The organism is Mesorhizobium sp. M0185 (assembly GCF_040322175.1).
Lineage (GTDB): Bacteria > Pseudomonadota > Alphaproteobacteria > Rhizobiales > Rhizobiaceae > Mesorhizobium.
This window is the reverse complement of the sequence record NZ_JAMYSY010000001.1, coordinates 229,230-285,063: the sequence shown is the minus strand read 5'-3', so window position 1 is coordinate 285,063 and position 55,834 is coordinate 229,230. Positions and strand designations below refer to the sequence as shown.

The following is a 55,834-nucleotide window of genomic DNA, read 5'->3' as shown; positions in this document are numbered from 1 at the left end:
CGTCGCTGCCTGTGGCGCCTATGTGCCGATGATTTCCGGCAGGGGTCTCGGCCATACCGGCGGCACGCTGGACAAGATGGATGCCATCCCCGGCTATATCAGCCAGCCGGATGTTGCGCGGTTCCGCAAGACCGTGCTCGAAACCGGCTGCGCCATCATCGGCCAGACCGCCGATCTCGCACCCGCCGACGCCAGGCTCTACGCCATCCGCGATGTGACAGGAACGGTGGAATCGGTGCCGCTGATCACCGCCTCGATCCTGTCGAAGAAGCTGGCGGCCGGCCTTGGTTCGCTGGTGCTCGATGTCAAGGTCGGCAACGGCGCCTTCATGGAGAAATCGCGCGACGCAACCGCACTGGCCAACAGCCTGGTCGACGTCGCCAATGGCGCCGGCCTTAAGGCCTCGGCGCTGGTCACCGGCATGAACGAGCCGCTGGCGTCCGCCGCCGGCAATGCGGTCGAGGTGCGCAACGCCGTCGATTTTCTCACCGGCCGCTTTCGCGACCGGCGGCTGGAGGACGTGACGCTGGCGCTGGCCGCCGAGATGCTACAATCGGCAGGCCTGGTATCGTCCAACCAGGACGGCCTGCGCCGCGCCGCCGAAACGCTGGCCGGCGGCCGCGCCGCTTCCATCTTCGCGCGCATGGTGGCGGCACTGGGTGGTCCCGTCGACTTTGTCGACAATCCGGAAAAATATCTGCCGAAAGCGGCAACGGAATTCGCGGTCAAGGCGAGCGCGAACGGCTTTGTCACCGGCATCGCGACCCGCGAGATCGGGCTTGCCGTGGTCGGGCTTGGCGGCGGGCGGACGCGGCCCGACGACAGGATCGATCACGCCGTCGGCATCACCAGGCTGTTGCCGGTCGGCGCTGAAGTGCGGGCCGGCGAAGCGCTGGCGCTGGTCCATGCCCGCAATAGCGAGGATGCCGAAGCGGCCGCGGCCGCCGTGCTTTCGGCCTATACCATCGGCACTTCCAAACCGGCCACGGAGAAAACCGTCATCCGGCGGATCCTGCCGCGCGGGTAGAGCCATTCCGATGGTATCGGATGGGCTCTATCTTTCTTTGGACCACGATCTTGTCCGAAAACCGGTCCCCACTTTTCGCTGGCGCGGACCTGCGGTTCGGGATCACGTTCTACTGAACCAGCAGCAGCTTGCCGTCTTCGACCTGGTATTTTTCGAGCCGCTGCAGAAAGCTCATGCCGATCAGGTTGGTGTGCAGCGCCCTGTCGTCGAGCACGACGGCCTCGACGCCCTCGACGGTGATCTTGCCGATCTGCAGGCGATCAATCGTCACTACGGCGGCCTTGATCGCACCATTGGCGGTGTTGACCTGATGGCTGAAGTCCGCCGAATTGAGCGAGATGCCGATCCTGCGCGCGGTCGAACTGTTGATGGCGACGAGCGTGGCACCGGTATCGATCATGCCGTCGATCTGGCGGCCGTTCGACTTGAAGACCGACATGAAATGCCCGCGCGAGTCCGCGGTGACCACGACCTTGCGGCCGAGCGGCTGCGGCGTTGTGGGCCTGTCCGGGACGGCGGCGAGATTCAGGTCGGTTTGGGTGTCGGCCGGCCTGGCTCCGATGGCGGATTTCAACAGCCGCTCGATTACCTGTGAATTGGACTGATAGACGATGGGCAGCGATGCCGACGTTCCGGCAAACACGCCAAGGATGAGGAGCTTGCGCAGCATGGACCGGCCTTTGTGGTTGCCGATCCTTAGTCCGACATGGTGATTGCGGCTTTAACGAGTGCGGAAACCAGTCGTTTGCGTAAACAATCGGTAAACAGATCTATTTGGTGCCGTACATGCGGTCGCCGGCATCGCCGAGACCCGGCATGATGTAGCCCTTTTCGTTGAGCTGGCGGTCGATGGAAGCGGTGAAGACGGGAACATCGGGATGTGCCTGGGTAAACCGCTCGAGGCCCTCTGGTGCCGCCAACAGGCAGAGGAAGCGGATGTTGGTGGCACCGCGGCCTTTCAGCTTGTCGATCGCCGCGATCGCCGAATTGGCGGTCGCCAGCATCGGATCGACGACGATCACCAGCCGGTCGGCGAGGTCGCCCGGCGCCTTGAAGAAATACTCGACCGCTTCCAGCGTCTCATGGTCGCGATAGAGGCCGATATGGGCGACACGCGCCGCCGGCACCAGATCGAGCAGGCCTTCGAGCAAGCCGTTGCCGGCGCGCAGCACCGAGGCGAAGACCAGTTTCTTGCCCTCCAGCGTCGGCGCCTCCATCGTCTCGATCGGCGTCTCGATGGTCGTCGTCGTCAGTTCCAGGTTGCGGGTGACCTCGTAGCCGAGCAGCAGCGAGATCTCGCGCAGCAGCCGCCGGAAGCCGGCCGTCGAGGTTTCCTTCTTGCGCATGATGGTCAGCTTGTGCTGGACAAGCGGATGGTCGACGACGGTAACGCCCTTCATGGTGTTCTCCAACTGCGCAGGTGAATAGTGAATGGTGAATAGTGAATAGTGAACTGGTTTGCGAGTCCTTGGTTGCGCGGAAAACTCGCGGTTGACGAACCGAAGCGCCGGGTTCACCATTCACCATTCACCATTCACCATTCACCTGCCCTTGGCGCCGAGCCTGCCCAGCAGCACCGCCCTGGTCTTCCTGTCGACGAAGGCTGCCTCGATGGCCGTCCTGGTGACGGCGGTGAGCGCCTTGTCGTCCATCGCAAAATGCCCGGCAGCGATGTCGTATTCGCGTTTCAGCGAGGTCCAGAAATAGGGCGGGTCATCGGAGTTGAGCGTCACCTTGCAGCCCGCTGCCCGCAAGGCGGGGAAGGGATGGTCGGCGAAGCTGTCGAAGATTTTCAGGGCGATGTTGGAGCCAGGGCAGCATTCGAGCACGACGCCTTCGTCGGCGATGCGCCGCACAAGCTCGGGGTTCTCGATGGCGCGCACGCCATGGCCGATGCGAGACGGGCGGATGTGATCGAGTGCCGCCTCGACGCTCTCCCAGCCCATCAATTCGCCGGCATGGACGGTGATGCCGAGGCCGGCCTCGCGGGCGATTTCGAAGGCCCTGACATAATCTTCCAGGTCGCCTATCCGCTCGTCGCCGGCGACGCCGAAACCGGTGACCAGCGGATGCCCGCAGCGGGCGGCGAAACGCGCCGCCCGCTCGATCGATTCGACACCGAAATTGCGCACGCCGGTGACGATCATGCGGCCTTCGATGCCGGTCTTCGCCTTGGCGCGGGCCATGCCTTCGCCGAGCGCGTCGGTATAGGCCTTCGGCGACAGCCCGGCCTTGCCGGCATGGTCGGGCGAGGTGAAAACCTCGGAATAGATGGCGCCGTCGCGGGCGAGGCTGGTCAGGTAATGGTCGGCCAGCCGCGCATAGTCTTCTTCGGTGCGGAACAGGTCCGACGAGAAGTCGTAGGCGGCGAGGAAAGAGGTGAAGTCGTGCCAGACGAAGGAGCCGTCCTGGATGTAGGGCGAGGCATCCTTGCCGTATTTCTCAGCCTGGCGGAGGACGAGTTCAGGCGCCGCTGCCCCTTCGATGTGGCAGTGCAGTTCTGCTTTCAAAGGCATTCAATTATCCCGTCAGGCTTTTTCTTATGACGCAGGTTCTTGTCGGAAAACCGTGTGACACTTTTCCGGAACCTGCTTCGAAGCGCGGCCGAACACCGCGCCTTAAACAATAGCGCCCGCACCATCGATCGGCTATGGTCCCGCCGATTTTATGGCGGATCAAAACGATGTCGGTTGAAAGAACCACGGCTGCGGGCGGCATGGAAACCTCCTATGGTTTCAGGCGGGTAGGGCCAGGCGACAAGCAGTCCCTGGTCAATGATGTTTTCCACAAGGTGGCGAACCGCTACGACCTGATGAACGACCTGATGTCGGCCGGGTTGCATCGGTTGTGGAAGGACGCCATGGTCGCCTGGCTCAATCCACCGAAGCGGCCGGGCTGGAGCGTTCTCGACGTTGCCGGCGGCACCGGCGATGTCGCCTTCCGCATCGTCGAGGCGAGCGGCAGGCACGCTCATGCAACGGTTCTCGATATCAACGGCTCGATGCTCGCCGTCGGCCGCGACCGGGCCGAGAAAAAGGGCCTGTCGGCAAATACCGATTTCGTCGAGGCCAATGCCGAGGAACTGCCTTTTGCCAACGCTACTTTCGATGCCTACACCATTGCTTTCGGCATCCGCAACGTGCCGCGCATCGATGTGGCGCTTGCCGAAGCCTATCGCGTGCTGAAGCCTGGCGGGCGCTTTCTCTGCCTTGAATTTTCCGAGGTCGAGATGCCGCTGCTCGACAAGGTCTATGAAGCATGGTCGTTCAACGCCATTCCGCGGATCGGCAAGGTGGTGACCGGCGATGACGAGCCCTATTCCTATCTGGTCGAATCGATCCGCAAGTTTCCCAATCAGCAGAATTTCGCGGCGATGATTTCGCGCGCGGGCTTCGAGCGCGCCTCGTTCCGCAACTACTCCGGCGGCATCGCCGCGCTCCACTCGGGCTGGAAGCTTTGAGGCTGGCCCGTATCTTTCGTACTCAATGTGCTCTTCGCCGGTCCAGGAAATCGGCGGGGCAAAGCCAGCCATGAGCAGCATCGGCGCTGGTTTCAGGCTCGTACGGGCCGGCTGGGTGCTGGTCCGCGAGGGTGTCATCGCGGCTTTGCCCGGTGACGAGCTCTTCGGCTTGCCGAAATTCGGCTGGCGCATGGCCCGGCTGTTCACCCGCCGTCGCGCGCTTGCCTATGAGCGCGGCGACAGGCTGGCCAAGGCGGTCGTGCGGCTCGGCCCGTCCTACGTCAAGCTCGGCCAGTTCCTGGCGACACGGCCGGATGTCGTCGGAAACGATATCGCGCTTGATCTCGCCATGCTGCAGGACAAGATGCAGACGTTTGCGAAGGCCGAGGCCGTTGCAGCGATAGAAGCCTCGCTCGGACGCAAGATCGAGGAGCTCTATGTCAGTTTCGGCGAGGCCGTCGCCGCCGCCTCGATCGCCCAGGTTCATACCGCCGAAGCCCTGCAGGACGGCGTCATTACCCGGGTAGCAGTAAAGGTCATCCGGCCGGGCGTGCGCCGCCGCTTCTTTCGCGATCTCGAGAGCTATTTCCTCGCCGCCCGGCTGCAGGAAAAATACATCCCGTCGTCGCGCCGGCTGCGGCCGGTCGAGGTGACAGAGACACTGGCCCAGACGACCAAAATCGAAATGGACCTGAGGCTGGAGGCGGCGGCTTTTTCGGAGCTCGGCGAGAATACCAAGGACGATCCCGGCTTCCGTGTGCCGTCGGTCGACTGGGAGCGCACCGGTCGTGACGTGCTGACCATGGAATGGGTCGACGGCATCAAGATGAACGATATTGCCGGTCTAGCCGCCGCCGGCCACGACCTGAAGGCGATTGCCGCCAACCTCGTTCAGTCGTTTCTGCGCCATACGCTGCGTGACGGTTTCTTCCACGCCGACATGCACCCGGGCAACCTGTTTATAGAAGCCGACGGCACCATCGTCGCCGTCGATCTCGGCATTGCCGGCCGGCTCGGCAGGAAGGAGCGCCGGTTCCTCGCCGAAATCCTCTACGGCTTCATCACGCGCGATTACCAGCGCGTCGCCGAAGTTCATTTCGAGGCCGGCTACGTGCCGCGCCAGCACAATGTCGCGGCTTTCGCCCAGGCGATCCGGGCAATCGGCGAACCGATCCACGGCCAGCCGGCCGAGACCATCTCGATGGCCAAGCTGTTGACGCTGCTGTTCGAGGTGACCGACCTCTTCGACATGGCGACGCGGTCCGAGCTGGTGCTGCTGCAGAAGACCATGGTCGTTGTCGAAGGCGTCGCCCGCACCCTCGACCCGGCCTTCAACATGTGGAAGACGTCGGAGCCGGTGGTCAGCGGCTGGATTGCCCGCAATCTCGGCCCGCGCGCCCTGCTGGCCGATGCGCGCGACGGTGCCAACGCGCTGCTGGCGCTGGCCCGCCAGGCACCGGACCTCGCCGCCCGCACCGAGCGGCTGTCGCGTGAGATCGACCTGATGGCCGAACACGGCCTGCGCTTCGACGAAAGGACCGCACGCGCGATCGGCAAGGCCGAGGCGCGCTACACCCGCTCCGGCCGGCTGGCGCTGTGGGTGATCGCATTGACGCTGGTGTATATCGCCTGGCGTATTTTCTAGCGCTTGTTGCAAAGTGATTGCATTGCTATCATTGCACTCAGCAATTCCGGGCAAGGTGCAATCAGATGGCCAGCATCACGATCCGCAACCTTGATGACGAGGTCAAGGACCTGCTGCGCCGACTGGCGGCGGAGAATGGCCGGTCGATGGAAGACCAGGCGCGGGTGATGATCCGCGCAGCGGTCGAAGGTCAGTTCGGTTCGGCCGGTCGCATCGACCAGATCGAGAAAACACTGCGCGAACTGACGAGTTCGCAGAGTCCAGCAGCGCCGGTGGTCGCCGTCTCCAGCCCGCGAGGCATCCTCTCCGGCAAGCGCATCCTGCTGATCATCGGCGGCGGCATCGCCGCCTACAAGGCGCTCGACCTGATCCGCCGGCTGCGCGAGCGCGGTGCTTCGGTGCGCGTGGTGATGACCGCGGCGGCGCAGGAGTTCATCACTACGCTGTCGGCCGGGGCGCTGTCGGCCGACCACGTCTTCACCGAATTGTTCGACCGGCAGGACGAGCACGACATCGGCCATATCAGGCTGTCGCGCGAGGCCGACCTTTTGGTCGTGGCGCCGGCCACCGCCGACCTGATGGCAAAGCTCGCCAATGGCCATGCCAACGACCTTGCCTCGACCGTGCTCATCGCCACCGACAAGCGCGTCTTGGTGGCGCCGGCGATGAACCCGAAAATGTGGGCGCATCCGGCGGTCCGCCGCAACCGTGCGACGCTGAGCAAGGACGGCGTCGCATTCGTCGGCCCGGCGAAGGGCGAGATGGCCGAGAGCAACGAGGTGGGCGAGGGCCGCATGGCCGAGCCGCTGGAGATCGTCGCCGCGATCGAGGCGCTGCTCGACAGCCGGCCAAAGCCGCTGGCGGGCAGGAAGATCATCGTCACCTCCGGGCCGACGCATGAACCGATCGACCCGGTCCGCTACATCGCCAACCGGTCGTCGGGCAAACAGGGCCACGCCATCGCGGCGGCGCTGGCCAGGCTCGGCGCCGACGTGCGTCTCGTCTCCGGCCCGGTCGGCATTGCCGATCCGGCCGGCGTCGCCACGCTGCACGTCGAAACGGCCGTCGAGATGAAGGACGCCGTCGAGCAGCTGCTGCCGGCCGACGCGGCAGTGTTCGTCGCGGCTGTCGCCGACTGGCGCACTCAAAGTTCGGCCGGGGAAAAGATCAAGAAGGTGGCGGGCGAGGGGCCACCGGCGCTGCAGATGGTGGAAAATCCCGATATTCTCGCCGGTGTCGGGCATCACAAAAAGCGGCCGATGCTGGTGGTCGGTTTCGCCGCGGAGACGCAGGACCTGGTCAGGAATGCCCAGGCCAAGCTTGCAAAAAAGGGTGCCGATCTTATCGTTGCCAACGATGTCTCCCATGAAGATGGTTCCCCGGGCGTGATGGGCGGCGACCGCAACAAGGTGCGGATCGTCTCGAAGGCCGGCGTCGAGGAATGGCCGGAGATGAGCAAGGACGAGGTGGCGACGCGGCTCGCGGCGCTGATCGCCGACCGGATGAAGACGGTCGTTGTCTAGTCAATCTCCCCCACGGAGATTGACAGCTTCGCCGGCTTCGTGTCGGTCGCCCCCGAAATCCGCAAGGCGGCAAGGCATCCCAGGATTCCGAGCGGGATAAACGCCAGGAACAGCCAGGCGGCGACAGTTGCCGCGGCCTCACGGTTCAGGCCTTCGGAAAAGCCGCTGGCGTTGGCGACGATGCCGGTCAGTGCAGCACCCACGGCATAACCGATGCGCTGCATGGTCGGCACAGCGGCCGAGGCGATCGTCTGCTCGCCTTCCTTGGCCGATGCCACGATGACACGCGTGACGAACGGCCAGGCGATGCCGAAACTGCCGCCTTGCAGCAAGGCACAAAGCAGGATCAACGGGATAGAGCCGGCCGGCACCGTATAGGCGAAACCGGCGACGCCCGTGGCGATCATCAGCGCCCCGCCGACGATGATCAGCCGCTCGCGTTCCGGCGGCGCATTGGCTACGAGGATCGACAGGATCGACCAGGCGATCGATTCGGCGGCGATGATGTAGCCGGTGGTCAGGATCGGAATGCCGTGCAGGCTGGTCAGAAGCAGTGGTCCGTAGACCGCGAACGAGCAGGTCGCCACCGAAAACGCCGCGACCATGGTCATGCCCGCGCCGACCGGCGAGCGCCATGAGAACAGCCGCGACGGGAACAACCGCGAGCGCGGCTTCAGTGCATCGATATGGATGAACAGCGCCAGGCTGATCAGGCCGAGGGTGAGCAGCAGCGACGAGCGCAGCAGGGCGATGTCGACGCCAGCGGTGGCGATCAGCACGACGCTGACGGCGAGGCAGCCAAGTGCCGCAAAGGGGAAGGGCGGCGCCGAGCCGCCCGTCGCCTGCGGCCTCGTTGCTTCAGGCGTATCGAGCACAAGGAAGCTTGCCAGCGCCATGGCCGTGCCTCCGAGGGTAAAGACGCCGAAGGCCCAGCGCCAGGACAGCAATTCGGTCATGACCGCGCCGAGCACCGGCCCGCTGAAGGCGGCGACACCCCAGATCGCCGACATGACGCCGAAAAGCTGCGGCCAGATCGCGCGGGCAAACAGCCGCTCGACCGAGACGAAGGCGAGCGACACCAGCGCGCCGCCACCGAGCCCTTCGATCAGGCGGCCGCAGAGGAACAGCGGCATCGAAGGCGCGGTGGCGCAGACCAGCGCGCCGGCGGCATAGAGCATTGCGGCGACCATCATGTTGGTACGCAGCGCGACATAGCTCACCAGCCGTCCGGCGGCCGCACCGGCAACGATGGCGCCGAGCTCGTAGATCGCCAGCGACCAGCCGACCAGTTGCACGCCGGCAAGTTCGCCGACCATGGCCGGCATGACCGTTGCTACCATGGTTTCGTTGGTGGCGTGCAGCAGAATGCCGAGGCTGATGAAGCAGAAGCGCGCCAGGTCGCCGCTCGCCCACAGCGCGCGCCAGTCGACCCTGTTTGTGCTTGTCTTGGTCATCCGGTCCCCCAGGCTTTCTCAGACGCTGGTCTGAAGTATTGGAGCGTTCTTCACGTCCAAATGAGTACATGCCGCAGTATGGGAGGACTTCTAGAACCTCAACCGTAGTTGAGATCAAGCGGTCTTGATCGCCGTTGACGTGGCGGATTTCAAAATTGTGCGATGGGGGACGATCACGAGGCGTTGAGATTCTGGTCAGACCGAAGACAAGCAATATTGGATCGCCGCAATCTTCGGTCACGGTAACGGCATGAACACAGTTGCCATGCCGTGATCTTCGAGCGCCGCAACCTTGAACATCAGGGCGGCCCGTCCTCTGCGGAGTGGGCCTGCCGGAATCTATGAGCCTTCGGCAGCTATTCGCAGGCCGACACCTACGCTCCCCGCCGCTCGGGAGCCATGCTGCGCCGCTATTTGAACGAATGGATCAGGTCCAGCGAAGTGACGGCGACCGCCAGGTTGACGCCGGTCTGTGCCTGGACACTGAGCGGCTGCAGCGAAAAGGCGCTGTCGAGGCCGCCGACCAGGAGATTGGCGCCGCCACCGGTGACCACGCTGGCCTCGGCGTTCACGCCATAATAGCTGCCGGCAAGGTCGCCTTCATCGTGGTTGCGGGTCGCCGCCAGAACCGCCCATACCAGCTGGCCCTGATGCGTCCGGCCGACATCGACGCCGAGCTTGGAAATCACCCCGGTATAGACTTCGGAGGGGCCGCCACGATGCGGACGAAAGACACAGGAAACACCCTTGTTGGAGGTGACGAGATAGGCCGTGCCGCCGTCGATGGTGCAGTCGAGCACGCCGAGCTGGAGCTTGCTGGCGCTGGCGGGAGCGGCAACGACGGTCGTGGCGAGAGCAGCGGCACAAGCGAGTTTCTTGATCATGGCGGGGTCCTTTCGAAATTGCCTTGTACAAACGGCTGAGCACGCCGAGCGTTCCGCCGAAAACTTGGCGCCAGCAAGGCGAAGCTAAACGCAGGGTTGTCGGAGTGCGGAAACGGAGGCCCGATTAACCGGCCGCTCAGCCGGCACTGGTGCGGGCCAGGCCGTCCTTGGCCGGCTGGTAGGTCGGATTGAGGTGCACGGCCTCGCGGTAGGATTTCGCGGCCCTGACCTTGTCGCCGCGCCGCTCGTAGATCAACGCCTGGTTGGACCAGGCCTCGGCATTCTTGCCGTCGAGCTTGATGGCCATGTTGAAGTCGGCGAAGGCATTGTCCTCGTCGTTCATGGCAAGGTAGGAGAGGCCGCGTCCGTTGTAGGGCTCGGAGGCGTCCGGCGCCAACGAAATGGCGGTCGAGAAATCCTCGATGGCAAAGGCGTGCTGGCCCTGACTCTGGTAGATCAGGCCGCGATTGTGATAGGCGCGCGCGTCGGTCGTGTCGAGCTGGATGGCCTTCTGGAAATCGTTGAAGGCTTCCTGGACCCGGCCCGCCCTGCGGTAGAGATTGCCGCGGCCGATATAGGCGGCGTCATAGTTGGAATTGATCTGGATCGAGCGGTTGTAGTCGGCGAGCGCGCTCGCCTGATCGCCGAGGAAGCGCTGGATGAGCGCGCGGTTCGAATAGGCCTGGTAAAAATTCGGATTGAGCTGGATGGCGGTGTTGAAGTCCTTCAGCGCCGCCTGGTACTGGCCGCCGCGGCCATAGGCCGAGCCGCGCACATTGTAGGCTTCCGGATCCTGGGGGTTGCGCTGGATCACCGCCGACAGCGAGGAGATGTTCTCGCTCGAGCCTTGCGCCTTGTCGATGTTGTTGAACTCGCCGGTCGGAACGCTCTGGCAGCTGGCAAGCGCCATCCCGGAAAGCAGGGCTGCCGTCAGGGCGAGGCCGCGCCACGCGGTTCTGCGCTCTACGGTGATTGCGTCCATGTCTGCCCTGTCCTTACTGCGCCGTCTGGTCCGTTCCCCCTCCGAACCGGCATCTCTCCCAACCGGTCCTCTCGGACCGGGTCGAACTCACAACAAAAAGGTGGCGGCGATTCCGCATCGCGCCACCTTGGATATCCTTGGAAAAGGACGAAAAATTGACGTCAGAACCGCGGCGGACGCGGAGCACCGGCACCGGCAGCACCGGCCGCGACCGGACGCGGCGTCATCGGCAGCAGGCCTTCGCGCTGGGCGCGCTTGCGGGCCAGCTTGCGGGCACGGCGCACGGCTTCCGCCTTTTCACGGGCGCGCTTCTCGGAGGGCTTCTCGTAATGTCCGCGCATCTTCATTTCGCGGAAGATGCCTTCACGCTGCATCTTTTTCTTGAGCGCGCGAAGCGCCTGATCAACATTGTTGTCGCGGACGAGTACCTGCACGTGCAATCCTGTCTTTCGGGTTTGAAATCAACAGGCAAGCGGCCATAGCCGCAAGCCTCCGCGGCGCGTTACACCACGAATTGGGGCGGCTGATAGCAGAATCAAGGGGCTCTGTCCACAGCCGATTGAGAGGCGGTGCCGATCCCGAAACGAAAAACCCGCCTCAGCGGCGGGTCGTTGGTGTGAATCAGCACCATATCGAGCTTAGTAGCATAGCTGCCGGCACAAAGCAAGAACAAAATTCGCCTCGGACCAGATAGGCGCCGCTACGCCGTGGCCAGGTGGAGCTGCTCGAAACCCTCGAAGAACTCGCCGTAGTCGCAGGTTATCTCCTCGCCGGCGGCGATGTCGCGGGTCGCGGTGGCCCCGCCATATTGCGAAAAGTCGGTGTTCGGCTTGTCGGCGTGGTTCATGAAGCGGCCATTGTCGACCTCATAGACCATGAAGCCGGGCCGGTCCGGACTGGGATAGGCATATCTGTCGAGCAATTCCTTGAGGTGCGGCGGCGCCGTCTCGTATCTTTCCATCGGGATCAGCCGGTCGAAGTCCGGATCGAGCCGCCAGATCTGAGCCCCTTTCCGGATCGGCTCGGCGGCGAACACGCCGACGCCTTCGATTGCGCTTGCAGCGATATAGGTCCTGATCAGCAGCATGTTTCCAACCCGTTTTCGAGGCGAAGACGGAATCGTCAAATCGCCGGAAAAAGCAAGGCCGGTTTTTCCGGCATTGCGGCTGGCGGGCCCACGCCAACCACGAAACGCTTCACGTCCGGGTGATCGAGACACCGCCGTCGGCGAATAGTGCCGCGCCGGTGGTGAAACTCGATGCATCGGAAGCCAGGTAAAGCGCCGAGCGAGCGATCTCCTCAGGCTTGGCGACGCGCTTCAAAGCATGCAGATTTTCGACGAAGGCTCGCGATTCAGGTGTCTTGAATGTCGCCGAAGGCGTGTCGGTGCCGCCCGGCAGCAGCGCGTTGACTCGAATCCCCTTGGCGCCAAATTCGGCGGCCAGCACCTGCGTCAATCCGATCAGCCCGGCCTTGCTCGCGGCATAGCTGGTCATGCCGGGCATGCCGACCGTGTAGCCGACGAAGGTGGAGGTGAAGATCAACGACCCGCCGCCGCGTTCGACCATCGCCGGCACCTGGTATTTCGCGCCGAGAAAGGCGCTGGTCAGATTGGTATCGAGCGTCTCGCGCCAGCCCTCCAGCGACAGCTCAGAAACCGGCCCCATCCTACCGACCGAGCCGGCATTGTTGAAGGCGATGTCGAGCCCGCCGAATTTCTCGACCGCCAGGTCGACCAGGACTTTCGCGTAGGCTTCGTCACGGACATCGCCGGCAAGAGCGACGGCGGTGCCGTCGGCGTCTTCGATTTCGGCAACCAGCGCGTCGAGTTCCGCCTGGCGGCGGGCGGCGACGACGAGCCTGGCGCCTTGCTCGGCAAAGAGCTTTGCCGTGGCGCGGCCGATGCCGGAACTGGCGCCAGTGATGATGGCGACCTTGTTGGCGAGTGCGAACATTTCTGCATCCTTTTTTGGCGCCGGCTCTTGCCGGCAATCGGATGCTTGGTCGCAAATCGGGGCGGTGCGAACCACCCGATACATGCGCTGCCCTCGACAGCGCTCGTTGACGTCCGCTGGCCACCAGGCTACGGCTCGTTATCCAAACTTGCGGGTGGACGCGCCACCCATTTGCAATGACCCCCCAAGACATGATGAGCAAGTTGCTGGAGCCCGGCTACGAGGGCGAGGGCAATTTGGCGAACGACCTTCTTTCGGAGTTCAAAAAAGGCTTTCCGATTGAAAATCTCCGGCCGCTGCTGGTTTCAAGCAATATCCATACGCAGTCCGTGGCTGCGTTCATAACGGTCGAAATAGGCTTCAGACGACGCTTCAAGTTGAACTGCGTTGTCGCAGAGATAGCCGATCTGCTCGACAGCAAAGCTTCGCGTACCCGCTTCGATGTAATCGAGGCGCTCGGGGACTGCACCACGCCAGCTGATGGGGCTATTCTAGGTCGCGTAATGCTGCGGCTGGACGACGAACATGCCGGCGTTCGATGGAAGGTTGTCCAGTTCATCTGCTTTGCGGAGCGGTGGCAGCTGCAGCTCGCGGTGGAAAATGCCGCCGCGCTTCGCCCGGACTCGGCTTTCACGACACTGGTCAATGCTTATGGTCACTATATCATGCCGAGTGCCAAGGACCTGCCACGGTTGCTCGCGAATCCGGATGCGGTGTTGCGGCGCTTTGCTGCGGCAGTGGCTATCAGGCCGCGCGAGGTGATCGTCGAGCGCTTCGTGGCCATGGCGGAGCAGTCGGACGATGCGGAAATTCGTCAAATCGCTGCCGATTGCCGCAAAGGTTATTTGCGGGCGACCTATGCGATTGGGCCGTCCATCCTGAAGCGTGCTCCGGCTGACCCCTCAAAAGGCGAAGCTCAGAAGAGCGACCAGTGAAAGCACGGCGCAAAACGGCAGGCGCCGTCGCAAACAGGGGCAAGGCGACTATTGCCTAAGTAGCCAGCCGAGCCGATCGAGCGAAAATGCGTAGCTGACGGCGATCAGCAGGGCGACGGCTATGCCGGCTGTCGTGTAACCGGCCAGGTGGAATCCGGCAGCGCCGCCGAACAGGATGACGAGTTCGAGCACCAGCCGCAAACCGCCCGGCACCGGAACCGGCGCCCGCCCCGAGCGGCTCGGATCGTTCGGCACTGCGAAGATTCCCCAAAGCGCGGCGGCAACGAACGGCAATGCCACGGCAAGGATCCAGCGCCACATGCCGGCTGAGAGGCTCCAGCCCGCCATGCCGAGGCCGAGCAAAGCGGCGAGCTCCAGCAAGAAACGCAATGTCAGATTCCACCTGACGTTACCCACCGCCATAATCCTCCGATCGTCAGGCGACGGATAGCGGTGGAAGGCAATTGCATCAACCAGCCCGGATGCGGCTTTTTCACCACGGCGCAAAACGGCAAGCGCCGTCGCAAACAGTGCAAGGCTGGCAGCGCCGTTTCGCTAGTGATACAGCTCGCGCGCCGGGGTTCGAGTGGATGCCCGGCCGTCATTTGCGAGGCCTGCGACGTTGAAGAAATACTCGGTATTCGCCATCGCCCGCGAGGCCATGCGCGGTCACAAGGGCTGGGAGGAACAATGGTCCTCGCCGGAGCCGAAGAAGGAGTACGACGTCATCATCGTCGGCGCCGGCGGCCACGGCCTGGCCACCGCCTATTATCTCGCCACCGTGCACGGCATCACCAACGTCGCGGTATTGGAAAAAGGCTGGCTGGGCGGTGGCAATACCGGGCGCAACACCACCATCATCCGCTCGAACTATCTCTACGACGAGAGCGCCGGCATCTACGACCATGCGCTGAAGCTGTGGGACGGGCTCAGCCAGGAGCTCAACTACAACGTCATGTATTCGCCGCGCGGCGTCATGATGCTCGCCCATAACATCCATGACATCCAGGTCCTGAAGCGGCACGTCCATGCCAACCGGCTGAACGGCATCGACAATGAATGGCTGACGCCGGAGCAGGCCAAGGAATTCTGCCCGCCGCTCAACATTTCGCGCAATGCGCGCTATCCGGTGATGGGCGCCTCCCTGCAGCGCCGCGGCGGCACGGCGCGTCACGATGCGGTTGCCTGGGGCTATGCGCGCGGCGCCTCGGCGCGCGGCGTCCACATCATCCAGAATTGCGAGGTCACCGGCGTCAAACGGGCGCCGAACGGCGCGGTCACCGGCGTCGAGACGACGCGCGGCTTCATCGGTGCCAGGAAGGTCGGCGTGGTTGCCGCCGGGCACTCATCGGTGATCATGAACATGGCCGGCGTGCGCATGCCGCTGGAAAGCTATCCGCTGCAGGCGCTGGTGTCGGAGCCGGTCAAGCCGGTGGTGCCTTGCGTGGTGATGTCGAACACCGTGCATGCCTATATCTCGCAGTCCGACAAGGGCGAACTGGTCATCGGCGCCGGCACCGACCAATATGTCTCCTATTCGCAGACCGGCGGGCTGCACATTTTGCAGCATACGCTGGACGCCATCTGCGAGATGTTCCCGATCTTCACGCGCATGAAGATGCTGCGCTCATGGGGCGGCATCGTCGATGTGACACCGGACCGTTCGCCGATCCTGGCCAAGACGCCGGTGCCCGGCCTCTATGTCAATTGCGGCTGGGGCACAGGCGGCTTCAAGGCGACGCCGGGCTCGGGCCATGTCTTTGCCCACACGATCGCCAGGGACGATCCGCACCCGATCAACGCGCCCTTCACCATAGAGCGCTTCCGCACCGGCCGCCTCATCGACGAGGCGGCGGCGGCAGCGGTGGCGCACTGATGATGACCGAGATGGCCGTCGCCATGCCGCTGATGCTCGCCGGCGAGCAAGGCCTGTTCCATATCCCCACGCCAGAGGAGGTGCGCCTGCAGCCCATCAGCCGCGTCGGCAATGAAGCGGATTGGCCGTTTTCCGTCGACGAGGGTGTACTCGCCTGCGCGTGGAGCGCCGGTCAGAGAGTGGTCACCTTTATGGAGAACCGGCCAGCCGATCTCGAGGAAGGCGAAAAATTCGAGCGGCGCTACGTCATCGTGACGACCGAACCGATGACGCTTTCGGTCGGCAATATGGCGTATCGCGACCTTTTCCGCCCGGTAGCCAGCATTGAGGAGCGCATCCGGCTGGTCGCGCCCTTCGTGACGATGGGCCAGAGGCTTTGCGACCAACCTGCCGGCGCTCGCGTCGGCCACGGCGAACTGTAGGACCAACCATGCTTCTCATCCGCTGCCCCTATTGCGAGGAAGAGCGTCCGGAGCTCGAATTCCGCAACGCCGGCGAGGCGCATATCGCGCGTTCCCCAAACATCGCCGGCGAGAGCGACGACGATTTTGAAAAGTTCTTTTTCATCCGCTCCAATCCCAAGGGGATCATCTATGAGCGCTGGCGGCACATGCATGGCTGTGCGCGGTTCTTCAATGCCGTGCGCGACACCGTCAGCGACAGGTTCCTGATGACTTACAAGGCCGGCGAACCGAAGCCCACCAAGCTGCCGGGAGCCGCCAAATGAGCGCCACGTTCCGCATTGCCGGCGCCGGGCGGCTCAAACAGGCAAAGATAGCTGGCTTCAGCTTCGACCGCCGCCCCTATACCGGCATCGAGGGCGATACGTTGGCCTCGGCGCTGCTTGCAAACGGCGTCCATCTCGTCGGCCGCTCGTTCAAGTACCACCGGCCGCGCGGTTTTCTGTCGGCCGGCGCCGAAGAGCCGAACGCGCTAGTCGAGATCAAGCGCGACGCGGCACGCAAGACGCCGAACGTCCGAGCTACGGTGCAGGAGCTCTATGACGGATTGACCGCACAGTCGCAGAACCGCTGGCCGTCGCTTGCTTTCGACGTCGGTGCCGTCAGCAGTATTGCCTCGCCGATGCTTTCGGCCGGCTTCTACTACAAGACCTTCATGTGGCCGAAGGCCGCGTGGAAAAACCTCTACGAACCCAAGATCCGCGCCGCCGCCGGTCTCGGCGTCGCTCCTGACCAGCCGGATCCCGACCACTATTCGGCGCGCTTCGCTCATTGCGAGGTGCTGGTGCTTGGCGGCGGTGCCGCGGGCATCGCCGCGGCATTGGCCGCGGCCGAGACCGGCGCGCGCGTCATCCTTGCCGACGAGCAGGCGGAATTCGGCGGCAGCCTGCGCTTCGAGAGCGGCGCGAAGATCGAAGGCCAGGACGGCTTTTCCTGGGCGCAATCGGCTCTCGCCAAGTTGAGCGCGATGGACAATGTCCGCGTGCTGCCGCGTACCACGGCCTTCGGCTATTACGCGCAGAATTTCGTCGGGCTGGTCGAGCGCGTCAGCGACCATCTGCAGAACCCCGGCCGCGACCTGCCGCGCGAGCGGCTGTGGCAGGTTCGCGCCAAACGCGTGGTGCTGGCGACCGGCGCCATCGAGCGCCACATGGTGTTTGCCGACAACGACCGGCCGGGCATCATGCTGGCGTCGGCGGCGCGCACCTATCTCAACCATTACGGCGTCGCGGTCGGCAGGAATCTCGGCGTCTATACGGCGAACGATTCCGCCTATGCGGCGGCGATCGACCTGAAAAAGGCCGGCATCAACGTGGCGGCGATCGTCGACCTGCGCGACAACCCGACCGGGCCGGCGATCGACGAGGCGAGGGCGCTCGGCATCGAGGTCAATTTCGGCCGCGCGGTGATCCGCGCCGGCGGCAAATTGCGGGTGTCGTCGATGACTGTGCAGCCGAAGAATGGCGGCGGCGAGCGCACCGTCCCGGTTGACGCGATTCTGATGTCGGCCGGCTGGACGCCATCGGTGCATCTGTTCTCGCAATCGCGCGGCAAGGTCGCCTTCAATGACGAGACCAAGCGCTTCGTGCCCGGAATTTATGCGCAGGACTGCGTCTCGGTCGGCGCCTGCAACGGTACCGACGGGCTGTCGACGACGATCGACGAGGCCTATGCAGCGGGCGCCAAGGCGGCCAAGGACGCCGGCAGCAGGCCGGCCAAGGGCACCAAGCCGAAGGTCGACGCCGGCGAGAGCTGGTCGCGCGGCATGCTGGGTGCAGCACCCGGTGCCGGATCGGATACGACGGTCAAGGCCTTTGTCGACTTCCAGAACGACGTCACCGCCAAGGACATCCGCCAGGCAGTGCATGAGGGCATGCGCTCGATCGAGCACGTCAAGCGCTTCACCACCAATGGCATGGCGACCGACCAGGGCAAGACCTCCAACATGCACGGCCTGGCGATTGCCGCCGAGACGTTGGGCAAGCCGATCCCGCAGGTCGGGCTGACGACGTTCCGCGCGCCCTATACGCCGGTGACATTCGGCTCGATCGTCGGCCACGCGCGGGGTCCGCTGTTCGACCCGACCCGCAAGACGGCGATCCATCCCTGGGCAGAGCGTCAAGGCGCAATGTTCGAGGATGTCGGCCAATGGAAGCGCGCCTGGTATTTCCCGAAGCCGGGCGAGGACATACATGCGGCCGTCGACCGCGAATGCGTCACGGTGCGCAATATGGCCGGCCTGTTCGATGCCTCGACTCTGGGCAAGATCGAGGTGGTCGGGCCGGATGCGGCCAAATTCATGGAACTGCTCTACACCAATCCATGGGAGAAGCTCGAGCCCGGCCGCTGCCGGTACGGCATCATGCTGCGCGAGGACGGCTTCATCTATGACGACGGTGTCGTCGGCAGGCTTGCACCCGACCGTTTCCATGTGACGACGACGACCGGCGGCGCGCCGCGGGTCATGAACCATATGGAAGACTATCTCCAGACCGAGTTCCCGCATCTCAACGTCTGGCTGACCTCGATCACCGAGCAGTGGGCGGTGATTGCCGTGCAGGGACCCAAGTCTCGCGACATCATTGCGCCGCTGGTCGAGGGCATCGACATGTCGGATGAGGCGCTGCCGCATATGTCGGTGCGCGAAGGCAGGATCTGCGGCGTGCCGACAAGGCTGTTTCGCATGTCGTTCAGCGGTGAGCGCGGCTTCGAGGTCAACGTGCCGGCCGATTATGGCGAGGCGGTCTGGGAAGCGCTATGGGCCGAGGGCCAGAAGCACGGAGCCTGTGCCTACGGCACCGAGTCGATGCATGTGCTGCGCGCCGAAAAGGGCTACATCATCGTCGGCCAGGATACCGACGGGACGGTGACGCCGAACGATGCCGGGCTCGACTGGGCGGTCGGCAAGAAGAAGACCGACTTCGTCGGCATTCGCGGCATGGCGCGGCCGGATCTGGTCGCCAAGGGCCGCAAGCAGCTTGTCGGCCTGAAGACCAGGGATCCCAAGGTGGTGCTGGAGGAGGGCGCGCAGATCGTCGCGGACCCGAAGCAGGCAATCCCGATGAAGATGATTGGCCATGTCACCTCGAGCTATTGGTCGCAAAATTGCGGCCGCTCGATCGCGCTGGGGCTGGTCGCCGGCGGCCGCGATCGCACGGGCGAGACGCTCTATGTGCCGATGCCGAACGGGGTGATCGAGGTGGAGGTCACCGGCATGGTGTTCTTCGACGAGAAGGGGGAGCGCCTCAATGGCTAAGGCCGCTTTGAAAACCGACGCCGCCGGACCCTCAGTCGAACGCCGTCCGGCTCTCGCCGGCCAGTCGCTTTCCGCCGCCGGCGTTACACTTGCCGTGCTGCCGCCGGCCGAGCGCATATCGCTGCGCGCGCCGGAAGCCTCGATTGCGGCACTTTCGAAAGCGCTCGGCGTCGTCCTGCCGCAAAGGCCGAAAACCTCGGCGGCAAAGGCCGGACGCACGGCCTTGTGGCTCGGGCCGGACGAATGGCTGGTCATCGACGAGAGCGGAAAAGATCCGCTCGCCGACTGCGCCAGCATTTCCGTACTGCATTCGGCGGTCGCCATCTCGCACCGCAACGTCGCCATATCGGTTACCGGTCCGGCTGCCGCGGCGACGATCAATGCCGGCTGCCCGCAGGATCTGTCGCTCGACGCCTTTCCGGTCGGGGCGGCGTCGCGTACCATTCTCGGCAAGGTCGAAATCGTGCTGTTGCGCACGGCGGCCGACGCGTTCCGCGTCGAATGCTGGCGTTCCTTTTCCGATTATGTCTTTACTTTTCTGTCGGAGGCAGCGCGCGACGCGGCAGCATAGACATGTTCACCGCGCCCGACCGTTCTGCGACAGCGAGCCGAGGGAGAATGCAAATGCCGCCGAACTCCGCGCCGAAGTCGCCGGTCAAGACGCCGGCCGTGCGCTCTTTCGAAGACGAGCAGCGCACTGGGACGGATATCGAAGAGGAACTCGAGGAAGGCCTCGAGGATACATTCCCGGCCAGCGATCCGGTGTCGATCACCGGAACGGCCATTCCCGGCGCACCGGCAAGACCCGGCAAGCCCAAAATCGTGGTAGGACAGAAGCGCAAGAAGTGATCTGCGCGGGGTGACAAAAAGCAGGGCTGAGGCCGGCACGATGGGCGGCCGGAAATTGCTGCCGCCCTTTCGTTTCCTCACCGCGTATTGTCACCCGATCGGCTCAGAAGCTGCTTGGCACGATCCATGGGTCGATGCCGATGCCGAGCCTCGGGCCTTTGCTCCCAGCCTTGTGGGCCGCGGCATCGGCGTTTTCAAGCGATCCGGTCGGCGCGCAATCGAGCTTAGCACCGGTCTTGGTGTCGACGCAGGCCGCTTCTTGCTTGGCTGGCTGACTGCTGCCGGCAAATGCGGCGCCAGAGAGCGCCAGCAGGGCGGCGAGCGTGAGGATTGCCTTCTTCATCGTCGGTCTCCGGTTCAGCTATTGAATTTCTCGTACATGTACGGCATTGCGTACAGATACGCCCTGGAGTCCCGATGTTCAAGCAAAATCGTACGCGTACGGAGAATTGCCGAACGCCCGGCGCCGCAGCGCAGATAGTTCGGAGAAGATCCTGCAGATCGGGAGGAGCGCCGCTCTTCAGCAGTTGACTGGCGGCGTGAGCGGCGCAATCTCGTGCGCGGCGATGGCTTCGAGCATGATGTCGCCGATCCGTGTGATGAACGTCGTCTGGTCGCCGAACGGGTAGAACGGGAAGGTGATCAGCAGCGAGATGGCGCCGTGGCCGACCGCCCACAGCATGGTGGCGATGGCGCGTGGATCGCCTTTGAGCCTGCCGGCGGCAACGCAGGCTTCGACCCTCGCGATCAGCACTTTCATCGCCGGGTTGCCGCTCTCCATTTCGGCGAAGGTCTTTCCGGCTGGCGGCCTGACTTTTTCGGTCATGAAGACGGTGCGGTATTCGTTGGGATTTTCCAGCCCAAAGGCGGCGTATTCGACAAGCACCGCCTTGAGCGCCTCGATCGGGTCGTCGGCCGTATGATTTGCGATGCGCCTGGCCAAGGTCTCGAAGGCATCCTCGGCCAGCGCGAACAGGATGTCCTGCTTGTCGGCGAAATAGGAATAGACCGACATCGGCGCATAGCCAACGCGCTTGGCGAGCTTGCGGATGGTGAGGCCGTCATAGCCTTCTTCCTGGACAAGCTTGTGCGCGGCGTCGACAAGTTCGGAACGCAGTTCGGCCTTTTGTTTTTCGCGGCGCTCCTGGACGCTTAGCTGCAACTTTCTACTGCCTTATGACTGATGGCTTGATGCAGCATATATACGCTGTACGACGTCGGGCAAGGGTGGCACGAAGCAGAAGCTTGACTGTCGTATGGCTGGCGATCGCGCTCGGCTTCGCCATGGAAGCTCTCATTCTGACCGTCAGATTTGCGGCAGGTGCCTACCCCGCGACGACGCAGGTTCTGATCGAACTGGCGCAAGGCGTGACCTGGCCGTTCTTCGTCTGCGCCGGCGTCAGCCTCGGCACGGCGCTCACCAAGGTGCGAGCCTCGCTCGGTGGCCTGATCGGTGCGATTTCGGCGCCACTGGCGATGGGCATCGCCAAAGGGACGCAAAAGGTTATGGTCAGCGCGCTGGACGCGGCGGCAAAGCCGGCCATCCTGTCGCTCACGACGCTCGGTGTGCTGCGGGCGATCGAATACGGGCTGCTCGGCTGGGCACTGGCGTCGCTGGCATCGAAGGAAGAACCGCGTCCGCTCCATTTCGCGCTGGCAGGCGCCCTGATAGGCGCGGTATTCGGCGGCGGCATCACGGTGCTGACCATCGAGACGGCCGCGGCAAATGACGCTGCTCTCGCAATGCCACAAGCGATCGCAACCGGCCTCAACGAGATCGTGTTCCCAATCGGTTGTTCACTGGTCGTCTACATTGCGCTGCAGGTCAGCCGCCACATGAAGTACGTCGCGGCCGAAGCCAAATAGATTTGGCACAGATAGATTTGGGCTTCTCAGCCCGACGAGAGTCAGACCGCTTCCGGCTGGCGTTCGATCAGCGTCAGCGTCAGCCAGCGCGCGGTCAGCGCCGGTTTTTTCGAGCCCTCGATCTCGATCGTCACGTCGTGCGCCGTCTGCACCCACCCCGACGGCCTGACCTTGACGTCGGCCAGCACGAAACGGGTGCGGATGCGCGAGCCGGTCTTCACCGGCGCCAGAAAGCGCAGCGAATCGAAGCCGTGATTGACGCCCATCTTGCTGTTTTCCAGCGGCGGCATGGTTTCGAAGGTCATCGCCGACAACAGCGAAAGCGACAGGAAGCCATGCGCGATGGTGCCGCCGAACGGCGTTTCGCGGCTGGCGCGTTCCGGATCGCAATGGATGAACTGATGGTCGTCGGTGGCATCGGCGAACTGGTCGATCATGCGCTGGGTGACGACCCGCCATGGCGACACGCCGACTTCCTTGCCGACGTTGGCCAGAAGCACATCGAGACTGATCGGTTCCACGCTGATGTCCTCCATCTTCACCCCCGGCATTTCACTCGCCGGATGGCGTGCGTCTCATTCCTTGAACAATGTCAGCCCGTGTTGCACCGACTGCCCGCCATCGATCGGCAGGATGGCGCCGGTGACATAGCTGCCGGCCCGGCTGCACAAATAGAGCGTTGCGCCGGCAATGTCATCCGGTGCGCCGATGCGGCCGATCGGAACGTGGTTGCCGATATGTCTTGCCTGGTCCTCGGTGCCGGTGGCGAAGGCCGTCATCCGGCTCTGGAAAGGGCCAGGCGCAAAGGCGTTGACGGTGATGCGGCGGGCGGCGAACTCGATTGCCAGGATGCGCGTCAGGTGGTGAACCGCGGCCTTCGAGGCCGAGTAGGAGTAGGCATCTTCGGCCAAAGGCTGCGTGCCCATCACCGATCCGAGGTTGATCACCCGGGCCGGGTCGGCATCGCTGGCGGCGGCCTCGAGCAGAGGCAGCAATTCGCGCGTCAGGTGGAAGACCGCGGTGACGTTGACGCCGAACACCTTGGCCCAGGCATGGTAGGGAAAGCTTTCCAGCGGCGCGCCCCAGGAGATGCCGGCATTGTTGACCAGGATATGCAGCCGCTCGGTCCGCGCCTGGACCTCGGCGATAAGTGCTGCAATGCCGGCCTCGCTGGAGACGTCGGCGGCGAAACCCTCGGCCCGGCCGGAGGCGCCAAGCCCGTTCAGTTCGCCGGCAACTCCGACGCAATCCTCGCCCTTGCGCGAGGCGATCATCACGGTGGCGCCGGCCTTGACCAGAGCGGTCGCCGCCATGCGGCCGATGCCGGTCGCGGCGCCGGTGACCAGCGCCTTCTTGCCGGCGACTGAGAACAGCTCGTCCAGATAGCTCATCGAATTCCTCCGCGCAGTTCACTGCGCTTTTGCCTGGTTATTCAAGCGAGCGGCGTCACGTCGACAAGGCTAGCCGAACTTCGATCATGCTTGCCATGGGTAAAGTAGCTGGGGTGGGGCACGCTTAGCGGCTGAATGGTTAAGCCCGAAATGCAAGGTGGTCATTCGGCCGTGACATGGGTCGGATGAATGATGCGGCCATTTCCGTTAACGAGCACCTTGTAAGCGGTTAATTTCGCACGTGAAGCAAGTCGTCATTACTCCTCCGCCCAAGCCGCAGGCGGGTCTTGAGGAGTTGGGAGGTGGCCGAGCAGTGGGGCGGGACTGACATTCGTATTCGTGGACGGGGACTATGCTTTCGGGGGGAAAGCCATGGGTAAGAAACAACGCACCGTCCTGCTGGCAGCGATTTTTGCGACTGCCTTTGGCGTCTTTTTGCTGATCCTGATCCTGCAGATGATCAGTTTTTTAGTGGACTAGACCGAAGCGAAACGCGTCCCTTTCCGGAGGGGCTCTACCGCAGGCTTTCCAGTTCGCGGATGCGTTTGGCGCCGTCGGCTTCGAGCTGCCTTGTGACCGCGCCGATCAGCGCTTCGGCAACGACGAAAAGTGCGGCGGATGAGTCCCACGCCGAAGGCACTGCGGTGCGCCCGGCGATGACGTGGCGGGCGAAGCGGGCGATCGGCGACAGCCACTGGTCGGTAAACAGCACGATCTGCACGCCGCGCTGGTTGGCGGTCTCGGCGAAACGGACGAGGCTGTCCTGATAGCGCCTGATGTCGAAGATCACCAGCACGTCGCGCTTACCCATGTCGATCAGTCGGTCGCGCCAGACGCTTTCCTGCCCGCCGAGGTGAAAAACGTTGGGCTGGATGATGGCGAGGTGGGCGGCCATGTAGCGCGCCAGCGGGTCGGTGAAGCGGCCGCCGATCAAGAATGTCTTGCCGCGCCGGTCGGCCAGCTTGGCGACGATGTCGGCAAGCTGCTTGTCCGAGAGATGCCGGAATGTCTCGCGCATATTGTCGAGCGTCGCCTCCAGCATCGGCGAGACGGCGCTGGCGCCCTGCGATGGCGGATTGAGCGTGCGCGAGGCCGGCGACTGCAATTGCGCCGCCAGTTCGTCTTGCAGCGTCGACTGGAATTCCGGATAGTTCTGGAAGCCGAGCCGGGCGACGAAACGCAGGATCGTCGGCGACGACACGCCGGCGGCAGCCGAGAATTCGGCGACCGTCTTCAGCCCGATCAGCGGATAGCTGGCGATCAGCGTTTGTGCTGCGCGCCGCTCGCCTGCCGGCATGGTGCCCATGCGGTCGGAGATCAGTTCGGCAATGCTGGAAACCATGTTTTTCCCCACCCTGGCCGTGCCGTTACCGCATTATCGAAATCGCGTTTGACAAAGCCGGCCAAACTGTATGAAATCATCCGCAGGGACGCAATGAGGCAAAATACGTAACATACGATACAGCGCTCCCCGGGGACAGCAGACAATGGAGACAGCACGGCCCGCCAGCCTTGCATCGCCTGAAACCGTAAGGGTGACGAACCCCGGCGGATCGAGCCCCTTCGTGCTGACCTGCGACCACGCCTCCAATTTCCTGCCACCGGAATTCGGAACGCTCGGCCTTGCCGCCGAGGATCTTTCCCGCCACATCGCCTGGGATCCCGGCGCCTTGCCGGTGGCGCGCCGCATGGCCGAGGCGCTCGATGCGACGCTGGTCGAGACCTGCATCTCGCGGCTCATCATCGACTGCAACCGCCCGCTCGACGCGCCGGACCTGATAGTGACGGTCAGCGCCAGCGAAAAAACCGTGGTCCCGGCCAACCAGGGACTTTCGGCCGACCAGCGGGAGGCGCGCATCGCGCTGGCGTGGCGACCGTTTCACGAGCGGATCGCAACGGTCATCGACGAGCGCCTGGCGGCCGGGCGGGAGACCAGGCTGGTCTCGATCCATTCCTTCACGCCGCTCTACAAAGGCAAAAGCCGGCCCTGGCACATCGGCATCATCCACGACGAGGATCGCCGGCTGGCGGCGCCGCTGATCGCGACACTGAAGCGGCTTGCCGGCGTCAGCGTCGGCGTCAACGAACCCTATTCGCCGGCCGACCGGGTCTATTTCACGCTGGAACGCCATGCGCGCTCGCGCGGGCTGCCCTGCGCAATGATTGAAATCCGCAACGACGAGATCGCCGGCGCGGCCGGGCAGCGGAAATGGGCGGATCTGCTCACCGGTATTTTTCTCAATCTGGAGCCCGAAGCGGCCAAGGCCTCCAGACCAAGCGCAGTCGGAAAGTCAGTTCAATCGGCCAGCTAAGAAACCAAAAGGGGACTTTAAAATGGTAGCACCGGGTTACAGCGAAGTTGACAAGAAGGAGGACCTGAAAGTTCTCCACGGAATGGGCTATGCTCAGGAACTGTCGCGAAGCATGAGCCGCTTCTCGAATTTCGCGATCTCGTTCTCAATCATCTGCATCCTCTCAGGCGGCATCAATTCCTTCGCGCAAGCGACGTCGTCCATCGGTGGCGCCGGCGCTGGCATCGGCTGGATCGTCGGGTGCATGGTTTCGGGATTTTTCGCGCTCGCCATGGCCCAGATCGCCTCTGCATTTCCGACCGCCGGCGGCCTCTATCACTGGGCATCCATCCTAGGGAACCGTTTCACTGGCTGGCTCACCGCATGGCTCAATCTGCTCGGCCTGATCACCGTGCTCGGCGCCATCAACATCGGTACTGCTTTCTTCTTCGTCGGCACTTTCGGCGGAGCCTTCGGCATGACTGGCACGCCTGGTGAGATCGTCGGGTTTGTCGCCTTCATCACCGTGTTGCAGGCGCTGCTCAATCATTTCGGCATCAAATTGACGGCTATGTTGACGGACGCCTCCGGCTTCCTGATCCTGGCAACGACAGCCGTGCTGATCGTCGCCTGCCTGATGTTTGCTCCAGCGATCGACATCACGCGGCTGTGGACGTTCACGAACTATTCGGGCGACGCGGGCGGCGGTGTTTTCCCGCAGTCCGATTCCATGACGTATCTCTTCCTGCTCTGCCTGCTGCTGCCGGTTTACACCATCACTGGCTATGACGCGTCGGCGCATACTTCGGAAGAAACGTTGAGGGCGGCGCACTCGGTTCCGCGGGCAATCGTTTCGTCCGTAGTCTGGTCGTCGCTGATCGGCTGGGTGATGCTGTGCGCGATCGTACTGGCGATTCCGGATCTGGCGGCCGGCGCCAAGCAGGGCTGGAGCGTGTTCTTCGCCACGATGGACGCGATCTTGCCGGCGTGGCTGAAGACACTGCTCTATCTGGGCATCCTGATCGCGCAGTTCCTCTGCGGTCTGGCAACGGTCACCTCTGCCTCGCGCATGCTTTTCGCCTTCTCGCGTGACGGCGGCATGCCGGTCGGCTCGGCCTCGCTAGCCAAGGTCAGCCCGACCTGGCGCACGCCGGTCAATGCGATTTGGACGGCTGCTGTGCTCGAGGTAATCTATGTCTTTCTTGCCCAGTTCATCTCGGTCGGCGGCACGAACATCTATACCATCGTCGTCAATTCGACATTGGTGTTCCTGTTTCTGTCCTTCATCATTCCGATCGTGCTCGGCATGATGGCTTTCGGAACGGAAAAATGGCCGAACCCCGGCCCATGGAACCTCGGCGCCGGCCTGTTCAAGCTGTTTTGCATCCTGTCGGTCATCGGCATGGCGATCATCTTCTACATCGCCATCCAGCCGCCGAACGACAAAGTGCTCTATATCACCCTGGGCTTCATTGTGCTGACCGCGGTGCTTTGGTTCGGTTTCGAGAACCGCCGCTTCCAGGGTCCGCCCATCGGCGACCAGATCGCAAAGCGTCAGGCGGCGATCAAGGCAGCCGAGCTAGCCATAGGCGAAGCCGGCGCCTGACCCCCTCTCATGACCATGGCCGGCATTCGCGCCGGCCGTGGTTTTCGTTTCCTTTTCAAAGTGACAAGCCCGAAACGACAAGCGCTGGAGTGCCAAAGGAATGGCCGGAAATTTCTCGTTCGATCAGTTGAAGCAAGCGGTCTCCAGCGGCGAGGTCGACACGGTGCTGGCCTGCATCGTCGATATGCAGGGGCGGCTCGCGGGAAAGCGTTTCCTGGCCCGTTATTTCGTCGATTCCGCGCATGACGAGACGCATGGCTGTAACTATCTCTTGGCGGCAGACATCGATATGGAACCGGTGCCCGGCTACAAGGCGGCAAGCTGGTCGAAGGGTTATGGCGATTTCGTCATGAAGCCGGACCTTGCGACGCTGCGGCTCGTTCCGTGGCTGGAGAAGACAGCGCTGGTGATCTGCGACGTGCTCGACCACCATACCCATGACGACCTAGCGCATTCGCCGCGCGCCATGCTGAAGAAGCAGGTCAAGCGGCTGCAGGATCGCGGCTATATCGGCTATTTCGCTTCCGAGCTCGAATTCTATCTGTTCAGCGAAACCTACGATTCCGCCCGCAAGAAGCACTGGCAGGGCCTCGAGACGGCATCGCCCTACATCGGCGACTACCAGATCGGCATCACCACCAAGGAAGAAGGCGTCATGCGCCGGCTGCGCAACGAGATGGAGGCGGCCGGCATCCCGATCGAGAATTCGAAGGGCGAGTGGGGGCCAGGCCAGGAAGAGATCAATGTCCGCTACGCCGAGGCGCTCGACATGGCCGACCGCCACGTCATCCTGAAGAACGGCGCCAAGGAAATCGCCGAGTCCGAAGGCAAGGCGATCTCGTTCATGGCCAAGTACAATTACGGGCTCGCCGGCAATTCCAGCCACATCCATAATTCGCTGTGGAGCGCCGACGGCAAGACGCCGTTGTTCTACGACAAAAATGCCGAGTGGACGCTGTCGACACTCGGCCAGCAATGGGCGGCCGGCCAGCTCAAATATGCCAAGGAATTCACCTGGTTCCTGGCGCCCTACATCAATTCCTACAAGCGCTTCCAGGCCGGCACGTTTGCGCCGACCAAGATCATGTGGAGCGAGGACAACCGCACCGCCGGCTTCCGTCTTTGCGGCGAGGGCACCAAAGGCATCCGCATGGAATGCCGCATCGGCGGCGCCGATTTGAACCCCTATCTGGCTTTCGCCGCGCTGATCGCGGCCGGGCTTGCCGGCATCGATGAAAAGCTTGACCTGCAGAAGCCCTTCGTCGGCGATGCCTACCAGGCCTCGCAGCTGCCCGAAATTCCAAAGACATTGCGCGACGCCACCGCGACACTGGCGGAATCGAAAATGCTGAGGCAGGCGCTCGGCGACGATGTGCTGGAACATTACGTCCACACGGCACACTGGGAACAGTTCGAGTACGACCGCCGGATTACGGACTGGGAACTGCACAGGGGGTTCGAGCGGTATTGAATAATCTGGCAACGTTGGCGCCGCTCCTCACCCTCAGCCTCTCCCGTGAAGAACGGGGGAGAGGGGGCCCGGCGCTGAGCTTGTCCCTTCTCCCCGTCAGTATACGGGAGAAGGTGCCGGCAGGCGGATGAGGGCGGCGCTAACCAACGACATTATTGTAGAATGCGAGGACCCAAGGCATGACCGAAACGGTCAAGATAAAATCCCCCGTCGACGGTTCGATCTATGCCGAACGGCCTCTTGCCACCGACCAGGCGATCGGTGCCGCGGTCGAACGTGCCAAGGCGGCGCAGGAGAAGTGGGCTGAGACGCCGGTCGTCGAGCGCGGCAAGTACATGCTTGCCATGCTGGAAGCGCTGGTCGCCATGACCGACGAGATCGTGCCGGAGATCGCCTGGCAGATGGGCCGGCCGGTGCGCTATGGCGGCGAGTTCGGCGGCGTCAGGGAACGCGTCAGCTACATGGTCGAGATCGCCGAGGCGGCCTTGAAGCCGGTCATGGCCTCCAACCCGAAGGACGGCTTTCGGCGCTATGTGAAGAAGATGCCGCTCGGCGTCGTCATGGTGATCGCGCCGTGGAACTATCCCTATCTCACCGCCGTCAACACCATCGTCCCGGCGCTGATGGCGGGCAGCGCCGTCATCCTCAAGCATGCGGCACAGACATTGTTGGTCGGCGAACGGTTTCAGCAGGCGTTTGATAAGGCCGGCCTGCCCAAGGGCCTGTTCCAGAACCTCGTCCTGAACCACGCGCAGACTGAAAGGCTGCTCGGCTCCGGCAAGATCGACCATGTCAACTTCACCGGCTCGGTCGCCGGCGGCCGCGCCATCGAAAAGGCGGCGGCGGGCACCTTCATGACGCTCGGCCTCGAACTCGGCGGCAAGGATCCGGCCTATGTACTGCCGGACGCAAAGATGGACCATGCCGTTGCCAATCTGGTCGACGGCGCCTTCTACAATTCCGGCCAGTGCTGCTGCGGCATCGAGCGCGTGTATGTCCACGAGAAGGTCTACGACGAATTCGTCGAGGGCTTCATTGCCGAGACCAGGAACTACGTCGTCGGCAATCCGCTCGACCAGGCGACCACCATGGGGCCGATGGCGCAGGCGCGCTTCGCCGACCTGATCCGCGAGCAGAAGGCCGAGGCGTTGCGCAAGGGCGCCAGGGCACACATCAACATGAAGGTGGCCAACGACAGGCAAGGTTCGCCCTATCTGGCGCCGGAAGTGCTGACCCAGGTCGACCACCAGATGAGCGTCATGCGCGAGGAAAGCTTTGGCCCGATCGTCGGCATCATGAAGGTGCGCAACGACGAGGAGGCGATCGCGCTGATGAACGATAGCCCCTATGGGCTGACGGCCTCTATCTGGACGCGCGACACCGACCACGCGGCGGCGATCGGCGACCGCGTCGAGACCGGCACCGTGTTCATGAACCGCTGCGACTATCTCGACCCGGCGCTGGTCTGGACCGGCGTCAAGGACACCGGCAAGGGCGCGGCACTGTCGGCCATCGGCTACGACAATCTGACCAGGCCGAAATCATACCATCTGCGCGAGGTGATCTAAGGTGACGATCGACAAGCATGCGATCGCTGCTGAGGGGGAGTAATGGCGGATATACAACAATCGGCGCTGCCAGATCGTGAGGGTCCAGAGGGTATCGGCGGATGGCTTGTCCTGCCGATGCTCGGGTTGATGCTCACGCCGATACTGGGGTTGGTACAACTGCACAATACCGACTATCTCGGCTTCGACTGGCAGACCTTCAGTTTTTCTCAAGGTGCCCTGATTCTTGCCGAATTGGTGATATTCGGCATACTAAACCTTTCGGCCCCGGCCCTATTATTGTTCTTCATGTTCAAGCGCTGGCAGATATTCCCCGGCTGGTACATGATTTGGGCATTCGCGATGCCGGTATATGCCGTTCTCGATCCATGGGCTGTGCATCTGGCTTTTCCTACCGCCGTTCCAGAATTGGCCGACGCGTACGACGCAGACACCCTGGGCGGAATTTCGCGCTCGATATGGGCCGCAGTCATCTGGGTTCCGTACATGATGCGGTCGGAACGTGTGGCCAACACCTTTGTGAACTAATGACATCCAAGAGCACGAAAGCAGTCAAGAAGGTCGAAATGACAAAACTCGTTTCCAAATGGAATTACCCGACGACCGTCCGCTTCGGCGCCGGACGCATCAAGGAGCTGCCGGAGGTGCTGGTGGCGACCGGCATCAAGCGGCCGCTGTTCGTCACCGATCCGGGACTGGCCAGGCTGCCGGTGGTGGCCTCGACGCTGAAGATCCTCGACGACGCCAAGGTGCCGTATGGCGTGTTTTCCGAGGTCAAGCCGAACCCGGTGGATTCCAACCTGACCGCCGGCATTGCCGTGTTCAAGAAGGGCAAGCATGACGGCGTCATTGCCTTTGGCGGCGGCTCGGCGCTCGATCTCGGCAAGCTCATCGCCTTCCAGGCCGGGCAGACACGGCCGGTCTGGGATTTCGAGGACGTCGGCGACTGGTGGACACGCGCCGATGCCGATGCGATCGCGCCGATCATCGCCGTGCCGACCACGGCCGGCACCGGCTCGGAAGTCGGCCGCGCCGGCGTCATCACCAATGAAGCGACCCATACCAAGAAGGTCATCTTCCATCCAAAGCTTTTGCCGGCGATCGTCATTGCCGATCCGGAGCTGTCGGTCGGCATGCCGGGCTTCATCACAGCCGGCACCGGCATGGATGCGCTTGCCCATTGCCTCGAAGCCTATTGCGCGCCGGGCTATCACCCGATGGCCGACGGCATCGCCGTGGAAGGCATAAGGCTGGTCTTCGAAAACCTGCCGAAAGCCTATGCCAACGGCAAGGATCTGGTCGCCCGCGCCAACATGATGAGCGCCGCTGCCATGGGAGCGGCCGCCTTCCAGAAAGGGCTTGGAGCGATTCATTCGCTGTCGCATCCGATCGGCGCGCTCTACGACACCCACCATGGCATGACCAACGCCGTGTTCATGCCCTACGTGCTGGCCTTCAACCGAGAGGCGATCGAGCCGCGCATCGCCCGGCTTGCCGCCTATTGCGGCATCAAGGGCGGCTTCGACGGTTTTGCGAAGGCGATCATCAAGCTGCGCAAGGAGCTCAAGGTGCCGCATGCGCTGCCCAGCCTGATCAAGGGGCTCGACATGGACAAGAAACGCAAGGGCCTGATCGCCGACATGGCGGTGGTCGATCCGACCGCCGGCGGCAACCCGGTCAAGCTGACCAAAAAGGCGGCGCTGACGCTGCTCGAAAACGCCATCGCCGGCGCCGTCTGAGACAATTTTCGCATCGGAAATCGAGTTAGGAAAAGAAGCAAAGGAAAGGGGGAAAGATGAAAGGCAAGATCGAAACTAGTTAGCCGGAAAAAGAATCGCGAAGCGATTGCTACAGCCGGTTAAAAAGAGTTTACTTTTTCATACTGCGGGGCATCGCTTTCACAAAGCTTTCATCTGGCTGTCACACGAAAACGATACCGCATCGCAGGCGTCCAACGGCGTCAGTTCAACGGAGAGAACACATGTTCAAATTCACGGGAAAATTGCTTTCCCTTTCGGCCGTCGCCCTGATGGCGACCTCTGCCATCTCGTCGGCCCAGTCCATGGATGAACTGGTCGCCGCAGCCAAGGCTGAAGGCCAGCTCACCACCATCGCGCTGCCCCATGACTGGTGCGGCTACGGCGCGGTCATCGACGGCTTCAAGGCGAAATATCCGGAAATCACAATCAACGAACTCAACCCCGATGCCGGCTCCGGCGACGAGGTCGAGGCGATCAAGGCCAACAAGGACAACAAGGGCCCGCAAGCGCCCGACGTCATCGACGTCGGCCTGAGCTTCGGCCCGACCGCAAAGAAGGATGGCCTGATCCAGGCTTATAAAGTATCAACCTGGGACTCGATCCCGGACAGCGCCAAGGATGCCGAAGGCTTTTGGACCGGCGACTATTACGGCGTGCTTTCGTTTCTGGTGAACAAGGACCTGGTCAAGGAAGCGCCGGCCGACTGGGCCGACTTGCTGAAGCCGGAATTCGCCAATACCGTGGCGCTCGCCGGTGACCCGCGTGCTTCGAACCAGGCCATCCAGGCAGTCTATGCCGCCGGCCTTTCCGGCGGTGCGGCTGCCGGCGAAGCCGCCGGCACGGCTGGTCTCGACTTCTTCAAGAAGCTCAACGCCGCCGGCAATTTCGTGCCGGTCATCGGCAAGCCCGCGACGCTTGCCCAAGGCCAGACGCCAATCCTGGTGACCTGGGATTATAACGCGCTTGCCGGCCGTGATACGCTGAAGGGCAATCCGCCGGTCGACGTCGTCGTGCCGAAGACCGGTGTCGTCGCCGGCGTCTATGTTCAGGCGATTAGTGCTTACGCGCCGCACCCGAATGCTGCCAAGCTGTGGCTGGAATATCTCTATTCCGACGAAGGCCAGATCGCCTGGCTGAAGGGCTATTGTCACCCGATCCGCTTCAACGACCTCGCCAAGAATGGCAAGCTCCCGGCTGACGTGATGGCCAAGCTGCCGCCGGCCGAGTCCTATGCAGCCGCGGTGTTCCCGACGCTCGACGAGCAGGGCAAGGCCAAGGAAGCCATCACCAAGAACTGGGATGCCGTCGTCGGCGCCAACGTCAAGTAAGACTTGAGATCAGCCGGGCGGCTTAGATGGCCACCCGGCATACCTCCAGGACGGTAGCCGGCGCATGACCGATATCTCGTTGTCCGATCACGCTGTTGCCGGGAAGACCGCGCCTCCTGCCGACGCCCGCAGCATGAGGCTGCCGACGCAATGGCTTGGCGTTGCGCCTTTCTTCATCTTCGCCATCATGTTCCTGATCCTGCCCACGCTCTATCTAATGCTTGGCGCATTCCGGAACGATGCGGGCGAATTCACTTTCGAAAACATAGCGGCCTTGGCGCAGCCGTCGATCGTTGCCGCCTACTGGATCTCAATCAAGGTCAGCCTCGCCTCGTCGCTGATCGGTGCTTTCGCGGGGCTTGCCATTGCCATCGCCATCGTGCGCGGCGGGCTGCCGGAGTGGATACGCTCGGCGACACTGACCTTTTCCGGCGTGGCCTCCAATTTTGCCGGCGTGCCGCTGGCCTTCGCCTTTCTCGCGACGCTCGGCCGGCTCGGGCTCGCCACGGTGCTGCTCAACGTCTTGGTCGGCTTCAACATTTATGCCCATGGTTTCAACATCCTGTCGTTCTGGGGCCTGACGCTGACCTATGTCTATTTCCAGATCCCGCTGATGGTGGTGATCATCGTGCCGGCGATCGATGGGCTGAAGAAGGAATGGGGCGAAGCGGCGGCAACGCTTGGCGCGACCCAGGCGCAGTTCTGGCGCATGGTCGTCATTCCGGTGATCTGGCCAAGTTTCCTCGGCACCGTCATTCTCTTGTTCGCCAACGCCTTCGGTGCCATCGCCACCGCTTACGCTCTGACCGGCTCCTCGCTTAACATCGTCCCTATCCTGCTCTACGCGCAGATCCGCGGTGACGTGCTGCACAATGCCCATCTCGGCTACGCCATTGCCTTCGGCATGATCGTCATCACCGGGCTGGCCAACGTCTTCTACATCTGGTTCCGGACGCGCTCTGAGAGGTGGCTCAAATGAAGTCCGGCAGATTCTGGGCCTGGATCGTCTTCGCGCTGGGCGCGGCCTATTTCTTCATTCCGCTGATCGCGACCGTGGAATTCTCCATGCGCATGCGGCGCGGCGCGTATTCCTTCGATGCCTATCAGGTCGTGCTCGGCGATCCCCGCTTCCAGGCGACGTTCATCTATTCGGTGGTCGCCGCCATCTTCACCATCGTCCTTGGCGTGCTGGTGGTGGTGCCGGCGGCGTACTGGATTCGTCTGCGGCTCCCGCAGCTAAGGCCCGTCGTCGAGTTCATCACGCTGCTGCCGCTGGTCATCCCGGCCATCGTTATCGTCTTCGGCTACATCAGAATGTACGGGTCGAACTCACCGCTGCCGTTCCTGGCCAGCGACACAGGAGCCAATGCCTTGCTGGTCATCGGTTATGCGACACTGGCGCTGCCCTATATGTATCGTGCCGTCGACACCGGGCTTCGCACCATCGACGTGCGGACACTGACCGAAGCGGCGCAGATCCTCGGCGCCGGCTGGGGCACGATCATCACCCGGGTCATCCTGCCCAATGTGCTGATCGCGGTGCTGTCAGGCGCCTTCCTGACCTTCGCCATCGTCATCGGTGAATTTACCATGGCCAGCCTGCTCAACCGGCCTGCTTTCGGACCCTATCTGCAGAACGTCGGCGCCAACCGCGCCTACGAGCCGGCGGCGCTTGCCATCATCGCCTTCGTCATCACCTGGGGCTGCATGTCGCTGATCCAGATCCTGTCGCGCTTCGCGCCGCGATCGGCGAACCGTCCGAACTGACCCGAAGGAAAAAGCCATGACCGAGCCATTCCTCTCAATCCAGCATGTGCGAAAATCCTTCGGCCCCATCACCGTGGTGCAGGATTTCAACCTCGACGTCGAGCCGGGCGAATTCGTCTCCTTCCTTGGCCCGTCGGGCTGCGGCAAGACGACGGTGCTGCGCATGGTCGCCGGTTTCGAAGAGCCATCCGCCGGCAAGATCGTCGTGGCCGGCAAGGACATCACCCGGCTCAAGCCCAACCAGCGCAATGTCGGCATGGTGTTCCAGGCCTATGCGCTGTTTCCGAACCTCACCGTGGCGCAGAATATCGGCTTCGGGCTGAAGGTCGCCGGTATGCCGAAGGTCGATGCCGACAGGCGCGTTGCCGAGATGCTCGACATCATCAAGCTGCCACAGATGGGCGACCGCTATCCCTATCAGCTCTCCGGCGGTCAGCAGCAGCGCATCGCGCTGGCGCGGGCGATTGCGCCGAAGCCGAAGCTGTTGCTGCTCGACGAGCCGCTGTCGGCGCTCGACGCCAAGGTGCGCGTGTCGCTGCGCGAGGAAATCCGCTCGATCCAGAAGAAGCTCGGCATCACCACCATCTTCGTCACCCACGACCAGGAAGAGGCGCTGTCGATCTCCGACCGCATCGCCGTCATGTATGGCGGCAAGGCCGAGCAGGTCGGCACGCCGTTCGAGATCTACAACCGGCCGGCAACCAAATTCGTCGCCAATTTCGTCGGCACGCTGAACGTGCTCGAAGGCACGGTCACCGACGCCGCTTCGGGCAAGGTGCGCGTCAACTCGCAAGAGGTCTCGCTCAAGGGCAAGCTCAACAGCTCGAAGTCCGGCGACACGCTGTCGCTGGCGTTGCGGCCCGAGGCGATCTCGCTCGGCCGACACCCCGGCCGCGATTCCAGCCTTTCGGGCGAAATCGCCGAGGTGCATTTCCTCGGCTCGGTCATCCGGGTTCGCGTCGGCATCGGCGGCAGCACGGTCTCGCTTGACACGTTCAACAGTCCGGCCACACCGCCGCCGGCCGTCGGCGAAAAGGCCGAGATTTCGTTCTCGTCGGGCGACATGCTGGTGCTGCATTAGGAGAAGAGTGAATAGTGAATAGTGAATAGTAAGAATGCGCTTTACGCGCCGAAATTCCTCTGCACGCAGCCATTCACCATTCACGAGCAGCCAAAGCCGTCGCCGTTTTTGCAGTGCCAATCGCCCGGCTTCACCGCTACGATAAGGCATGGCGCTTTTTGAACTCACCCTTGTCCTGCTTCTCATCGCGGTCGCCCTGACCGCGCTGTCGCGGCGTCTGCAGATTCCCTATCCGTCATTGCTGGCGCTGGCCGGCGCCGGCATCGCCTTCCTGCCGTTTGCCCCGACCATCGAGATCGACCCGGAGCTGGCGCTCGCTCTGTTCATCGCGCCGGTTCTGCTCGACGCGGCCTATGACACGTCGCTGCGCGATCTCAACCGCTACAAGGTTTCGCTCATCCTGCTGGCGCTTGGCGCCGTCATCTTCACCACCGTGACGGTCGCGCTGGTCGGCTGGACGATGGCAGGCCTGCCCGTCGCCGCCGCCATAGCGCTCGGCGCGATCGTAGCGCCGCCCGATGCGGTGGCAGCGGCGGCCGTGCTCGGACAGTTCAAGGTGCCGCACCGCATCACCGCCATCCTGGAAGGCGAGAGCCTTCTCAACGACGCCACGGCGCTGCTGATCTACAGGATGTCGGTTTCCGCAGCCGCCGGCTCCATCCTGTTGAGCAGTGCCGTTCCAATGATCCTGCTGTCGACGGTCGGCAGCCTTGCCGCAGGCTATGTGCTCGGCCGCTTGTCTCTCGCCATACTCGGCCGCATCGACGACCCGGCGAGCGGCACCGTAGTGCAATTCGCCTCAACCTTCGGCGTCTGGATCCTGGCCGACAGGATAGGGCTTTCCGCCATCATCACGATCGTCGTCTATGCCATGACGATCGCACGTACATCGCCGCGCCGCATGCCGGCAAGGAATCGTGTCAGCTCCTACTCGGTCTGGGAGACGGCGGTGTTCGTGCTCAACGTGCTGGCCTTCGTTCTGATGGGCCTGCAAGCGCGGTCCATCGTCGGGCGACTTGCTGAGCAAGGACAAAGCGAGGCGTTCGTCTTTGCCCTGGCTGTGCTGGCCGTCGTCATCGTATCGCGGCTCGTCTGGGTTCTGGGCTGCGGCGCGGTCCTCAGAGCGCTGGCACGTCTGGGCGACGAGGACAGGCAAAAAGACGCGCCGACATTTCGCGGCGGCGTGCTTATCGGCTGGTGCGGCATGCGCGGCCTGGTGACGCTTGCGGCCGCCTTCGCCTTGCCGGCCGACTTTCCGGGCCGTGATCCTATCGTGCTCGCCGCTTTCACGGTCGTGCTCGGCACATTGGTGCTGCAAGGCGTCAGCCTGAAACCGTTGCTGCTTCTGCTCAATCTCGACCTCGACCGGACGGTCGACCGGGAGGTGGCGCAGGCGCGCGTCGCCATCATGCAGGCGGCGCTGGACGTGCTCAGCGGCAAGACATCGAGCGCGGCCGGGGCGGTGCGAGAGCAATATGCCGCCCAGCGCGCCATCGCCGAAAACCCGGAGGATGCCCAGGCGGCGACCGAGTATGACAGATTGCGTCTTTACGCCATCAAGAGCCAGCGCGATGCGCTGGAGCGTTTGCGCATCGACGGAACGATCGGCGACGAAGCCTACCACCGCCTTGAGGAAGAAATCGACTGGTCGGAACTGGCAGCATCCCCGCCCGGTCGGTTCCAGCCGCTGACCACTTAGCATCTGGCCCAAGCTCCCTCCGCCCGGCTGCACATTGCAAGGCTGTCAGCGAACGGCTACTGCCAGCAGGAAACTGAGCCGGATAAGCAATGAAGCTGGTCAGCTATAACATCCAGTACGGCTTCGGCAGCGATGGCCGCTACGACCTGGCGCGTTGTGCCAAGGTCGTGGCCGGCGCCGACATCGTCGCCTTGCAGGAGGTGGAACGGCACTGGTTGCGCAGCAACGAGGACGACCAGCCGGAACTTCTTTCGCAATTTCTGCCCGACTATCATTGGGTCTACGGGCCGGCCTTCGACATGGATGCCAGCCACCGGCGTGAAGGCCGCATCGTCAACCGGCGGCGGCAATTCGGCACCATGGTTCTGTCGAAGCTTCCGATCGTCTGGTCGCGGCTGCATACGCTGCCGCTCAGGCGCACGCTGCGGCCGCTCAACACCCGCAATGCCGCACTCGAATGCATGATCCGCACCCCTGCCGGTCCGGTGCGGGTGCTGTCGTTGCATCTGGCGCATATCGCGGTCGAGGAGCGGCTGGAGCAGATCGACTATTTGCTCGCCGAGCATCGCCGTGCGCCGTCCGAGGGCGGCCCATGGAGCGGCGCCGACGACGAGCCGGCGCGCAACTGGAGCAATGGCGAACAGGAGCCAGAAAACCCCGTAGCGGCGATCTGGTTGGGCGACTTCAACATGGAGCCGGATAGCGCCGAGTACCGGCGCATTGTCGGCAGCGCGCCCTATCATCGCGGTGCCGCCTATCTCGACGGTTTTGTCGATGCCGCCGCCGTCGCAATGGAACCGACAGCGGATTTCCACACCCATGTGAAGACTATCGATGGCAGGCTGGCAAAGCGCCGGCTCGACCATTGCTTCGTCGGCGGCATGTTTGCCGGGCGCGTGCGCTCGGTCAGCGCCGATATCGGCCAAATCGCTTCCGACCATTTTCCGCTCTGGGTCGATATCGACCTGGAGACGCCGATCGTCATCGGGACGGGCGGCGGATGAACCGCCGATGAGCCTGTTTGTCTTTTTCGCGGTGCTCGCTGCCGCTTCCATGCATGCGATCTGGAACGCGCTGGTCAAGGTCCATCTCGACCGTTTCCTGTCGATCACACTGATGACGCTCGGCATGGGTGCCGCTGCGCTGGTGACGTTGCCTTTCGTCGAGGTGCCGAAGCCGGAAGTGTGGCCATACATCCTCGCCTCGGTTGTCTTCCACATGGGCTACAGGACGTTCCTGATCGGCGCCTACAAGGCCGGCGATTTCGCCCAGACCTATCCGCTGGCGCGCGGTACCGCGCCATTGCTGGCCGCTTTGGGGGGCGTTGTGGTGGTTGCCGAGATGCCGGCGCCGCTCGCCATTCTCGGCATCCTCTTGTTGTCGGCGGGCACGCTGGTGCTGTCGTTTCGCGGCGGCGCGCATCTGGAGAAATTGAACCTGCGCGCCGTCGGCTTCGCGCTGGGCACATCGATCTTCATCGCCAGCTACACGCTGTCGGACGGCAGCGGCGCGCGGCTGGCCGCCACCGCGTCGAGTTATGCCGCCTGGCTGTTCGTCTGCGATGCGCTGTGGGCGCTGGTGCTATGCGTCGTCTTTCGCGGCCCACAGGCGCTGCCGGTGCTGGCGCGCGACTGGAAGGCCGGAATCTATACCGGCGTGCTCAGCGGCGGCGCCTACTGGATCGTGATGTGGGCGATGACCAAGGCGCCGATCGCCTCGGTGGCGTCGCTGCGCGAAACATCGATCCTGTTCGCCATGATGATCTCGGTGTTCGCGCTCGGCGAGAAGATGACGGCATGGCGAGGTGCCGCGGTGCTCAGCATCGTTGCCGGCGTTGTTGCGCTGAGAATGGGATAGTCACGCGATCTGCAGATCAAACACCATCAGCCCGTCGGTGCCGCCTTCGAGCGCCGCGACCAGTTTTGCGCCGGCTCGCTGATGCGCTTCATGCTCCAGATAGGCATCGCGTGCCGCAGCGTCGCGAAAGTCGATGGTGAAGCCGTGCGTGAAGCCGCGGGCGAAGGGTTCCGGGCTGGTATTGGCGCTGAATTCGACCTTGCCCATGCCGTCGATCACCGCCCGCAACGCTTCGAGATCGGCATGGATTGCCGCGCGCTCGGCGTCGGCGACATCGTTGCGAAATCTGACGAAGACACAGTGCCTGATCATTCTTTGTCCCTCATGCCGCTTGGTTGGTGGAAAACACCGCCGGCGGCAGCGGCTCGCGGCCAAGGATCAGATCGGCGCCTTTTTCGCCAACCATGATCGTCGGGGCATTGGTGTTGGAGGAGGGGATGCGCGGCATCACCGAGGCGTCGCAGACGCGCAGGCCCTCGATACCGCGCAGCCTGAGATCTCGCGTTACCACGCTCATCGCATCGTGGCCCATGCGGCAGGTGCCGACCGGGTGGTGGTCGGTCTTGGAACTGCGGCAAGCGTAGTCGAACAGCTCGTCGCCGCTCTGCAGGTCGGGTCCCGGCAGTACCTCGCGCAGCACAAAGGGGGCCAGCGCCTTCTGCCGCATGATCTCGCGCGCCAGCCTCAACCCCTTGATCGACATGTCGCGGTCATAGGAATCGGACCAATAATTCGGATCGATCAGCGGGCGGTCGGCCGGATCGGCACTGTTCAGCCGCACGGTGCCGCGCGAGCGCGGGCGCAGGAACGCCGAGTTCAGTGTCACGCCCGGATTGTTCAGCTTCTCGACGCCGGCCTCGATGCCGGAGCCGAGGCCGAGATGCAGCTGGATATCGGGAGAGGCGGCGGTCGGATCGGCGTACCAGAAGCCGCCGGTCTCGAACAGGCTGGAGGCTACCGGGCCTTTCTTCAGGAGCAGATACTGCAGCCCGGCCCACGCCGTCCAGTGCAGCTTGGCGTAGTTGTCGTAGGTGTGATCGCCGGTGCATTCGGCGATGACGAACAGGTCGAGATGATCCTGCAGGTTGGAGCCGACGCCGGGCAGATCGTGCACCGGTGTCACGCCGACCGTCTTCAGATGGTCGGCCGGGCCGATGCCCGACTGCAGCAAAAGCTTCGGCGAGCCGATGGCGCCGGACGAGACGATCACCTCGCGCTCGGCGCGCAGGATCGTTGGCTGGCCGCCCGGCCTGTCGACGATCTCGACGCCGACGGCGCGGCCCTTGTCGACGACGATGCGCGTCACCAGAACGCCGGTCCTGACGGTGAGATTCTTTCGCTCGCGGATCGGCCGGAGATAGGCGACAGAGGCGGAGGAGCGCTTCGCGTCCTTCTGCGTCAGCTGATAATAACCGACGCCCTCCTGGGCTACCCCGTTGAAGTCGGGATTGAAGGGGATGCCCATCTCCTGTCCGGCACGGAAATAGGCCTCGCAGATCGGCAGCGGCGCGATCGGGTTCGATACGCCGAGCGGGCCTTGGTCGCCGTGGAAATCGTTGGCATAACGCTGGTTGTTCTCCGCGCGCTTGAAATAGGGCAGCACGTCGCGATAGCCCCAGCCGGCAAGGCCTTCTTCCTTCTCCCAGGCGTCGTAGTCGCGGGCGTTGCCGCGCGTGTAGATCTGGGCGTTGATCGAAGAGCCGCCACCGATCACCTTGGCCTGCGTGTATCGGAAGACACGGTCCTGCATGTGCTTTTGCGGCACCGTCGACCAGCCCCAGGCGGCGATGCCCTTGGTCATCTTGGCGAAACCGGCCGGCATGTGGATCAGCGGATGCCAGTCCTTGCCGCCGGCTTCGAGCAGCAGCACCTGATGCGACGGATCTTCGCTCAGCCGGTTGGCGAGTACGCAGCCGGCCGGGCCGGCGCCGACGATTATGTAGTCGGTCATGGCATCACCTGTTCATAGCCTCGGCACCGACAGCGCGCCGTCGATATTGATGACCGAGCCGGTCGAAAAGCCGAACTTGCCGCCGGCGAGCGCCGCCACGGCGGCACCGATATCTTCGCTCTCGCCCCAGCGCATCGCCGGCACCAGCCCGCCGTCGATCAGCCCGTCATATTTGGCGGTCACACCGGCGGTCATGTCGGTGCGGATGATGCCCGGGCGCACCTCGAACACGGCGATATTTTCGGCGGCGAGCCGCAGTGCCAGGTTCTTCACCCACATCGAAAGCCCGGCCTTGGAGATGCAGTAATCGGCACGTTCCGGCGAGGCCATGGCGGCACTGACCGAGGTGATGGTGATGATCGATCTCGCACCATCGCTCGGCAGGCCGAGCATCGCTTTGGCGACGTGCTGGCTGAGGAACACCGTGCCGCGCAGATTGATGCCGAGCACCCGGTCGAAATTTTCCGGCTTGAGCTCGAGCAGATCGCCGCGCAGGACGGCGCCGATGCCGGCATTGTTGACCAGGCAGTCGATGCGGCCGAAGGCGCTTGTCGCGGCATCGATCAGCGCTGCATGGCCGTCGAGGTCGGCGACGTCGCAACTGACATAGGCGAATTTCGCGCCGCGCCCGGTGATGTCGGCGGCGAGCCCGTCGGCGGCTTCGTCGGCAAGGTCGGCGACGAGGATGTCGAAGCCTGCGCCGGCCAGCGCCTCGGCGCAGGCAAGGCCGATGCCGCGCGCGCCGCCGGTGACGATCGCTGCCGGGCGGCTCATGTTGCAAGCTCCGTCTTGCGAATATGATCGGCGACGCGCAGCGCCTGTGCGGCGATCGACAGCGCCGGATTGACGGCGGCCGAATTCGGCAGGAAGCCGGCATCGACGACGAACAAATTGCTGTGGTCGAAGGAGCGGCAGAACGGATCCAGCGGCGAGGTCGCTGGATCGTTGCCCATCTTCACCGTGCCGCACTGATGTGAGGGCGTGCGCTTGTCAAACGGACGCGACAGGACGATCGGATAGCCGCAGGCGCGGAAATTCTCGCGCATCACCTTGGTCAGTCCGTCGAGCGACTGCATGTTGGAGCGCCGCCACTGCATGACGATGTCCTTGCCGTCGACCATGATGCGGCTCTCGGGATCGGGCAGGTCCTCGCACATCAGATACCAGTCGACGGCGTGGCCGGCCATGAAATCCAGCGCGAATTTGGGCGCGCGCCGGACATTGGCCTTGAGGATGTTGCCGTCGATCTTGCCGAGGAGCTGGACGTTGCCGAGCGGTTTGCCGCCCTTGCCGTCGGACAGATAATAGTCGTTCAGCATCAGCGTCTTCTGGTAGACGGATTTGTTCCTGCGGCGTGGATCGATCGCCAGCATGGCGCTCGAATTGTGGTTCATGAAGTTGCGGCCGACCTGGTCGGAACGGTTGGCCAGGCCTTTGCCACCTCCCTTGCCCTTGGAAGAAGGGGAAGGCGAACGCAGCAGGACGGCGGCTGAATTGACCGCGCCGGCCGACAGGATCACCAGCTTCGGCGCGACTTTCTTCAGCGCACCGTTCTGGCGGTAATGGACGGTCTCGATCGTCCTGGCGTCCGGCGATGCCTCGAGATATTCGACATGGGCGCCGGTCTCAAGCCGGATATTCTGATCGGCAAGGGCTGCTGCCAACGGCCCGGATTGCGCGTCGATCTTGCCGGTCCCGGTGTTGGGAAACGCGTCCCACGGCGTGCTGCCATCTTTCAGCCAGGCTTCGATGTCGACGCCGAGCGGCAGCGATGCCGGATGCAGGCCTAGGCTCTTCAACTCGGCGCGCGCACGCGCGATCGACGGCTCGTCTGGTACCGGCCCGAAAGGGTAGGGCGTAGAGTGGAACGGCTCGGTCGGGTCTTCGCCGAGTGCACCGCGCACGCGAAAAAGCTGCTCGGCCTTGGAATACCAGGGTTCGAATTCCTCATAGGAAAACGGCCAGGCCGGCGAGATGCCGCCATAGTGCTCCATCTCCGAAAAGTCTTCCCTGCGGTAGCGGATCAGCACAGCGCCGTAGAATTTCGAATTGCCGCCGACATAGTAGTAATTGCCCGGGTTGAAAGGCGCTCCGCCGGCCTCGAGCCACATCTCCTTCGGCCGATAATGGCCGTCGACGAAGATCGCGCGGGTGTCGCGTGTGTGCGGCGTTGCTGGCAGTGATTCGCCGCGCTCCAGCATCAGGATCGAGGCGCCACCGCCGGCAAGGCCGGAGGCGATCGTGGCGCCGCCTATGCCGGAGCCGATGATGACGATGTCGGGATTTGTCATGGCCGTTAGACGATGCGTTTCTCGGTCGCCGGATCGAAGAACACCGCCTTGGTCAGGTTGAAGGCGAGCGGCGTGACCGTGCCGGGCTGGATTTTGGCATCGGCGCGCAGCCGCGCCACCACCGCCTTGCCGCCGAGATTGGTGACCGCGAACGTGTCCGAGCCGGCCGGCTCGATGACCTCGATGTGACAGTCGGCGCGGGCGATGTTCGAGGCGTTGCGCTCGGCACCCTCGGGATCGGTCAGTGCTTCCGGGCGGACGCCGAAGATGATCGGTTTTCCCTGGAATGCCGACAGGCCGGCCGGCGCATTGCCCAGCGGCAGCGAGATCGGCTGGCGCGCCTCGCGCTCCATGACGACGGAGAAGCCGCTGCCGTTGCTGCCGATCGTCGCCGGGATCAGGTTCATCGCCGGCGAGCCCATGAAGTCGGCAACAAACAGGTTGACCGGATTGTTATAGATTTCGGCTGGCGTGCCGAACTGCTGCACCTCGCCGTCGCGCATCACCGCGATCTTGGTGGCCAGCGTCATCGCCTCGATCTGGTCGTGGGTGACGTAGACGATGGTGGTGCCGGTGGTGGCGTGCAGGCGCTTGATCTCGATGCGCATGTCGACACGCAGCTTGGCATCGAGATTGGACAAAGGCTCGTCGAACAGGAACAGCTTTGGATCGCGCACCAGCGCCCGGCCCATGGCGACGCGCTGGCGCTGGCCGCCGGAGAGCTGGCTTGGCTTGCGCTTCAGCAAATGGCCGATCTGCAGGACCTTCGCCACCTTGTCGATCGCCTTCTGGCGCTCGCCGGCCGGCACGCCGCGCATCTCCATGCCGAAGGCGATATTGCCGGCAACCGTCATGTTCGGATAGAGCGCGTAGCTCTGGAAGACCATGGCGATGTCGCGCTTGGAGGGGTGGAGATCGTTGATCGTGCGTCCGTCGACGCGGATTTCCCCTTCGGTGATGGTTTCCAGGCCGGCAATAGTGTTGAGCAGCGTGGACTTGCCGCAACCGGAAGGCCCGACCAGCACGAGGAAGCCGCCCTTTTCCAGGTCGAGGTCGATGCCTTTCAGGATCTCGACCGCTCCGAAACGCTTCTTCAGCCCGTCAATTTCCAGAAAAGCCATGCGATTATCCTTTGACGGCGCCGGCCATCAGGCCGCGCACGAAATAGCGGCCGGCGAGCACGTAGACGAGGAGCGTCGGCAGCGCGGCGATCATCGCCGCCGCCATGTTGACGTTGTATTCGACGACGCCGGTCGAGGTGTTGACGACATTGTTCAGCGCCACCGTCATCGGCATCACGTCGCCTGAGCCGGCATAGGCGGAAGCGAAGAGGAAGTCGTTCCAGATGTTGGTGAACTGGTAGATCACCGTCACCACGATGATCGGCAGCGAGTTGGGCAGCATGATGCGCCGGAAGATCTGGAAGAAGCTGGCGCCGTCGATCTGCGCCGCCTTCACCAGCTCGTTCGGAAACGCTTCGTAATAATTGCGGAAGAACAGGGTGGTGAAGCCGATGCCGTAGACGACGTGAACGAACACAAGGTTCACGGTCGGATTGCCGAAGCCGAAGGTGAGGCCGGTCGCGTTCTGCAGCTTGACGCCGAACCGGCCGAGGCTGCCGAGGATCGTTGCCATCGGCAAGAGGACGGACTGGAACGGAATGAAGCAGGCAAACAGCATCAGCCCGAACACCAGCGTCGCCCCGCGAAAGCGCCACTTCGTCAGCACATAGCCGTTGAGCGCGCCGAGCAGGGTCGAGATGATGACGGCCGGAACCACCATCTTGATCGAGTTCCAGAAATAACCCTTCATGCCGACGCAGGTGAGACCCGAGCAAACCTCGCTCCACGCCCTTACCCAAGGTGCGAAGGTCGGCTCCTTCGGCAGCGCCAGCATGTTGCCGTTCTGGATTTCGTCCATGGTCTTGAACGAGGTCACCAGCATGACGAACAGCGGCATCAGATAGAACAGCGCGAACAGCGCCAGCAGCCCGTAGATGACAATACGGTTGACCGTCCTGGCGCTGATACCGCCAGTGCTCTGGCGAGCAGGAGTGGCCACGGCGCTCATCGCGGCTTCTCCCGAAGCTCGGAATAGAGATAGGGAACGATGATCGCGGTGATGGTCATCAGCATGATCACGGCGCTGGCCGAGCCGACGGCCATCTCGTTGCGCTTGAAGGTGTACTCATACATGAAGTTGGACGGCAGCCAGGCCGAACCGCCCGGTCCGCCGCTGGTCAGCGCGACCACCAGATCGTAGGATTTGATGGCGAGATGCGCGAGGACGATCAAGGCGGACAGGAAGATCGGCCGCAGCAGCGGGATGACGATGCGACGGTAGAGCTGGAAGGTGGTGGCGCCGTCGATCTGCGCCGCCTTCAGGATCTCGCCGTCGATGCCGCGCAGGCCGGCCAGGAACATCGCCATGATGAAGCCCGACGCCTGCCAGACGCCGGCGATGACCACCGTGTAGATGACGAAATCCTTGTTCTTGATCCAGTCGAAATGGAAGCTCGTCCAGCCCCATTGGTGCAGCGTCTGCTCGAGGCCGAGGCCGGGGTCCAGAAACCATTTCCAGGCAACGCCGGTGACGATGAACGACAGTGCCATCGGGTAGAGATAGATCGGCCGCAGCACACCTTCGCCGCGGATCTTCTGGTCGAGCAGGATCGCCAGGAACAGGCCGAGCGCCAGGCAGATGGAAATATAGAGGAAGCCGAAAATCCCCATATTGGTGATCGACGTGTACCAGGAGGACGGCGGATCGCTTTCGAAAGTCCAGCGCCATAGCCGCTGATAGGCGCGTGGCCCGGTGATCGCATAGGAGGGAAAGGTCTTGGAATTGGTGAAGGACAGATAGATCGTCCACAGGATGAAGCCGTAGACGAAGACGATAGTGGCGGCGAAGCTCGGCGCCAGCACGAGCTTCGGCAGCGCGTCCTGAAGGCGCGAGCGCACCGTGGCGCCCGGACGGGCATCGTGCTCCGGCGTCAGCGTGATACTGGTTTCAGCAACTGTGCTCATCTGTCCATTCCGTATGGCGGGTCCGGAATTCTGCTGTCTCGGGCTCTGCGGCACGAAAGCGTGCCGGTCGGCGCAACCGCAAAACCTCGCCGCAGGGGATCTCCCCGGCTTGCGCCGGGGAGATCATTCACATGGGCGGGTGCCTTACTTGGCGTCTTCGATCGCGCTGACCAGTTGGGTCACGGCCTCGTCCGAGGTCTTGATCTGGCCGTGCACGAATTTCGAGACGACATCCTTGTAGGCGTTGGCAACCGCGGGAGGCGCGCCATAGCCCTGCGCCAGCGAACCGAACAGCGTGCCGCCTTCATTGGCGGCCTTCAGGTCGGCCATGCCCTTCTTGCCGCAAGCGTCGAAATCGGTGTCCGGCACGTCGGTGCGGGCCGGAACAGAGCCCTTGACGACGTTGAAGGCCGACTGGAAGCTCTTCGACAGCGTGGCGGTGGCCAGGGCGATCTGGGCGGCTTTGCGGTCCTCCGGAACGTTGAACATGCCGAACATGTCGGAGTTGTAGACGACGCTGCCGTCGGTGCCCGGGAAGCGGTAGCACAGGAAGTCGGTGCCCGGGACCTTCTTGGCGGCGTTGAATTCGCCCTTGGCCCAGTCACCCATCACCTGCACCAGCGCATCGCCCTTGATGACCATGGCGGTGGCGAGGTTCCAGTCCCGGCCCGAGAAGTTCGGGTCGACATAGGTGACGAGCTTGGCGAGATTGTCGAACGACTTCTTCATCGTGTCGGACTTCAGCGACTCCTCGTCGAGGTCGTTGAAGGCCTTCTTGTAGAACTCGGGCCCGCCGGTCGACAGCACGACTGAGTCGAACATTGTCGCTTCCTGCCAGTTCTGGCCGCCCAGCGCGAGCGGGATGACGCCCGCCGCCTTGGCTTTGTCCAGCAACGCAATGAAGTCGTCGAAGGTCTTGGGCTCGGTGCCGCCGATCTTGTCCATCACCGCCTTGTTGATCCATAGCCAGTTGACCGAATGGACGTTGACCGGAGCCGCGACCCACTTGCCGTCATAGACGGAGAATTTCTGCAGGGCCGCGGGAACGGACTTGTCCCAGCCTTCCTTTATCGCCGTCTCGGTCAGGTCGCCCATGACGCCGGCTGCGGCGTAATCGAGCACGGTATAGCCAAGCATCTGCGAGGCGGTCGGGTAGTTGCCGGCCGCCACCATCGCCTTCAGCGCGGTCATGGCGGCGTCGCCGCCGCCGCCGGCCACCGGCACGTCCTTCCAGGCAAAGCCTTCCTTGGCCAGATCCTGCTTGAGCACGTTCAGCGCGGCAGCTTCGCCGCCCGACGTCCACCAATGCAGCATCTGGACTTCCTTGACGTCTTCGGCATGGGCCGCGAACGCAACGCCCGACGCGAGAGCCGTCCCGATAAGCAGTTTGCGCAACATGTACTTCCTCCCTTGTTGAACTTACACGACCGGCGGATGCCCACCGGGTTCTTCCCAACTCAGCCGACCCACCATCCGGTGCGCTGGCCGCGATGAAACTGGATTGTCTTTTCCTCGGTATAATCCTCGACGGCGCGCTTGCCGAGTTCGCGTCCGAGACCGGACTGCTTGTAGCCGCCGAAAGGCAGTTCGGGGTAACCCTCCATGAACGTGTTCACCCAAACAGTTCCCGAACGCACATTCCGCGCCACCGACATGCAGGTATCGATGCTGGCGCTCCACACGCCCGCCGACAGACCATAGGGCGTGTTGTTGGCGATGTGCAACGCCCTTTCAATCGATTCAAAAGTCAGCACCGAGAGCACCGGACCGAACACTTCCTCGCGCGCAATGGCCATGTCTTCGGTGACGTCGCGAACGATGGTCGGATCAAGATACTGGCCGGCGCTCGAAGCAAGCTGCTTGCCGCCGCTATAGATCCGGCCGCCGCTGTTTTCCGCTGCCGTCACGTAGCCGGTGACCTTGGCCATATGGTCGGCGGAGATCATCGCGCCGACCTTGGTGCGGTCGTCGAGCGGGTCGCCGACAACCACCTTGGCGGTGAGGGCTTTGACGGCGCCGAGGAACTCGTCGGCGATTGCCTCATGGACGATCAGCCGGCTGCCGGCATTGCAGCATTCGCCGGCATTGAAGAAGCCGCCGAACACCGCCGCATCGGCGGCGGCCTCGAGGTCGGCATCGGGAAAGACGATCTGGCCGTTCTTGCCGCCGAGCTCCATCGCGACTTTCTTCAGCGAGTTGGCGGCAGACGCCATGGTCATCCTGCCGACGCGGGTGGAGCCGGTGAACGACACCATCTCGACCAGCGGATGGCTGACCATCGGTGCGCCGACATCGGCGCCCAACCCGGCAAGGATGTTGACGACGCCATCCGGCAAGCCGGCCTGCATCAGGATCTCGCCGAGCACGAAGGTGGAGGCCGAGGTCATCTCGCTCGGCTTGACCACCGCGGTGCAACCGGCGGCGAGTGCGAAGGGCAGTTTCTGGCTGACGATAAGGAACGGGAAATTCCACGGCGTGATGATCGAGACGACGCCGATCGGTTCGCGCAGCACGACGCCGAGCATGGCGTCGCCGAGATTGGCGTAGCTTTCGCCGTGAAGGGTCCGCGCAAGTGCCGCGGCATAGCGCCAGATGTCGACGGCGCCGCCGATCTCGCCGCGCGCTTGCGCAATCGGCTTGCCGGATTCCAGCGCGTCGAGCCGTGCAATCTCGTCCAGCCGCGCCTCGATCAGGTCAGCAGCCTTGAGCAGGATCGCGGCGCGTTCGGCGGCCTTCATGCGCGGCCACGGGCCGGTCTCGAAGGCCTTGTGCGCGGCCTGTACCGCCGTCTCGACGTCCGCCGCGCCGGCTTGCGCATAGCGCGAGACGGTGAAGCCGTGGCCGGGGCTGCTGCGCTCCAGCGTGCGGCCGTCCTGGGCGTCGACGAACCTGCCGCCGATCAGCAGCCGGTAGCTTTGCGGCGCAGCGGCTGCCTCGGCGGGCATGGCGATGTTGAGAGGTGCGTTCATGTGAGTTTCAGGTTCCTAAGATCTTGAGAAGGCCGGCTTCTGCTTGGCCTTGAAAGCCTCGACGCCGGCCCTGAGATCGTTTGTCTGCGCGATGAAGCTGCTGGCCAGCGCTTCGGTCGCGGCAGCACTCTCCTCGCTTTCCGCAATGGCAATCATCAGCTTGGCGGCCTCGGTTGCCAGTGGCCCGCGCTCGGCGATCTTGCCGGCCCAGGCCTTGGCTTCGGCGAACGCCTTGCCGGTCTCGACCACCCGGTCGACAATCCCCAGAGCAAGAGCCTCGGTCGCCAGAAACACCTCGCCGCCGAGCGCCATCCGCCGCACTGCCTGCGCGCCGAAGCGGCGCACGGCGCGCTGTGTGCCGGACCAGCCGGGAACGACGCCGATCGAGGTTTCGGGGAACCCCAACTTCACCTGCGTTTCCGCCACGCGAAAGTCGCAAGCCGCCGCCAGTTCCAGCCCGCCGCCCAGCGCATGGCCGGCAAGAACGGCGATCGTGGGCTGCCGCAGCCGCGCCAGCCGGTCGAAGACGCGGTGGCCGTAGCGCACCCATTGCACCTGGAAATCGGCAGCGCTCATTTCTGCCCAAGCCTCGACGTCGCCGCCGGCGCAAAAGCCCTTGCCTTCGCCGCAGACCAGCACGACGCGGACGCCGGTTGCTGTCTCGGCCTCGTCGAGTGCCGCTTCCAGCGCCCGCAGCATCGGAATATCGAGCGCGTTGAATTTCTCCGGCCGGCGCAGCGTGACAATGCCGATGGCGCCGTCGGTTTCAAAGGTTACCAGACGCTCAGCCATGTGCGCCTCCAAGCGACGCGCCGCCATTGAGCGATAGGCCGATCGGCCGGTCCCGGTAGAGCGCATCCGGCGTCACTTTCAGGTCGTTGGCGACGGCGAGCGGGATCTCGGCCTGCGCCAGCACATCGCGCTCGAGGTCGATGCCCGGCGCCAACTCGGTCACCATCAGCCCCGCAGGCGTCAGCTTCATCACGCAGCGCTCGGTGACATAAGTGATGTCTTGTCCCTGCGCGACGGCACGCTTGCCCGAGAAGGAGATATGCTCGACCTCGTCGACGACTTTCTTGACCTTGCCCTCCTGGTCGATGCGGATGCCGCCACCGGCAAGCGACAGCTTGGCGCCGGCGTTGAAGAAACCGGAAAAGACGATCTTCTTCGCCCGCGCGGTGATGTCGACGAAGCCGCCGGCGCCGGCGGTGACATGCGGCCGCGCCGAAAGCTTCGAGACATTGACAGAGCCGTGCCGGTCGATCTGCAGGAAGGACAGCAGCGAGGCGTCGAAGCCGCCGGCCTGGAAATAGATGAACTGGTGCGGCGAGGGCATGAAGGCGTCGGCATTCGACGAGCAGCCGAACTTGAAGTCGAGCAGCGGCACGCCGCCGACCGCGCCCTGTTCGATGACCCAGGTGACCTTGCCGTGCTGGCCTTCCTCGAGCAGAATGCGCGGCACATTGGCCGAGATGCCGAAGCCGATATTGACCGCCATGCCGTCGGCAAGCTCCATGGCGACGCGGCGCGCAATGACCTTCTGGACGTTCATCTCGGCGTTGCGAAAGCTCGACAGCGGCCGGAAGATCTCGCCGGAGATGGCCGGATCGTAAGGCGTCAGCGTCGTCTGCAACTGGTCGGGCGCCACCACGATATGGTCGACCAGCACGCCGGGCACGCGCACATCGTGCGGCTTCAGCGTGCCGTTCTCGACGACGCGCTTGACCTGCGCGATGACGATGCCGCCATTGTTGCGGGCGGCCAGCGCCTGTTCGAGGCCGCCGAGATAGGCACCCTCATGCTCATAGGTAAGGTTGCCGCGCTCGTCCGCCGTGGTGGCGCGGATGATCGCGACCTGCGGTACGATCGAGCGGAAATAGAGCCATTCCTCGCCGTCGAACTGCTGCACCGAAACGATCGGCTCGCTGGCGGCAGCATTCATGGCGCAACCCTGATGGCGCGGATCGGCAAAGGTATCGAGCCCGACCTTGGTCAGCACGCCGGGGCGCTTGGCCGCGGCTTCGCGGTGCATGTCGAACAGAATGCCGGACGGCACGTTGTAGGCGGCGACCGTATTGTCGCCGATCATCTTCCAGATCTGCGGCGGTTCCGACGATGACGGCCCGGACGGATAGGAGCCGCACAAAGTGCGCTTCAACAGGCCGGGCTTGGCTAGATGGTCGATGCCCTTGATGCCGTACATGTCACCGGCGGCGATCGGGTGCAGCGTCGTGATGTCCCTGGGATGGCCTTCGGCGTCGAAGCGCTCGCCGATCGCGGCAAGCACCGCATCCGGGCAGCCGAGGCCGCTCGACGACGACACGGAAACGACCATGCCATCCCTGATCAGGCCGGCAGCCTCAGCAGCTGAAACGAGCTTGCTCACGCGGCGCTCCCGAGCTTCGGGTCGATGGCAACGGCGTTTCCGGACCTGGCCGATTGCAATGCCGCTTCGGCTGATGTCAGCGACCAGACGCCGTCCTCGCCGGTGGCGGACGGCTGGCCCTCGCCGCGGATCGCCGCGTGGAATTCGCGCAGCGAACGGGCATAGAGGTCTTCGCGGTCGAAGCTCAATTCCTCCTCACCCTGTGCCGTGCGAAGCAACACAGAGCCGAGCGGCTTCTGCGTCATCACGTCCTTGGCGATCAGCGAGCCTTCGCTGCCATGCACCTCGAAGCCGCTGCCGGCGAATTTGGTGGTAAAGCCCTCGTGCGACTGGGCGATGACGCCCGATGCGAAGCGCCAGAGGCACATGGCGCCGTCTTCCAGCCCGCCGGCGGCCATGCCGGCCGATTGTGTGAACGCCGAGATCTCGACCGGATCGTCGCCGAGCACGAAGCGCAGCGTGTCGGCATCGTGGACGGTGATGTCGAGCACCACGCCGCCGCCGGCGTCCGGCCTGGTGATGCGCCAGCCCTGCAGGTGTTCCGGCAGATAGACAGAGTGGAAGACGCGCGCGGCGATCGGCCTGCCGATGCGGCCGCCAGCGATCGCTTCGCGCATCGCCCGATGCGAGCCGGCATTGCGCAGATGGTGATTGGTGCCGAGCACAACGCCGGCGGCCCTGGCCGCCGCGACCATCTTGCGCGCGTCGGCGCTGGTCAGCGCCAGCGGCTTTTCGCACAGCACATGCTTTCCCGCCTCGATGGCGGCGAGTGCCTGTTCGAGATGCAATTCGTTAGTGGTCGAGATGTAGACGGCGTCGATATCGGATTTGAGCAGGGCGTCGAGCGTCGAGACCGCCGCCGGAATGCGGTTTTCACCGGCGTAATTGGCGGCGCGCTCCGGGCTGGAGCTCATCACCGCGGCGATCTCGCCGTCCTTCTGCGCGCGGATGGCGCCGATCATGAACTGTCTTGCGATCGTGCTGGCGCCGATCAATCCCCATCGGACGGTCATGCCGCGTCTCCCATTCCTGCACGCCGAGTTCCATTGCGATCGGGGCCGCAGCTTTCCCGGACCACGAGGTTGACGGCGCCGATATGATCCTCGGCGCGCGTGGTGCGCGACTGGATCATCTTCAGCACGACATGGGCGGCGCGCTCGCCGAGGCCGGCGGTGTTCACCGCGACGCTGGTCAGCGCCGGCATATAGTGCTCGGCCTCGGCGACGTCGTCGAAGCCGACGACGGCAAAGTCCGCGCCGGGTTCCAGGCCGCGCTTGCGCAGCGCCAGCAAGACGCCGAAGGCGACCGCATCGTTGAAGCAAAGGGCCGCGGTCGGCGGCGCGGCCATGGCAAGTGCGGTTTCCAGGCAGGCAATACCGCCCTTGCGGCTGGTTTCGCCCTCGAAGACCAGCCTGTCGGCCGGATCGATGCCGAGCGCTTCACAGGCCTCGCGAAAGCCGCCCAGGCGCTCGTGATAGACGACAAGGTCGGACGAGCCGCCGAAGAAGGCCAGCCGGCGGTGGCCCTTGCCGATCAGATGGGCGGTGGCGAGATAGGCGCCGCGATGATTGTCGGGCGTGATCACCGGGATACGGCTTTCGGGAAGCCGGCGCATGACGAAGACGACCGGAACGCCTGCGGTCTCAAGGCGACGGAACGCACCAGGCGTGGTGCCGCGCGCCGGCGACACGACGAGCCCGGCGACACCCTGCTCCATCAACGATTTCAGAACCTCTTCCTGGCGCACCGGGTTTTCAGCCGTATTGGCGATGAAAGGCACGACTCCGGCCGACTGGAAGACGCGCTCCATGCCGACCGCGAGCTCGGCGAAAAACGGATTGGTGAGATCGTTGATGACCATGCCGATGACGTTGGAATGGGCCTTGCGCAGATTGGCGGCGCCGCGGTTGTAGACATAGCCGACGTCCTCGATCGCCTTGCGCACCTTGAGCGCGGTTTCGGGCCGGATCAGCCCGCTGCCTTGCAGCACCAGCGATACCGTCGATTTGGACACGCCCGCCTCACGGGCGATGTCGAGTATCGTTGCCTTGGCCCGGCTGGCCATCCAGATCTGTCCTCCCGGTGGTTTCTTGTGCGATTTTATTGGAACGATCTAATCCCTGCGGCGCATTTGAGTCAATCGCGTTTTTGCGAAGCCGGGAAAAATGCGGCTCGGTGGCGCAATTCTCCGGCAAGCAGGGCTTTCGGCTGCTGCGATGCAGCAATTTTCGCTGCACGAGGCAGGAGTCAAAATATCTTGATTTGTTGGAACGTTCCATTTAATAGGCATTGGCAAGGGAGAGAGCCATGGACATCACCTTGCCCGGGGAAGGCGCCGGCCGTGTCCGCTGCCGGCTTGTCGGCCAGCCGGTACAGCCTGTGGCCGGCGCTCGCTTCTCGCGCATCGCCTACGCCGCCGCCCATGTCGTTGCCGATCCCCTCGCCATGACCGATCCGTGGTCGAGGCCCGCGGTCGACTGGGACAAGACGATGGCGTTTCGCCATCACCTCTGGGGGCTTGGCTTCCGTGTCGCCGAAGCGATGGACACCTCTCAGCGCGGCATGGGTTTCGACTGGGCGAATGCCAAGGAATTGATCCGCCGCTCGATCGCCGAGGCGCGAAGCGTCGAAGGCGCCGATCTTGCGTCGGGCGCCGGCACCGACCATCTGGCGCCGGGGGGCGCCAGCAGGCTAGACGATGTCATCGCGGCCTATGAAGAACAGCTCGGCTTCATCGAAGGGCTTGGCGGCAAGGCGATCATGATGGCCAGCCGGGCGCTGGCGGCGGTCGCCAAAGGCCCCGACGACTATATCGGCGTCTACGACCGCATCCTGTCCCAGGCCTCCGGCAAGGTCATCCTGCACTGGCTGGGCGACATGTTCGACCCGGCGCTGAAAGGCTACTGGGGCAGCAGCGACTTCGAAACTGCGCTGGAGACGGTGGTCGCGATCATCGAACGCCATGCCGGCAAGGTCGAAGGCATAAAGATATCGCTGCTCGATGTCGGCAAGGAGATTGCGCTCAGGGACCGGCTGCCTGAGGGCGTGCTGATGTTCACCGGCGACGATTTCAATTACCCCGAGCTGATCGCCGGCGACGGCGACAGACATTCGCACGCGCTGCTCGGCATTTTCGATGCGATCGCGCCGGTCGCCAATGCAGCGCTGGCAAAGCTGGCCGACGGCGACCGCGCCGGCTATGACGCGCTGATGGCGCCG

General features: G+C 63.6%; 54 protein-coding genes (2 of these 54 only partly in view). 26 read left to right on the top strand and 28 right to left on the bottom strand.

Annotated elements, in window-relative coordinates; all coding sequences use genetic code 11:
* Positions 1-1,027 carry the 3' portion of a thymidine phosphorylase gene (gene deoA / locus NKJ20_RS01335; RefSeq protein WP_352742143.1) on the top strand. Its footprint begins 293 nt before the window's first position, so the window shows 1,027 of its 1,320 coding nt (coding positions 294-1,320); its start codon lies beyond the left edge, outside the window; it ends in the stop codon at positions 1,025-1,027.
* Positions 1,028-1,136: 109 nt separating this feature from the next.
* Here the strand turns inward: deoA and NKJ20_RS01330 are convergent, their stop codons facing one another.
* The 3 genes from NKJ20_RS01330 to NKJ20_RS01320 all read right to left on the bottom strand — a co-directional run bounded on the left by NKJ20_RS01330 (position 1,137) and on the right by NKJ20_RS01320 (position 3,543).
* A complete protein-coding gene (locus NKJ20_RS01330; protein WP_352742141.1) occupies positions 1,137-1,697 on the bottom strand; it encodes a TIGR02281 family clan AA aspartic protease in 561 nt (186 codons plus the stop codon).
* A 100-nt stretch (positions 1,698-1,797) separates the two neighbouring features.
* On the bottom strand, positions 1,798-2,427 hold the full coding sequence (upp, locus tag NKJ20_RS01325) for a uracil phosphoribosyltransferase (RefSeq protein ID WP_023675320.1): 630 nt from the start codon (positions 2,425-2,427) through the stop codon (positions 1,798-1,800).
* A 141-nt stretch (positions 2,428-2,568) separates the two neighbouring features.
* A complete protein-coding gene (locus NKJ20_RS01320) occupies positions 2,569-3,543 on the bottom strand; it encodes an adenosine deaminase (RefSeq protein WP_352742139.1) in 975 nt (324 codons plus the stop codon).
* 167 nt (positions 3,544-3,710) lie between these two features.
* On the opposite strand from NKJ20_RS01320, the gene ubiE reads away from it, so the two are divergent.
* The 3 genes from ubiE (at position 3,711) to coaBC (ending at position 7,655) form a co-directional block, all read left to right on the top strand.
* Positions 3,711-4,487 (top strand): bifunctional demethylmenaquinone methyltransferase/2-methoxy-6-polyprenyl-1,4-benzoquinol methylase UbiE, encoded by a 777-nt coding sequence (gene ubiE / locus NKJ20_RS01315; protein WP_352742137.1) that lies wholly within the window; start codon positions 3,711-3,713, stop codon positions 4,485-4,487.
* Positions 4,488-4,557: 70 nt separating this feature from the next.
* The gene (ubiB, locus tag NKJ20_RS01310) at positions 4,558-6,132 is read left to right on the top strand and encodes a 2-polyprenylphenol 6-hydroxylase (RefSeq protein ID WP_352742135.1); all 1,575 of its coding nucleotides are present in this window, start codon (positions 4,558-4,560) and stop codon (positions 6,130-6,132) included.
* A 65-nt stretch (positions 6,133-6,197) separates the two neighbouring features.
* Positions 6,198-7,655 (top strand): bifunctional phosphopantothenoylcysteine decarboxylase/phosphopantothenate--cysteine ligase CoaBC, encoded by a 1,458-nt coding sequence (coaBC, locus tag NKJ20_RS01305; RefSeq protein ID WP_352742133.1) that lies wholly within the window; start codon positions 6,198-6,200, stop codon positions 7,653-7,655.
* Here coaBC and NKJ20_RS01300 read toward each other — a convergent pair.
* From NKJ20_RS01300 to NKJ20_RS01275, 6 genes are all read right to left on the bottom strand, one after another.
* Entirely contained in the window at positions 7,652-9,109 is a 1,458-nt protein-coding gene (locus NKJ20_RS01300) for an MFS transporter (protein ID WP_352742131.1), read from the bottom strand. The two genes, coaBC and NKJ20_RS01300, sit on opposite strands and share 4 nt — an antisense overlap.
* 410 nt (positions 9,110-9,519) lie before the next feature.
* Positions 9,520-9,993, bottom strand: coding sequence for a DUF992 domain-containing protein (locus NKJ20_RS01295; RefSeq protein ID WP_023675329.1), 474 nt, complete (start codon positions 9,991-9,993; stop codon positions 9,520-9,522).
* Positions 9,994-10,129: 136 nt separating this feature from the next.
* Positions 10,130-10,975: a tetratricopeptide repeat protein gene (locus NKJ20_RS01290; protein ID WP_352469482.1), complete on the bottom strand. Its 846-nt coding sequence runs from the start codon at positions 10,973-10,975 to the stop codon at positions 10,130-10,132.
* Between the two features lie 161 nt (positions 10,976-11,136).
* Positions 11,137-11,409, bottom strand: coding sequence for a 30S ribosomal protein S21 (rpsU, locus tag NKJ20_RS01285; RefSeq protein WP_023675331.1), 273 nt, complete (start codon positions 11,407-11,409; stop codon positions 11,137-11,139).
* A 266-nt stretch (positions 11,410-11,675) separates the two neighbouring features.
* A complete protein-coding gene (locus NKJ20_RS01280) occupies positions 11,676-12,062 on the bottom strand; it encodes an SET domain-containing protein (RefSeq protein ID WP_352454023.1) in 387 nt (128 codons plus the stop codon).
* Between the two features lie 109 nt (positions 12,063-12,171).
* Positions 12,172-12,930, bottom strand: coding sequence for an SDR family oxidoreductase (locus tag NKJ20_RS01275; protein ID WP_352742129.1), 759 nt, complete (start codon positions 12,928-12,930; stop codon positions 12,172-12,174).
* Between the two features lie 194 nt (positions 12,931-13,124).
* Between NKJ20_RS01275 and NKJ20_RS01270 the strand changes: the two genes are divergently transcribed.
* Positions 13,125-13,865 (top strand): hypothetical protein, encoded by a 741-nt coding sequence (locus NKJ20_RS01270; protein ID WP_352742127.1) that lies wholly within the window; start codon positions 13,125-13,127, stop codon positions 13,863-13,865.
* Between the two features lie 48 nt (positions 13,866-13,913).
* Here NKJ20_RS01270 and NKJ20_RS01265 read toward each other — a convergent pair whose 3' ends face one another.
* Entirely contained in the window at positions 13,914-14,255 is a 342-nt protein-coding gene (locus NKJ20_RS01265) for a YrdB family protein (protein ID WP_352742125.1), read from the bottom strand.
* 232 nt (positions 14,256-14,487) lie between these two features.
* Between NKJ20_RS01265 and NKJ20_RS01260 the strand changes: the two genes are divergently transcribed.
* From NKJ20_RS01260 to NKJ20_RS01235, 6 genes are read left to right on the top strand one after another with little or no spacing between them, the layout of a single operon-like run.
* On the top strand, positions 14,488-15,741 hold the full coding sequence (locus tag NKJ20_RS01260) for a sarcosine oxidase subunit beta (RefSeq protein ID WP_352469485.1): 1,254 nt from the start codon (positions 14,488-14,490) through the stop codon (positions 15,739-15,741).
* Complete coding sequence (locus NKJ20_RS01255; protein WP_352448263.1) at positions 15,741-16,163, top strand: hypothetical protein; 423 nt, start codon at positions 15,741-15,743, stop codon at positions 16,161-16,163. The genes NKJ20_RS01260 and NKJ20_RS01255 overlap by 1 nt, the downstream gene beginning before the upstream one ends.
* Positions 16,164-16,171: 8 nt before the next feature.
* Positions 16,172-16,468 (top strand): sarcosine oxidase subunit delta, encoded by a 297-nt coding sequence (locus NKJ20_RS01250; RefSeq protein ID WP_292519105.1) that lies wholly within the window; start codon positions 16,172-16,174, stop codon positions 16,466-16,468.
* Positions 16,465-19,458, top strand: coding sequence for a sarcosine oxidase subunit alpha (locus tag NKJ20_RS01245; RefSeq protein ID WP_352742122.1), 2,994 nt, complete (start codon positions 16,465-16,467; stop codon positions 19,456-19,458). Before NKJ20_RS01250 ends, NKJ20_RS01245 begins: the two co-directional genes overlap by 4 nt.
* Positions 19,451-20,029 (top strand): sarcosine oxidase subunit gamma, encoded by a 579-nt coding sequence (locus NKJ20_RS01240; protein WP_352742121.1) that lies wholly within the window; start codon positions 19,451-19,453, stop codon positions 20,027-20,029. The genes NKJ20_RS01245 and NKJ20_RS01240 overlap by 8 nt, the downstream gene beginning before the upstream one ends.
* Positions 20,030-20,082: 53 nt before the next feature.
* Complete coding sequence (locus tag NKJ20_RS01235; RefSeq protein ID WP_352742119.1) at positions 20,083-20,307, top strand: hypothetical protein; 225 nt, start codon at positions 20,083-20,085, stop codon at positions 20,305-20,307.
* Positions 20,308-20,410: 103 nt separating this feature from the next.
* On the opposite strand, the gene NKJ20_RS01230 is transcribed toward NKJ20_RS01235, so the two are convergent.
* Positions 20,411-20,650, bottom strand: a complete 240-nt coding sequence (locus NKJ20_RS01230; protein ID WP_352742117.1) for a DUF680 domain-containing protein — start codon at positions 20,648-20,650, stop codon at positions 20,411-20,413.
* Between the two features lie 177 nt (positions 20,651-20,827).
* Positions 20,828-21,469: a TetR/AcrR family transcriptional regulator gene (locus NKJ20_RS01225; RefSeq protein ID WP_023675343.1), complete on the bottom strand. Its 642-nt coding sequence runs from the start codon at positions 21,467-21,469 to the stop codon at positions 20,828-20,830.
* Between the two features lie 83 nt (positions 21,470-21,552).
* On the opposite strand from NKJ20_RS01225, the gene NKJ20_RS01220 reads away from it, so the two are divergent.
* Positions 21,553-22,173: a hypothetical protein gene (locus tag NKJ20_RS01220; RefSeq protein WP_352742115.1), complete on the top strand. Its 621-nt coding sequence runs from the start codon at positions 21,553-21,555 to the stop codon at positions 22,171-22,173.
* A gap of 41 nt (positions 22,174-22,214) precedes the next feature.
* On the opposite strand, the gene NKJ20_RS01215 is transcribed toward NKJ20_RS01220, so the two are convergent.
* From NKJ20_RS01215 to NKJ20_RS01205, 3 genes are all read right to left on the bottom strand, one after another.
* Complete coding sequence (locus NKJ20_RS01215; RefSeq protein WP_031211357.1) at positions 22,215-22,709, bottom strand: MaoC family dehydratase; 495 nt, start codon at positions 22,707-22,709, stop codon at positions 22,215-22,217.
* Between the two features lie 39 nt (positions 22,710-22,748).
* Positions 22,749-23,564 (bottom strand): SDR family oxidoreductase, encoded by an 816-nt coding sequence (locus NKJ20_RS01210; protein WP_352742113.1) that lies wholly within the window; start codon positions 23,562-23,564, stop codon positions 22,749-22,751.
* A gap of 514 nt (positions 23,565-24,078) precedes the next feature.
* Positions 24,079-24,906, bottom strand: coding sequence for a MurR/RpiR family transcriptional regulator (locus NKJ20_RS01205; protein ID WP_352448257.1), 828 nt, complete (start codon positions 24,904-24,906; stop codon positions 24,079-24,081).
* A gap of 145 nt (positions 24,907-25,051) precedes the next feature.
* Here NKJ20_RS01205 and NKJ20_RS01200 point away from each other — a divergent pair, with 145 nt between their 5' ends.
* The 13 genes from NKJ20_RS01200 (at position 25,052) to NKJ20_RS01140 (ending at position 39,992) form a co-directional block, all read left to right on the top strand.
* Positions 25,052-25,876: an N-formylglutamate amidohydrolase gene (locus tag NKJ20_RS01200; protein ID WP_352448256.1), complete on the top strand. Its 825-nt coding sequence runs from the start codon at positions 25,052-25,054 to the stop codon at positions 25,874-25,876.
* Positions 25,877-25,898: 22 nt separating this feature from the next.
* The gene (locus NKJ20_RS01195) at positions 25,899-27,461 is read left to right on the top strand and encodes an amino acid permease (RefSeq protein WP_352448255.1); all 1,563 of its coding nucleotides are present in this window, start codon (positions 25,899-25,901) and stop codon (positions 27,459-27,461) included.
* 100 nt (positions 27,462-27,561) lie between these two features.
* On the top strand, positions 27,562-28,932 hold the full coding sequence (locus NKJ20_RS01190) for a glutamine synthetase family protein (protein WP_352742111.1): 1,371 nt from the start codon (positions 27,562-27,564) through the stop codon (positions 28,930-28,932).
* 179 nt (positions 28,933-29,111) lie between these two features.
* Entirely contained in the window at positions 29,112-30,500 is a 1,389-nt protein-coding gene (locus tag NKJ20_RS01185; RefSeq protein WP_352742109.1) for an aldehyde dehydrogenase family protein, read from the top strand.
* Between the two features lie 42 nt (positions 30,501-30,542).
* Positions 30,543-31,028, top strand: a complete 486-nt coding sequence (locus tag NKJ20_RS01180) for a DUF2569 domain-containing protein (protein ID WP_352742107.1) — start codon at positions 30,543-30,545, stop codon at positions 31,026-31,028.
* Between the two features lie 38 nt (positions 31,029-31,066).
* Complete coding sequence (locus tag NKJ20_RS01175) at positions 31,067-32,239, top strand: iron-containing alcohol dehydrogenase (protein WP_352742105.1); 1,173 nt, start codon at positions 31,067-31,069, stop codon at positions 32,237-32,239.
* Between the two features lie 242 nt (positions 32,240-32,481).
* Positions 32,482-33,588, top strand: coding sequence for an ABC transporter substrate-binding protein (locus NKJ20_RS01170; RefSeq protein ID WP_352742103.1), 1,107 nt, complete (start codon positions 32,482-32,484; stop codon positions 33,586-33,588).
* Positions 33,589-33,652: 64 nt separating this feature from the next.
* Positions 33,653-34,567: an ABC transporter permease gene (locus NKJ20_RS01165; RefSeq protein WP_023675356.1), complete on the top strand. Its 915-nt coding sequence runs from the start codon at positions 33,653-33,655 to the stop codon at positions 34,565-34,567.
* The gene (locus NKJ20_RS01160) at positions 34,564-35,355 is read left to right on the top strand and encodes an ABC transporter permease (protein ID WP_352742101.1); all 792 of its coding nucleotides are present in this window, start codon (positions 34,564-34,566) and stop codon (positions 35,353-35,355) included. The genes NKJ20_RS01165 and NKJ20_RS01160 overlap by 4 nt, the downstream gene beginning before the upstream one ends.
* 16 nt (positions 35,356-35,371) lie before the next feature.
* On the top strand, positions 35,372-36,436 hold the full coding sequence (locus NKJ20_RS01155; protein ID WP_352742099.1) for an ABC transporter ATP-binding protein: 1,065 nt from the start codon (positions 35,372-35,374) through the stop codon (positions 36,434-36,436).
* Positions 36,437-36,584: 148 nt separating this feature from the next.
* Entirely contained in the window at positions 36,585-38,135 is a 1,551-nt protein-coding gene (locus NKJ20_RS01150; protein ID WP_352742097.1) for a cation:proton antiporter, read from the top strand.
* An 89-nt stretch (positions 38,136-38,224) separates the two neighbouring features.
* A complete protein-coding gene (locus NKJ20_RS01145) occupies positions 38,225-39,139 on the top strand; it encodes an endonuclease/exonuclease/phosphatase family protein (protein ID WP_352742096.1) in 915 nt (304 codons plus the stop codon).
* Positions 39,140-39,146: 7 nt separating this feature from the next.
* Complete coding sequence (locus NKJ20_RS01140; RefSeq protein ID WP_023675361.1) at positions 39,147-39,992, top strand: EamA family transporter; 846 nt, start codon at positions 39,147-39,149, stop codon at positions 39,990-39,992.
* Here NKJ20_RS01140 and NKJ20_RS01135 read toward each other — a convergent pair whose 3' ends face one another.
* From NKJ20_RS01135 to NKJ20_RS01075, 13 genes are all read right to left on the bottom strand, one after another.
* Positions 39,993-40,304, bottom strand: a complete 312-nt coding sequence (locus NKJ20_RS01135) for a Dabb family protein (protein WP_352742094.1) — start codon at positions 40,302-40,304, stop codon at positions 39,993-39,995.
* A gap of 10 nt (positions 40,305-40,314) precedes the next feature.
* The gene (locus NKJ20_RS01130; protein WP_352742092.1) at positions 40,315-41,943 is read right to left on the bottom strand and encodes a GMC family oxidoreductase; all 1,629 of its coding nucleotides are present in this window, start codon (positions 41,941-41,943) and stop codon (positions 40,315-40,317) included.
* A gap of 12 nt (positions 41,944-41,955) precedes the next feature.
* A complete protein-coding gene (locus NKJ20_RS01125; protein WP_352742090.1) occupies positions 41,956-42,717 on the bottom strand; it encodes a 3-ketoacyl-ACP reductase in 762 nt (253 codons plus the stop codon).
* Positions 42,714-44,234, bottom strand: coding sequence for a GMC oxidoreductase (locus NKJ20_RS01120; RefSeq protein WP_352742088.1), 1,521 nt, complete (start codon positions 44,232-44,234; stop codon positions 42,714-42,716). Before NKJ20_RS01120 ends, NKJ20_RS01125 begins: the two co-directional genes overlap by 4 nt.
* A gap of 5 nt (positions 44,235-44,239) precedes the next feature.
* Positions 44,240-45,355 (bottom strand): ABC transporter ATP-binding protein, encoded by a 1,116-nt coding sequence (locus NKJ20_RS01115; protein ID WP_023675366.1) that lies wholly within the window; start codon positions 45,353-45,355, stop codon positions 44,240-44,242.
* 4 nt (positions 45,356-45,359) lie between these two features.
* Entirely contained in the window at positions 45,360-46,304 is a 945-nt protein-coding gene (locus NKJ20_RS01110) for a carbohydrate ABC transporter permease (protein ID WP_352742085.1), read from the bottom strand.
* A complete protein-coding gene (locus NKJ20_RS01105; RefSeq protein ID WP_023675368.1) occupies positions 46,301-47,260 on the bottom strand; it encodes a carbohydrate ABC transporter permease in 960 nt (319 codons plus the stop codon). The genes NKJ20_RS01110 and NKJ20_RS01105 overlap by 4 nt, the downstream gene beginning before the upstream one ends.
* Before the next feature lie 144 nt (positions 47,261-47,404).
* Positions 47,405-48,658, bottom strand: a complete 1,254-nt coding sequence (locus NKJ20_RS01100) for an ABC transporter substrate-binding protein (protein ID WP_031194023.1) — start codon at positions 48,656-48,658, stop codon at positions 47,405-47,407.
* Positions 48,659-48,717: 59 nt separating this feature from the next.
* Entirely contained in the window at positions 48,718-50,229 is a 1,512-nt protein-coding gene (locus NKJ20_RS01095; RefSeq protein WP_352448242.1) for an aldehyde dehydrogenase family protein, read from the bottom strand.
* Between the two features lie 15 nt (positions 50,230-50,244).
* On the bottom strand, positions 50,245-51,021 hold the full coding sequence (locus NKJ20_RS01090) for an enoyl-CoA hydratase/isomerase family protein (RefSeq protein WP_352742083.1): 777 nt from the start codon (positions 51,019-51,021) through the stop codon (positions 50,245-50,247).
* Positions 51,014-52,615: an acyl CoA:acetate/3-ketoacid CoA transferase gene (locus tag NKJ20_RS01085; protein WP_352448240.1), complete on the bottom strand. Its 1,602-nt coding sequence runs from the start codon at positions 52,613-52,615 to the stop codon at positions 51,014-51,016. Before NKJ20_RS01085 ends, NKJ20_RS01090 begins: the two co-directional genes overlap by 8 nt.
* Positions 52,612-53,628: a Gfo/Idh/MocA family protein gene (locus NKJ20_RS01080; RefSeq protein ID WP_352448239.1), complete on the bottom strand. Its 1,017-nt coding sequence runs from the start codon at positions 53,626-53,628 to the stop codon at positions 52,612-52,614. The genes NKJ20_RS01085 and NKJ20_RS01080 overlap by 4 nt, the downstream gene beginning before the upstream one ends.
* Positions 53,625-54,680, bottom strand: a complete 1,056-nt coding sequence (locus NKJ20_RS01075; RefSeq protein ID WP_352448238.1) for a LacI family DNA-binding transcriptional regulator — start codon at positions 54,678-54,680, stop codon at positions 53,625-53,627. The genes NKJ20_RS01080 and NKJ20_RS01075 overlap by 4 nt, the downstream gene beginning before the upstream one ends.
* A 242-nt stretch (positions 54,681-54,922) precedes the next feature.
* Between NKJ20_RS01075 and NKJ20_RS01070 the strand changes: the two genes are divergently transcribed.
* A protein-coding gene (locus NKJ20_RS01070) for a dihydrodipicolinate synthase family protein (protein ID WP_352448237.1) crosses the window boundary here: on the top strand, positions 54,923-55,834 show its 5' portion. 243 nt of this gene lie beyond the right edge of the window; the window shows 912 of its 1,155 coding nt (coding positions 1-912); the start codon lies at positions 54,923-54,925; its stop codon lies off the right edge, out of view.

Excerpts from the sequence above, each read along its gene's own strand:
- NKJ20_RS01330 (WP_352742141.1), bottom strand. The coding sequence starts at position 1,697 with ATGCTGCGCAAGCTCCTCATCCTTGGCGTGTTTGCCGGAACGTCGGCA.
- upp (WP_023675320.1), bottom strand. The coding sequence starts at position 2,427 with ATGAAGGGCGTTACCGTCGTCGACCATCCGCTTGTCCAGCACAAGCTG.
- NKJ20_RS01320 (WP_352742139.1), bottom strand. The coding sequence starts at position 3,543 with ATGCCTTTGAAAGCAGAACTGCACTGCCACATCGAAGGGGCAGCGGCG.
- ubiE (WP_352742137.1), top strand. The coding sequence starts at position 3,711 with ATGTCGGTTGAAAGAACCACGGCTGCGGGCGGCATGGAAACCTCCTAT.
- ubiB (WP_352742135.1), top strand. The coding sequence starts at position 4,558 with ATGAGCAGCATCGGCGCTGGTTTCAGGCTCGTACGGGCCGGCTGGGTG.
- coaBC (WP_352742133.1), top strand. The coding sequence starts at position 6,198 with ATGGCCAGCATCACGATCCGCAACCTTGATGACGAGGTCAAGGACCTG.
- NKJ20_RS01300 (WP_352742131.1), bottom strand. The coding sequence starts at position 9,109 with ATGACCAAGACAAGCACAAACAGGGTCGACTGGCGCGCGCTGTGGGCG.
- NKJ20_RS01295 (WP_023675329.1), bottom strand. The coding sequence starts at position 9,993 with ATGATCAAGAAACTCGCTTGTGCCGCTGCTCTCGCCACGACCGTCGTT.
- NKJ20_RS01290 (WP_352469482.1), bottom strand. The coding sequence starts at position 10,975 with ATGGACGCAATCACCGTAGAGCGCAGAACCGCGTGGCGCGGCCTCGCC.
- NKJ20_RS01280 (WP_352454023.1), bottom strand. The coding sequence starts at position 12,062 with ATGCTGCTGATCAGGACCTATATCGCTGCAAGCGCAATCGAAGGCGTC.
- NKJ20_RS01275 (WP_352742129.1), bottom strand. The coding sequence starts at position 12,930 with ATGTTCGCACTCGCCAACAAGGTCGCCATCATCACTGGCGCCAGTTCC.
- NKJ20_RS01270 (WP_352742127.1), top strand. The coding sequence starts at position 13,125 with ATGAGCAAGTTGCTGGAGCCCGGCTACGAGGGCGAGGGCAATTTGGCG.
- NKJ20_RS01255 (WP_352448263.1), top strand. The coding sequence starts at position 15,741 with ATGATGACCGAGATGGCCGTCGCCATGCCGCTGATGCTCGCCGGCGAG.
- NKJ20_RS01250 (WP_292519105.1), top strand. The coding sequence starts at position 16,172 with ATGCTTCTCATCCGCTGCCCCTATTGCGAGGAAGAGCGTCCGGAGCTC.
- NKJ20_RS01245 (WP_352742122.1), top strand. The coding sequence starts at position 16,465 with ATGAGCGCCACGTTCCGCATTGCCGGCGCCGGGCGGCTCAAACAGGCA.
- NKJ20_RS01240 (WP_352742121.1), top strand. The coding sequence starts at position 19,451 with ATGGCTAAGGCCGCTTTGAAAACCGACGCCGCCGGACCCTCAGTCGAA.
- NKJ20_RS01235 (WP_352742119.1), top strand. The coding sequence starts at position 20,083 with ATGCCGCCGAACTCCGCGCCGAAGTCGCCGGTCAAGACGCCGGCCGTG.
- NKJ20_RS01230 (WP_352742117.1), bottom strand. The coding sequence starts at position 20,650 with ATGAAGAAGGCAATCCTCACGCTCGCCGCCCTGCTGGCGCTCTCTGGC.
- NKJ20_RS01215 (WP_031211357.1), bottom strand. The coding sequence starts at position 22,709 with ATGGAGGACATCAGCGTGGAACCGATCAGTCTCGATGTGCTTCTGGCC.
- NKJ20_RS01210 (WP_352742113.1), bottom strand. The coding sequence starts at position 23,564 with ATGAGCTATCTGGACGAGCTGTTCTCAGTCGCCGGCAAGAAGGCGCTG.
- NKJ20_RS01205 (WP_352448257.1), bottom strand. The coding sequence starts at position 24,906 with ATGGTTTCCAGCATTGCCGAACTGATCTCCGACCGCATGGGCACCATG.
- NKJ20_RS01200 (WP_352448256.1), top strand. The coding sequence starts at position 25,052 with ATGGAGACAGCACGGCCCGCCAGCCTTGCATCGCCTGAAACCGTAAGG.
- NKJ20_RS01195 (WP_352448255.1), top strand. The coding sequence starts at position 25,899 with ATGGTAGCACCGGGTTACAGCGAAGTTGACAAGAAGGAGGACCTGAAA.
- NKJ20_RS01190 (WP_352742111.1), top strand. The coding sequence starts at position 27,562 with ATGGCCGGAAATTTCTCGTTCGATCAGTTGAAGCAAGCGGTCTCCAGC.
- NKJ20_RS01185 (WP_352742109.1), top strand. The coding sequence starts at position 29,112 with ATGACCGAAACGGTCAAGATAAAATCCCCCGTCGACGGTTCGATCTAT.
- NKJ20_RS01180 (WP_352742107.1), top strand. The coding sequence starts at position 30,543 with ATGGCGGATATACAACAATCGGCGCTGCCAGATCGTGAGGGTCCAGAG.
- NKJ20_RS01175 (WP_352742105.1), top strand. The coding sequence starts at position 31,067 with ATGACAAAACTCGTTTCCAAATGGAATTACCCGACGACCGTCCGCTTC.
- NKJ20_RS01170 (WP_352742103.1), top strand. The coding sequence starts at position 32,482 with ATGTTCAAATTCACGGGAAAATTGCTTTCCCTTTCGGCCGTCGCCCTG.
- NKJ20_RS01165 (WP_023675356.1), top strand. The coding sequence starts at position 33,653 with ATGACCGATATCTCGTTGTCCGATCACGCTGTTGCCGGGAAGACCGCG.
- NKJ20_RS01160 (WP_352742101.1), top strand. The coding sequence starts at position 34,564 with ATGAAGTCCGGCAGATTCTGGGCCTGGATCGTCTTCGCGCTGGGCGCG.
- NKJ20_RS01155 (WP_352742099.1), top strand. The coding sequence starts at position 35,372 with ATGACCGAGCCATTCCTCTCAATCCAGCATGTGCGAAAATCCTTCGGC.
- NKJ20_RS01150 (WP_352742097.1), top strand. The coding sequence starts at position 36,585 with ATGGCGCTTTTTGAACTCACCCTTGTCCTGCTTCTCATCGCGGTCGCC.
- NKJ20_RS01145 (WP_352742096.1), top strand. The coding sequence starts at position 38,225 with ATGAAGCTGGTCAGCTATAACATCCAGTACGGCTTCGGCAGCGATGGC.
- NKJ20_RS01140 (WP_023675361.1), top strand. The coding sequence starts at position 39,147 with ATGAGCCTGTTTGTCTTTTTCGCGGTGCTCGCTGCCGCTTCCATGCAT.
- NKJ20_RS01135 (WP_352742094.1), bottom strand. The coding sequence starts at position 40,304 with ATGATCAGGCACTGTGTCTTCGTCAGATTTCGCAACGATGTCGCCGAC.
- NKJ20_RS01130 (WP_352742092.1), bottom strand. The coding sequence starts at position 41,943 with ATGACCGACTACATAATCGTCGGCGCCGGCCCGGCCGGCTGCGTACTC.
- NKJ20_RS01125 (WP_352742090.1), bottom strand. The coding sequence starts at position 42,717 with ATGAGCCGCCCGGCAGCGATCGTCACCGGCGGCGCGCGCGGCATCGGC.
- NKJ20_RS01120 (WP_352742088.1), bottom strand. The coding sequence starts at position 44,234 with ATGACAAATCCCGACATCGTCATCATCGGCTCCGGCATAGGCGGCGCC.
- NKJ20_RS01115 (WP_023675366.1), bottom strand. The coding sequence starts at position 45,355 with ATGGCTTTTCTGGAAATTGACGGGCTGAAGAAGCGTTTCGGAGCGGTC.
- NKJ20_RS01110 (WP_352742085.1), bottom strand. The coding sequence starts at position 46,304 with ATGAGCGCCGTGGCCACTCCTGCTCGCCAGAGCACTGGCGGTATCAGC.
- NKJ20_RS01105 (WP_023675368.1), bottom strand. The coding sequence starts at position 47,260 with ATGAGCACAGTTGCTGAAACCAGTATCACGCTGACGCCGGAGCACGAT.
- NKJ20_RS01100 (WP_031194023.1), bottom strand. The coding sequence starts at position 48,658 with ATGTTGCGCAAACTGCTTATCGGGACGGCTCTCGCGTCGGGCGTTGCG.
- NKJ20_RS01095 (WP_352448242.1), bottom strand. The coding sequence starts at position 50,229 with ATGAACGCACCTCTCAACATCGCCATGCCCGCCGAGGCAGCCGCTGCG.
- NKJ20_RS01090 (WP_352742083.1), bottom strand. The coding sequence starts at position 51,021 with ATGGCTGAGCGTCTGGTAACCTTTGAAACCGACGGCGCCATCGGCATT.
- NKJ20_RS01080 (WP_352448239.1), bottom strand. The coding sequence starts at position 53,628 with ATGACCGTCCGATGGGGATTGATCGGCGCCAGCACGATCGCAAGACAG.
- NKJ20_RS01075 (WP_352448238.1), bottom strand. The coding sequence starts at position 54,680 with ATGGCCAGCCGGGCCAAGGCAACGATACTCGACATCGCCCGTGAGGCG.